The sequence below is a fragment of the Streptomyces sp. 15-116A genome (genome assembly GCF_025290915.1).
GTDB lineage: Bacteria > Actinomycetota > Actinomycetes > Streptomycetales > Streptomycetaceae > Streptomyces.
The window spans coordinates 1-56,852 of sequence record NZ_JAOCQE010000009.1 but is presented as its reverse complement, the minus strand read 5'-3'; the positions used below and the strand labels follow the sequence as shown (position 1 = coordinate 56,852).

Below are 56,852 nucleotides of genomic sequence, written 5' to 3'. Positions count from 1 at the left end.
CCCTGTTCTCCTCGCGGATGGCGGCGCGCTGCTCCTCAGCCTCAACCGTGGCCAGCTCCGGATGGCGGGACATCGCCTCCGCACGGACCTCCGACCAGGAACGTCCCTTCATTGGGCACCTCCGCGTTCACGTTCTGCCAGGAACTCCGTAACTGAACTAGTCGAGCAGGAGCCTGGGATGACCGTGCCTTTCCTACGGCCTGGTGCCGTCGATGTGCTCGAGGAGCGTTCGGGCTTCGATGGTTCGGCGGTGGTGCGGGCCGAAGGAGGCCAGGCAGGCGTCGTGGGCTGCCGCAGCCAGGCGACGGGCCTCGGCAGTGCGGCCAGTCCCCAACAGAGCGTTGGAGAGGACCAGTTCGACGGCACCCTGGTCAGGGTGGCGCTGGTAGTCGGGCAGAGCGCGGTACAACTCCTCGGCGGCCTTCGCCTCGGTGAGGGCCTCCTCATGGCGGCCCTGGCCGTTGAGGCTGCGCGCCAGGCCGAGGCGCAGGACGAGCGAGGCCCGGTCACGCAGCCGATGGGCGGCCAGGGCCTCGCGGGCGATCACCTCGGCCTCCTGGTGGCGTCCCTGTGCGTTGAGGGCGAAGACCAGCCCGTTGCGGGCGCCCGCCGCCAGGAGTGCCATGTCCGGGCCGGTACCGCGGCTGGCGGCCTCGGCGACGGCCGCACATTCCGCCTCGCACTCGGCGTGCCGACCGAGCAGAACCATCTGCTGGGCGCGGTCCGAGCGGAGTTTCAGGGTCGCCCACTGATCGGGGCCGAATACCTGACTGAAGACAGGCAGCGCTTCGTCATAGACGGCGAGTGCGTCGGCGTGGCGGCCTTGGGCGCCCGTGGCGAGCGCGGCGATGTTCAGCGCCACGGCCGCGTACTGGTCGTCGTGCGGCCGTGATCGTGCCACGGCGAGGGCTGCCGTCTCCGCCTCGGCGTAACGGCCCGCTTCGTAGAGGGCTTTGGCCTCGGCCACGGGCGTCCCTGTCATGCGCTGGGCGTCACTTCGGCCACGTGAGCGGAAGAATTTCATGCCGGGGAGCATACGGAGGCCGTGCACGGGCTCGGGCACCGCGGGAGACACGGGCGGTGGTCGCGGGTTCCAAGAGGTAGGCGCACAGGACGAGGTTGGAAACTTTGGTTTACGGCGGCGGTCGCTGTGAACTATAGTTGTCGCATGGCCGCCCATGAGATCACCCCGGAAGAGCAGGCAGAACTCCACAAGGCCCTGTACGACGCCCTGAACCCTCTCGCCTCGGCCATCCGCTCTCGGCAGACCGGGTTGTCCGCCGAACGTATGTGGGACGCGAGTCCGGTCGACGTGGCGCTGTCCGTCCTGGCCGCGTGGAAGGTGGTCGACGGCGAGGTCAAGCGGCTCACGGAGAGGGCGGCGACGACGGCCGGCTCCTACGGGGCGAGCTATGAGCAGTTGGGAGCCGTCTGGGGCATCACCCGGCAGGGTGCCCGTAAGAAGTGGCCCGACGCCGTCCGCCGCCCGGCGCCCACGTCGGCGGGCAGGAGCACGCTCGCGCTGTTCGGGGGGACGGCCGAGCTGGTGCAGTCACCCGCCGGTGGCTGGGGCTGGACCGGGCGGGGCGCTGACGGCGCATCCGGCACGGCCGCCGACGGTGAGGCGCCGTACGCCACGGCGGAGGAAGCGGCGGCCCACGCGGGCGCCTTCCTCAAGGAACACGCCCTCGGCACCGGCAGTCCGTCCCAGTAGCGCATCGCCGCGCCGGGTGATCCATCCCGGCCAGGGCATCCTCCTCGCCTCGTGACCGAGACCGCCACAGCGGCGTCCGCCCTGCCCGGGCGCCCCGAACCGCCACGGCGGAACCGCGCCTCCCGCAAGGCGTGGCCGGAAACACCCGCCTCCTCGACGTGGACGTGTCACACCCCTCGACGGTGGACCCGGCGTGTGCTGTCATCCTCAGTGGCCTCACCCTTCCAACGATGTACACGGCGACATGCGGCGGTACACGGCGGTACACACCGCACGGCAGCGGGCGAGAAGCACGGCCGGCTGCCGGCCCACGCCGCCACCACTGCGCCGCAGCCCAGCCGCGTCGACGCTCACCCGCCGCCCCACCCCGGACCTTCCGCCCCGCGCGGCTTGCGCCTCGGCGGCACCTGAGCACCACGAGTCCAGAATCAGGAGATCCGCATGCCCCTCAGCAGACGCGCACTCCTCGGCACCAGCGCCCTGGCCCTAGGAACGGCGGCCCTGGGCGGCGGCCCCCTCGCTCCCACCGCGTCGGCCGCCGCTCCGCCGAAGCCGGGGGCCGGCGCACTCGCGCCCGACGCCTTCCGCAAACTGCCGGCCGGCAGCGTCACCGCGCGCGGTTGGCTCGCCGGTCAGCTCAGACTCCAGCTCGACGGCCTGTGCGGCCGCTACGAGAGCTTCTCCCACTTCCTGGACTTCTCCACCACCGGCTGGGTACACCCGGAGCGCGGTGCGTGGGAGGAGGCACCCTACTGGCTGCGCGGTTACGTACCGCTGGCGATCGCCACCGGCGACCGGCACGCGCTGGCGCGTTCGCGCGCCTGGATCGAGGCCGTCCTGGCCACCCAGCAGAGCGACGGCTTCTTCGGGCCGCGGGCGCTGCGCACGTCCCTCAACGGCGGGCCGGACTTCTGGCCGTTCCTGCCCCTGCTCCAGGCGCTGCGCACGTACGAGGAGTACACGCACGACGAACGGATCGTGCCCTTCCTCACCCGCTTCCTGCGCTTCATGAACGCCCAGGGTCCCGGCGCCTTCAACACCAGCTGGATCTCCTACCGCTGGGGCGACGGTCTGGACATCGCCGTCTGGCTCCACCGTCGCACCGGCGAGCCGTTCCTGCTCGAACTGGCCGCCAAGATGCACACGTTGGGTGCCGACTGGACGGGCCCCACGCCCTCCCGGCACAACGTCAACATCGCCCAGGGCTTCCGCGAGCCCGCCCAGTACGCGCAGGTGACCGGCGACGCGGAGCTGACCCGGGCCACCTACCGCGCCTACGACCGGGTCATGGACGTCTACGGGCAGTTCCCGGGCGGCGGCATGGCCGGCGACGAGAACTACCGGCCCGGTTTCACCGACCCCCGGCAGGGCTTCGAGACCTGCGGGATCGTCGAGTTCATGGCCAGCCACGAACTGCTCACCAGGATCACCGGCGATCCCGTCTGGGCGGACCGCTGCGAGGACCTGGCGTTCAACATGCTGCCCGCCTCCCTCGATCCGCAGGGCAGGGCCGTCCACTACATCACCAGCGCCAACAGCGTCGACCTGGACAACGAGCCCAAGACACAGGGCCAGTTCCAGAACGGCTTCGCCATGCAGAGCTTCCAGCCCGGTGTCGACCAGTACCGCTGCTGCCCGCACAACTACGGCATGGGCTGGCCGTACTTCACCGAGGAGCTGTGGCTGGCCACCCCGGACGGCGGGCTGGCCGCGTCGATGTACGCGCCGAGCCAGGTGCGCGCTCAGGTCGCCGGGAACACCACGGTGACCGTCACCGAGGACACGGGCTACCCCTTCACCGAGACGGTCACCCTGACCGTGTCCACCCCGCGCCCGGTCCGCTTCCCGCTGCGGCTGCGCGTGCCCGGCTGGTGCGACGGGCCGGAGGTACGCGTCAACGGCCGGCCGGTGACCGCGCCGGCCGGCCCCGCGTGGGCCACCGTCGAGCGGACCTGGCGCGACGGCGACAAGGTGACCCTGCTCCTCCCCCAGCGGACCACACTGCGCCACTGGTCCGGCGGGCATGACGCCGTCAGCGTCCAGCACGGCCCCCTCACCTACTCCCTGAGGATCGGGGAGCGTTACGAGCGCTACGCGGGTGACGACACCTTCCCCGAGTACGAGGTGCACGCGGCCTCTCCGTGGAACTACGGCCTCACGCCCTCCCCCCGGACGTCCCTCACGCGGGCCGACGGCCCCGTCCCCGGCAATCCGTTCACTCACGAGACGGTCCCCGTGCGCATCACAGCCGAGGCCCGGCGCATCGAGGAGTGGATCGCGGACGACGAGCGGGTGGTCGCACCTCTGCAACCCGGCCCGGCACGCAGCGACGCACCCGTGGAGACCGTCACCCTCATACCCATGGGCGCGGCGCGACTCCGGATCACCGCCTTCCCCACGGCCACGCCCGACGGACGGCCCTGGATCCCCGAACCCCCCTTCCGGCGCGTCCAGAACAAGCACAGCGGCAAGGTCCTCGCCGTCGACGGCATGTCCCTGGAGAACAGCGCACGCGTCGTGCAGTTCGACAACTCCGGTACCAGCGACCACGCCTGGCAGCTCGTGGACCGCGGCGAGGGCTGGTTCCTGATCCGCAACGGCAACAGCGGCAAGGTCCTCGGCGTCGACGGCATGTCGACCGCCAACAGCGCGCGCGTCGTCCAGTTCGAGGACAACGGCACCGCCGACCACCTGTGGACCCTGCTGGACGACGGCGACGGCTGGTACCGGATCCGCAACGGCAACAGCGGCAAGGTCCTCGGCGTCGACGGCATGTCGACCGCCAACAGCGCGCAGGTCGTCCAGTTCGACGACAACGGCACCGCCGACCACCTGTGGAGGTTCCTGTGATCCGGTGACCCGGACCGACCCGCGTGACGGCTGACCCGCCGACCGTTCGGCGCACCGGGGACCTGCAACCATCCAGGGGTGAGCCCGGCAACTTCTCTGCAGGGCCGACCACTTGCTGTCAGCCTTGTGGGCAGGCGGCCGGCGCGGCGGGCTCCGTGGTCGGCGAGGCGAAGTGTTGCCGGACTGCGGGAGAGAAAACGGGGGCGGGAAGCACCATGGGCAGAGCACGGCCGGGTCGCAAGCCGCTGCCGGTGGAGGACCCGGCCTCGCCCGTGGGCGCGTTCGCGCGCTCACTGCGTCGGCTGCGCGAACGCGCGGGCCGGCCTGCCTACCGGATGCTGGCGGAGGAGACCCGCCCTAACCCGCCGCACTACGGCGCGACCGCCCTTCGGCTGGCGACCACCAGGCGGAAGCTTCCCGCGCTGGACGTCGTGGAGGCGTTCGTCCGCGCCTGCTGCGCGCACGCCCGCGCGTTCCCGGAGACCGCGCAGGGTGGTGCGTCGGCGTGGGCGGAGCGTCAGTTGCTGGAGGAGTGGCGGCTGGCCTGGCGGCAGACGCTGCTGGCCGAGAACTCCGCCCACGCACACCAGGACGCGCACCGGCCGAACCAGCCTGTGCTGGCCGGACTTCCGCCGGTCACGGGCACCGCCATCGTCGGCCGCGCCGATGAACTGGGCCTTGTGCGCGCGATCTTGAAGGTGCCGACAAGAAGGGCACCGTGCGCGTCACGGCACCTGCCTCACTGCGCTGGTCCATGACGGTCGGACGGGACAAGCCCGTCGATGACGACGCACCGACAGAAGACGACCAACGGTAACCGGGCCTCGACATGAGGACAGACACGGCGTTCATCGGCGGTGCGGCTGCTCAGTCGAGGCAGAACTCGTTGCCCTCGACGTCCTGCATGACGATGCACGACTCGTTCTCCTCGTCGGCGGGAAGCAGGCGCACGCGCCTCGCGCCGAGGGCTACCAGCCGTGCGCATTCCGCCTCCAGCACGGCCAGCCGCTCCTCGCCGACCAGTCCCGTGCCGGCCCGCACGTCGAGATGCACCCTGTTCTTGACGACCTTCCCTTCGGGAACGCGCTGGAAGAACAGCCGCGGGCCCACACCCGTGGGATCGCTGCACGCGAACCACGCGTCCCGCTCCTCAGGCGGCAGCGAGCCGTTGTACTCGTCCCACGTGGCGAACCCCTCCGGCGGCTCCGGTGCGACGTACCCCAGCACCTCGCACCAGAAGCGAGCGACCCGCTCGGGTTCCGCGCAGTCGAACGTGACCTGGATCTTCCTGACCGATGACATGGGGCCACGGTAGCAACGGAGATCGACTTCTCATCTCCCCTTTTCAAGCAGCCGGGTTGGGCACGCTGCTCACCGGAAGGCTCTCTCCCGCGCGGGCCACCTTGTGGTGTCGCCCAGGGTGCTCACCGAACTCGACTTCCTGCTGACCACCCGTGCCGGCGCCCGCGCCGCCATGAACGCCGCTGGACTTCATCGCGGCTCAGACGGAGTCCCGGCAGTCCGAGATCCCCGACACCACACCTCACCTCACCTGCGGAGCGCCATGGCAGTGCCGGGGGGATACGCCGACGCGGACGGCGGGACAGGCGTGGGTATGGCGGACGCCATGAACGTGGCGTCAACTGATCCCCCCGACCTCGCGCGCCACCATGTAGCACCAGATAGCACAGCGCAGCTAACCATGGGTGCATGACCTCACAGCCCGAGATCACCCAGCGTGACCGTACACGTCCCCGGCTTGCTTCAGTTGAGCGGATACGCCCGAGCCGTCTTCGACTCCGCCCTGCCCCCTCTCCCGCGGTCGGAGGTCGAGCTGCGGGTCGCACTGCGTATGCAGCGGCAAAAGGTCCTCGGGCAGAAGAGAACGGTCCAGTACATGGCCTATGTGCACGAGTTGGCCCTGCGTATGCAGTTCGGCGGGCGGCGGACCATGCGAGAGCAACTGGAGCACCTGTGCCTGATGTCCGAACGGGACAACGTCGACCTACGCGTCCTCCCGGTCGAGGCGGGCGCCTCCCCCGGAGCCGGTCACGCGGTGCTGTACGCGCATGGAGTGGTGCCCCAGCTGGACACCGTGCAACTGGACTCGGCGCATGGCGGAGAGTTCACTCACGCCGAGGCGCAACTCGCGAAGTACCGTGCGCACATGTCTTGGTGGCACAACAAGTCGCTTGATCCACAAGCCTCGCGAGACCTCATCCATTCCATCGCCAGCCAGCTCTGAGGAGTAGCCATGGTGGCCGACATCCGCTGGGAAGAACCGTTCTGCGCGGAGGGAAATAACTGCTTCCGCATAGGGACCGACGCCGAAGGCAACGCCTATATCGCCGTCGCCGGGCAAGAGGACGCCCCCCTCACCGACAGCCGGGAGGCTCTCCGGGCCCTCATTCTTGAGATCAAGGCGGGGAAGGTTGATCACTTGTTGTGAGGGTGGGCTGGGGAGCGATGGACCGCTCGCCTCAGGCGGTAAACGCACGCGGTCGTTTCGCAAGGTCGCGGGCCCCGGCGAGCCATCACTTCGCCGGGGCCCTGAGACCGCTTAATTGCGAGCAGAATTTAGTGCCGCCGCGTCATCTCATGCAATCGGTCACGCGCGGCCCCTAGAACACCCTGTGACCACTCCGAGCGCGTAACTCCCTCGGGCGGTCTCAGTGACTGGGCGTAGCTGGCGCCCAGCGCTCGGGCGATTGCCTCCACCGCGAACCGCCGCATTAGGTCATCGTCATACTCACCTCGACCTTCCTCGGCAAGCCTCAACAACGTGCGCAAGAGTTCAGCGTCGAACCCGTCGTGCAGGACTTCACCCGCGCCGGAGACAGCAGCCATGAACGCCTCGTCGCTCTCGTCCCACTCAGGCGAATCCAGGAGCTCCAAGATCTGTTCTCGGTATTTCGCCCCCACTCTCCAATGCCCCGTGAGCACCTGCACTGCGAGCGCGGAGACGTCAGGGTCCTCGGGGTAGATCAGGTAGTTGGCGATCAGCGGTTCATATGCTGGACCACCCGCGCGGGCCACCGCGTACAGCAAGTGGTAGAGATCCCGACCGGCACGACCTTCCGAAATTGTCCGGGCGAGCTCCACCACTTCTCGCGGCGGGATGGTGCCGTCCTTCGCTCGGGCGGTCAGCTGCCTCACATACTCGTCATGCGCCATTGAGCCTTTTCCAACCTGCCTTTGGCGTAGGGCTGTTGGGCTGACAGACAGGTGAAGCCCCTGGTAGATGGGTTTTCGACCAAGACAACCGTCTCCACCAGAGGCTTCACGTGCTTGTCTACCCGTCGGGCGTCGACGTGTCCAGCTCCGCCCTCCGCTTCCTGACGCAGCAACTGCGGCGCCACCCCCGCCCGATCGGCTCCCGGTGGCGGCGCCTGACCGCCGGCCGCCAGGCCCTGCTCACCCTCGCCCACCTGCGGATGGGCCACACCTACGCCCAGCTCGCGGCCGGGTTCGGCATCGGCACAACGACGGCCTACCGCTACGTCACCGAAGCAGTCGCACTCCTGGCCGCTCTCGCCCCCAGCCTCGAGGACGCGGTGCGGACCGCGTCGACGAAGGCATACCTGATCCTGGACGGCACCCTCCTGCCCATCGACCGCATCGCCGCGGACCGGCCGTTCTACTCCGGCAAGCACAAGAGGCACGGAATGAACGTGCAGGTCATTACCGACCCCTTCGGCCGACTGCTGCGGGCCTCACCGGCCCTGCCCGGCGCCGTCCACGACATCCGCGCGGCCCGCGAACACTGCATCCTCGACGCCCTCACCGAGGCCGACATCCGGTGCTGGACCGACAAGGGCTACCGAGGCGCCGGCGGCACCGTCCGCACCCCATGCTGGAGACGATGGGACACCCTCTCCGCCAGCCGGCAGGCGGTGAACCCGTCCCACGCGAAGATCCGGGCCCTCGTCGAGCAGGCCGTCGCCACCCTCAAGTCCTGGCGGCTCCTCCGCAAACTGCGATGCTCGACCACCCGGATCACGGGCCTTGTCCAGGCCGTTCTCACTCTGCACCTGAACAGCTCAGAACGATGATGGAAAAGGCTCACTGTCCGGACAGCGGAGCCTCCGGTCCTTGTGAACGGCTCTTCTTGGCAGACCAGCCAGTTCTACCGGGGCTCCGCTTCTCGCGTCCGGCATCCTTCCAGATCAGCCCTCACTTACGGCCACGTCCCGACCCATAACTTCACGGCCTTGCCCTTTAGAGCTCGTAACACGATCATGGGTGGACCTTCTTGAGTCGTCTCCAGCAGATGAGGCTGCAGGCGAGGGAGACAAAGGGGTCGTGCAGGTCAAGGCGTCGTTCCCAGCGGACGGCCAGGCGCTTGAAGTGGTGCAGGAGCGAGAAGGTCTGCTCGACGACGTAGCGGAGCTTGCCGAGGTCCTTGATGTTCGGGGCGCTCTTGCGGGAGATCACCGGCAGGATCCGGCGCCTGCGCAGTTCACGGCGGTCGGGGTTGGAGTCGTAGCGTTTGTCTCCGAGCAGGGCGTCGGGACGGCGGTGCGGGCGGCCCGGCTTGCCCGCGACGGATGGGATGCCGTCGACCAGGGCCAGGGTCTGGGTCACGTCGTTGACGTTGGCTGCGGTGGTGATGACCCTGAGCGGGGTGCCCTTCCCGTCGCAGATCAGGTGGTGTTTACTGCCCGTTTTCCCGCGGTCGACCGGCGACGGGCCGGTGGCCTCGCCCCCTTTTTCGCGCGGATGTGGGAGGCATCCACGCAGGCCCGGCTCCAGTCGAGTTCGTCGGCCGCGTGCAGCTCGGCCAGCAGGAGACGGTGCAGCTTGTCGAAAACGTTGGCCTCGTGCCACCGGCCCAGTCGGCGCCAGCAGGTCTGCCCGGAGCCGAACCCCAGCTCCAGCGGCAGCAGTTGCCAGCTGATGTCGTTGTAGAGGACGTACAGGATGCCCTGCAGGCACAGCCGGTCATCCACCGGTCTGGGGCCGGGAGCCTTCTGCGGCCAGGGTGGCAGCAACGGCTCGATCAGCGCCCACAGTTCGTCATCCACGATCCACGGCCGGATTCCCCACACCCCACGAACGGCGGAATCGTCGCACTGGTCACGCCCACCAGCACACTGTCACAAGATCGTGGTACGAGCTCTAAGTAGGACCTAGCGCGCCGCCAGACCTGCTGCTGGTACGAGCAGGCTCACTGGTGATAAGGGAACTCGACAACGCGTGACGGGCAGAAATACCCGTGCGCCCGGTGATGGTCTGTCTTAGGACAGTCCTCACCGGGCGCATCAAGACTAGGAGGGCCTAGGTGTGAGGCTAAGGCTGCTTCCAGAAGGCCCGCTCTTCCAACTCTCCGAACCTGGCCTCGCCGGAGGAGAGGTCCACCAGAATTGGCCAGCAGTCTAGCAATTGATCCTCGACATTCCTGGTGGCCAAGAATCGAGACGAGTTGTATGGAGCGATAAGAACCCCGTCCTTCACGCGAGCAGCGCTCCAATCAATCGCCAATTCAGGTTCACCAGGCCTTCGACTTGCTTGCAGCAGCCTTTCCGCAAGCGAGCGGCCCTCTGCTTCGGAAATCATCAGTTCGTCCTCATGAATTGATAGCCATCCCATGTGGGGGCATGGCTTGCGTTCCCAGTTTGCCCGTCCAGAAATGTCACCCTGCCTTCGATGTTGACCACATTGAACACGTGGCCACCTTCGGAGTCGAGTCCGTACACGATACCTCGCGCCCCAGGGCCCGCCTTCTGGATGTCATTCACTATATTCGAGAAGCTTCTACCTCGGAACTTTCTACCGTAGAACTCTTCGATCGGCTTCAGGGAGCCACGCTCGAGCGTGGGGATGGCGTTCGAGTGAGCCCCCTTGGCCATGAGTTGGTCGAGCGATATCACGCACGCGCGGCAATTTGTCTTTCCTCCGCCCGGGTTAATGAGGATTTTGAGGCCTGTTTCGGGGGTGTAGTACTTGCCGCCCAAGATAGTAGAGCGGGCGGCGCTATAACCGCCGACACCGACTGCAGCCCCGCCGACAAGCGCGCTTCCACCAGAGGCGCCGCCTGTCACTATCTCTGAGATGTTCGCGGCGCATACCGGCGCTGTGGCCAGGCACCCCTCAGCCGCGACGACGGCTACCGGAGCGGCAGCCACAAGAAGTGCTGCACCTGCGAGGAGACCCAGCGTGACCTTCTGCCAGGTGGCGAGCTTGCCTGTATCTGGCAGGTCGTGGGCGTTGGGGTCGTAGTGGGGATTCGTTCCCATGGCCCAGCAGGCATTGCAGTGGCCGTCATCCCGCTTGGGCTCGGGGTCCGGTCCCTTCTTGAACACGACCTTCGCCGTGGTTACACCGTTGTCGATCTTGACCGTGACCGTCATAGTGCCGGTTCCGACACCACCGCCATCCTTCTGGTACGTGAAATTTTGCGTGTACGTTTTCGTGTACCCCCAAGACCATCCGCTCTTGGTCTTGGTCCAGGTTTCGGTGCCGCCGTTGCAGGAGCTTGAGGAGCCGCCGCACATCCCGTCGGGGCGAAGTCCGGTGGGGTCGGAGAGCGTGACGGGGGTGTTGTTGGCGTAGGCGTAGCCGTTGAGCGACTCGTGGTCGTCGGGGGCGAGTACGGGGTCAACGGAGAGGAAGCGTCCGAGCGCGGGGTCGTACTCGCGGGCCCCGATGTGGGTGAGTCCGGTGCCAGTGTCGGCGGGTTTGCCGAGGAAACCCTTGTCGTCGGGCCAGGACGATGGTGTCGGGCCGCGGTTCTCGCCGAAGGGCTTGGTGTAGCGGCGTGTGACGGCCTGAGTGGTGGCGTCAACCGTCATCGAGGCGGTGCCGTGGTGGTCGTCGACCATCCAGAACAGGCCGTTCTCGGTGCGGACGGCAGTGGCGTCTCCGGCCGGGTAGTAGCGCTGGGCGGTGAACTTCTTGGCGGCCGTGTCGTAGTGGAGTTCCTGACCGGCCAGGTAGAGGACGGTCTTGTCGGGGCCACGGCGGATCAGGAGTTCGCCGGTGGCGTCGTAGAGGTAGTCGGTGGTCTTGGTGCCTTCGATGAGGCGGGTGAGTTCTCCTTCGATGTCCCAGGTGAGAGTCTGCGCAGTCCCGGTGGGGCCGTAGCGCTTGGTGGTGTTGCCCTGCTCGTCGTAGGTGTACGTCTTGGCGGTGCCGCCGCCCACGGTTACGGAGGTCAGGGTGTGGGGCTGGCCGGCGCCGGAGGCGTTGACGCTGGGGTAGCCGTAGACGGTCTTGGTGTCACCGCTGGCTTTGTGTTCGGTCTGGGTGTCGCGCAGGCCGCCGGTCTTGTAGGTCCAGCTCGTCCAGTAGGGGGCCGGACCGCCAAGCGCGGATGCCGAACGTGCAGTGGCACAGTCGTTGGAGGACGGGGTCCAGGCTTCGGTCAGGCGGCGGTAGCCGTCATAGGTAAAGCACTGGGTGTCTTTTCCGTTGGCCTTGTCGGTGATCGACTTGAGGTTGCCGGTGGCGTCGTAGACGTAGTCGACGTCGCTGGTGTAGCCGGTGTTGGTCTGGTCGACGGTGTGGGTGTTGGCCAGTCGGCGGGTGCCGTCCTCGTATCGGTTGAGGATCTGGAGTTGCTTGGCGCCGGTGGAGGTGCCCAGGCGGGTTTCCTCGATCTCGCCGTACGGGGAGTAGCCGATGGTCTGGACGTAGTCGCTCATGCCGTCGGTGCCGGTGAGCATGCCGAGGCCGTTGTAGCTGTTGGTGACGGTCTCGGCGGGCAGGCCGGCCACCGCGGGCATCGAGGTGGACTGGACGGTGCCGTCGATGTTGTAGGCGGTGGATGTGGTGAAGGTCTGCGGCGCGCCGGCGGTGACGAGGGGGTCGCTGGCGGCGATGACGGTCTTGATGCCCTTGGGGCGGTTGAGCGCGTCGTAGCCGGTGACGGACTGGGAGTAGATCTTGCCGGTGGTGCCGCCGACGTAGCGGATCGAGGCGGTCGGTTGTCCCTTGGCCAGGGAGTCGTAGGTGAACTTGGTCAGCTGGTGTGCGTTGTCCTTCACTCCGTCCCAGGTGCCGGTCTTGCGGCCGAGCTCGTCGTAGTCGGTGATCAGCGTGCGAGAGGAACCGTCAAGCGTGGTGGTGACCGTCAGGGGCTGGTCAAGATCGTTGTACGTAGTGGCAACGGCACCCTTGTCAGGATCGGTGGAGGTCGTCTTGCGGCCACGGAGGTCGTAGCCGTACGTCCAGACCGCCCCATCCGGGCCAGTCATTTTCTTGAGCTGACCGCCCGGGGTGTACTCGTAAAGGGTGCGGGTGTAGTCGGTGCCGGTGGGGACGGGGCCGCTGTACTCGCGGCGCTCGGTGACCCGTCCGCGTGCGTCGACGATTGTCAGGGTGCCGCTGCCGCCCTCGGCGGCGGTGACGGCCGTGCGGTCGGCCTGCTGGTCGGTCTTGGTGCGCCACTTCTCCTGGCCGTAGACCCGGAAGACGGAGTCGGTGGCGCGGCCGGCGGCGTCGAAGACCGTCTCGGTGGAGGCGGGGACGGAACCGGGGTAGGTGTTGGCCAGGGTGCCTGAGGGCGCGTTGTTGTCGTGGACCTGCGTGTTGGTGATGTAGGCCAGGCCGCGGTCGTCGTAGAGGGTTTCGGAGATGACCCGGCCACCGCCCGGCGCGGGGACCTGCTTCTGCCGGGACCGCAGCAGACCGTCGAAGATCTCGTAGGCGCTGTTGTAGGTCTGCCCGTCGGCCTTGAGGGCGTCGGTGCGGACCCAGGTCTCCTTGGTGTTGTTGACGCTGTAGGCGTAAACGATGCTGGCGGCGTCGCCGAGCGCGCGGGAGCGGTCAGGCTTCCAGACCGACGTCAGGCGTCCGAGCGCGTCGAAGGCCCACTCGGTGACGTTGCCGTTGGCGTCGGTGGACTTGGTGGCCGTGCCCCAGGCAGGGTCCACCTCAGTCGTGGAGGTATAGAGCTTGGGATCGGTGGACGTCTTGGACGTCAGTGGGCCGTAGCTGCTGTCGTCGGGAACGTAGGTGGTCTTGACCGTCTGGTCGAGGGCGTTGGTCGCGGTGACAGGGCGGCCCAGCTTGTCGTAGGTGGCGCTGGAGACCTGCTGGTAGACGGGGGTCTTGTCTGTCGCGTTGTAGCTCTTGACGCGGTAGGAGGCGGTGATGTCGCCCTTGGTGGGCGCGCCCCCGACCGCCTGGCCGTCGTAGGCCGTGGCGATGTCGGAGACGACGTCGCCGGGGATCGCCGGGATTGTCGCGCAGGCAACGGAGTAGGTCTCGGTGCGCGAGACCTTGTTCACGATCCAGGCGGAGGTGTTGCGCGCGTAGCTGGTGCGTACGCACGTCTCGTCACCGGTCTTGGTCGTGTCGCCCGTGTCCTCCACGGTGACCGGCATGCCGTAGGTGGTGTCGTACGTGGTCTTCTGCTTGACCGTGCGGGTGCCGGTGGAGGTCTTGGAGCGGGTGGTGGCCTCGCCGGCCTGGACGATCCAGGACTCGGTGGTGCCCCAGCTGTAGGTGTGGCTGCCTGTCTTGTGGGACCAGGGGGTGTTGATGGTGCCGCTGAGTTCTTCGGTGCCGTTGTAGGCGATGGTCTCGCGGACGAAGCCGGCGTACTGGCGGGAGTCGTCGATGGCGGTGCCGGTGGAGTCGGTGACCTTCTCCACGCGGCTGGTGCCGTCGAGTTCCTTTTCGCCGTTCAGGCCGCGCATGTAGAGGGTGGACTTCTTGGAGCGCGGGCCCTCGGAGTCGCCGGAGGTTTCGACGACCTTGCCGTAGCCGCGCCACTGGGACCAGGTGCGGTTGGACGGTTTGGTCAGGCCTTCGTCGTCGGAGTACGCCCAGCCGGCGCCGCCCTGGTAGTCGTAGTACGTCTCGCCGGTGTCGCCGTGCCCGTAGGGGTCGTCTTGGAAGACGGAGGTGACGACGTACTTGTGGAACCAGTCGGTGGTCGGGGTTGCCCCGGACTGGGACCACTTCACGGGGAAGCAGCGCCGGGTGTTCTTGTCGACTGCGGCGGGCATGCTGCTGCCCCAGATGCAGTCGGGGTCTGAGTAGTTGACGGTGATCGTCGAGCCGGTCTCGGACTTGATGGTGCGTACGCGCCACTTGATGTAGCGCAGGGTGTCCGGGCCGCTGCCCTCGACGTGGTTGGGCATCTGGATGCCGCCGAAGACGACCGGCGGCATGGCGGCCGCGGTGGTGTTGGCCTTGCCGGTGTGCTGGATGGACTTCAGCCACAGGCTGGGCGAGGAGGCGTCGCCGGTGTCGGGGAAGTCGTGGGACAGGTGCCAGGTGTCGACGTCCCGCCGGGTGGTGCCGGTGCCGGTCCACACTGAGGTGGTGATGTCGATGAGGCGCTGGCGGGTGAAGAAGGACGGGCCGATCTGCGTGGTGCACTTGGTGTTGGCCGCGCAGATCATGTCGTAGGGGACGTCGGGCCAGTTGGCCTTGGTGTCCTCAGTGAGGCTGGAGCAGCCGCCCGAGACGATGCAGCGCTGTCCGTAGACGAAGCGGACCTGCTGGGCAGCGGGCTTGGAGTAGATCAGGTCGCTGCGCAGGCCGTAGTCGATACGGTTGAGGTAGCCGCCGCGGGTGTAGGCGGTGCCGTTGACCGTGGTGTCGCCGTTCTTGGAGTAGTAGTTCGTCTCCTTGCTGTACCAGTAGGTGCTGGCGTTGCCGTGGGGGTCGACGACGTAGTCGAGGTTCCAGCGCCAGGCCTGGTTGCAGGAGGAGTCGGCGAAGCCGGTGGACTTGTGGCACGGCTCGCCGGAGTCGTCGCCGAAGACCGGGACGTTCCAGGTGGAGTAGGTGGACGGGTCGTCGTCGGCGGTGTCGGTGGTGCCCTTGTCGCTCCAGCCGGGCATCCGGTGCTTACCGAAGAAGTACTGGGTGCCAGAGGCGTCGGTCACTCTCCAGTACTCGCCGTTGTTGTCGCCGTTGCCGGTGGCGCCGGTGAGGTGCTCGACGCGGGTGCCGTCCTCGTTCTTCAGTTTCCAGCTGCCGCCGGATGCCTCGGACAGAGCGGCGGTGTCACAGGCGTTCTTGTCGGCGCAGGTGTTGACCAGCTCTGCGGCTTTGCCGTTGAGGACCAGGGTGGCGTTGGCGTACTTCCAACACAGGTCGCCCTTGCCGGACTGGCCGTCCTCCTTGCAGGAGGCGTATTTGCGCTCGATGTAGGACTCGGTGATCGAGAAACCTTCGCCGACCATCGACGTCTGGTTGTTCTCGCCGGCCGTACGCCCGTCCACCGAAGCAGAGTTGTAGGAGATCGACAGGTTCGGGGCCGGGCCGGCCGTCGCCGGGGGCACCCGCAGCGGGTAGTTCCAGGTGAAGTCGCCGGTGCTGCCGCCGGCTTCCCAGGTCGCGGTCGGGGACAGCGGAGTAGCGCCGTAGTCACCCCCACCACCCGAGCTCTCGGCGGCTGCCGCCAGCAGCACCGGCGCACCCGCCTTCAGGGCGCCAGCGGAGAGGGTGCCCGACAGGGTCTGGGACTCCGCATCGTTGTCGGCACCCGTTACGGGGGACTTGGTGCGGCAGGCCTTCCTCTGAGGAGTGGTCAGCGCACAGGCAGGGAGGGCCACCAGGCGCAGGCGGGGGCCGAAGTTGCCGCCGTAGGCGTCGCTGAAGGTGGAGTAGTCCAGGGAGACACGCAGCCCGTCGCTGTCTGCTGTGTCTGCCTTGGCCGGGTCGACGGTGAGGAGAACGCCATTGACGCCCGCCTTCTTCGCCGCCGGGCGAGAGTGGACGCGGAGCGCCACTTCCTGGGCCGGGCCGCCGGCCTTCGCCTCGGACTTGCCCTTGGACTTGGTCTTGTCCAACTTGACCGATGCGGCGGCGGGCGCCTGGGCCAGCTTCACACCGAACCCGCCAACGGTGACGGAGACCCTACCGGTCGCCGCGACCTCGGCCTTGGCCTTCCCGGCCTTCGGCCAGGCAGCCTTCTTCAGACGCTCACGGGTCTCGCGGGACGCCGGGGCGGCCTTGTCCTTGGGAGCCTTGGAGGTGCGGGGCTTGAGTACGCCGACCTTGTCGATCTTCGCTTCAGGCCGGTCCTCGAGCTTCTTCCGGGCCGCTGTCGGCTGTGCCTGGGCGGCGAAGTCGTAGCCCGAGGGAACCACGACTTGAGGCAGGAGGGAGAGTGAGGCGACGAGCGCGCCACGCCCCAGCCAGCGGCGTATGACCGCCCCTGGCATGCGTCTGCGGACAGGTGATGAAGACACCGTGAGTCTCCGTGTTCGAGAGGGACAGAAAACGCTCAAGCGGCGGCGGCGCCATGGAGCGCTGATCGTGCGGGGTACCTGCCGGTTCAGGAACCGGCAGGTACCAGCGATGGCTGAAGCACGCCCGGGGTCTCGTGCAGCGTTCGGGACGAGACACTCACATGCCGTGGCCCCGAACTTGCCCCGCGGCTACTACTGCTCGGTGTTGCGCCGGTTGGCGATCGCGTCGGTAGAGGTGGCTCCGGCCCAGACGCGGACGCTGTCGATCTGTCCGGGGAAGTAGCGCGCGGCGGCGCCGTTGATCTTCGCCCGGCCGATCTCGAACACGCCGCCGCCCTGCCAGGGGGCGGAGTACGACACACCGTCCTCGTCCCCCATCAAGGCACTGTCGACGTACAGCTTGAGCCCGCCGAGCTTGGACGTGTCGTCGGGGTCTGCTGCCGCCTGGGCGTCGTATACGACCGTCAGCATGACGGGGACAGCGAGCTGCGACGTGGTGAAAGCGGTGGATTCGCTCTCGGTCCAGGCTGCTCCGGTGCCATCCTTGTCGGGACGGCCGAACGTCCACCGCCCCTGTGCACTGCCGGCCGGCTGCTCGTACCAGACGCCCCAAGAGGACTGGCTCGTCCCCGACTGGCCGAACACCTGGACGGCGTAGGACTTGCTGGTGTCGGCGAGCTTGGCGGGATCCAGCGTCACCCAGGCCGTCGCGGTGAACGACCCGGAGTCGTCTACGACCGGACCGGAGGCAGTGGCGTACGCGCTGGTGCCGTTCAGGGTCATCGTCTGTGCGGTGGTGCCCTCTTCGCCGATCTCCGGATCACCGGTGGTGAACCGGGTGAGCGCGGCCCCGTTGAGGGTGAGATTCCTGCCGAAGCCACTCGTGTCCGTGACAGTGGTGCCGGTCGCGTTGGCCATGTCCGTGGCGTCCCACTTGGCGACGAGCGCCGGAATCGGGTCGCCGGCGGTGCCGTCGCTGAGGTCCTCGTCCTCCAGCCATGCGTCGTGGGCGATCTCGGTGTCCGCCAGCGCGCGGGACCAGACCTTCACCTCGTCGATCGTCCCGGCGAAGTTCTCTCTGCCGGTCGCACCGTGCCACAGCCGCCCGACCTGCAGGCTCCCAGCAGCCTTCCACGGGGTGACCGTGAAGGCAACCGGCTCGCCCTGCGGGACGCCGTTGACGTAGAGCTGAATGGTTTGCGCCGCGGCGTCATAGACGCCCGCCAGGTGGGTCCAGGCGTTCAGGACCGGCGGCTTGGTACCGATCGACCGGGTGATCGCAGGACTGGTGACGTCCGTGTGGTGGCGGTTGAAAACCCAGGCGTTGTAGGAGGTGGAGTAGTACAGCTGGAACCCGGACGCGTTAGTCCCCGCCTGGGACAGGACGGTGTAGTTAACATCCTTCTTCCCCAGCCGCGCCCAGGCCGAGACGGTGAAGGACTTGGTGGTGTCCAGTACCGCGCCGGAGGTAGAGAGGTAGGCGCTTGTGCCGTTGAGCTTCGCCGCGCCCGAGCCGCTGCGCGCCAGGGCGTCCCAGGTGGCCCCCGACGAGGTCAGCGGATGCTGGGTCGCGGTAGTGGAGTCAGTAACGGCGTTGTCCAGATGCCAGTTACCGGAGGGCTTCTCGGCCCCCTTCACCAGGAAGCTGTAGTAGCCGGTGAGCGAGCTGTGGCCGGCCGCGTCGAAACCCCAGACCTGGATGGTGTTCTCACCGGCCTGGTTCGGCGTGATCGTCTGAGTGGTGGCCGTGCCCTTGGCAACGGGAATCGGTGGAGAGACCGCCCCGCTGTTCAGCTTGAACTTGTAGCTGACGACGTCCGACTGGATACCGGCCGTAGTGGGGTTGGTGTCGGCAGGGGTGAAGGTGAACTTGCCCGGAGTGCCCACCCCGCCCGCGGCAGGATCGGTCTCGGCCGGCTTGTAGATGCCGTCCGCGGTGGTCACCACCGGAGGCGGCGGCCAGTCGGTGTCGACCCGGAAGTAGCACCAGGACGACCAGGCCGAGTCCAGCACACCGGTGGCCCCCCGGTCTGTCTTGTAGTACGCCTGCGTCTTCACCCTCATCCGGTAGTCCGTCTGCGGCGGCAGCGCACTCGAGCTCGCATCGCGGGAGGCATTGTCGGCCACCCAGGCGCCGTCCGGCGAGGCCGCGTACCAGGCACGGCTGGAGCCGTCGGCCTTCCACACCTCGAACAGGGCGCGCAGCTGGGAGTTGGAGCCGTCGGCCGACTGGACCGTGGCCAGCATCTTCGGTGTGGTGTCGCTGGTGGCAAACGGCAGGGAGGAGGCGTTGCAGGCCCGCCCGGTGGTGCCCTGCTGGACGCCGTAGGAACTCGGCTTGCTCGGGTAGGAGACGTACGTGACCGACAGCTTCGCGTCGTTGCGGAACCGCGCCCAGGCGCCCGCGTCCGACTCGTCGTGCGCGGTCAGCGAAAAAGTGATCTGCGACGACTTGTTCGCCGCGTAGGAAGCCAGCGTCGTGGTCAGGTTCTCATTCGTCTCCTCGTCCACGTTGTCGCTGAAGCGCACCCAGTTCGCAGGCTGCGAGGGGCTACACAGGCCGCCCCGGCCGTAGGCCACGTGCCGGTCGCCCATCAAATCGACCGCGGTGGGCCGGGAAGCCCAGGTGGTGCTGGAGGAGATGCCCTTGTCCACACGGCTCAGGTCGTACCAGTGCGGATCGCAGGTGAAAGTCCATACCTGGTACACCTCCATCGTCGCGTCCAAGATCTTCTTGCCGTGGATCGACGACAGCGGGTACTCGAAGTACAGGCGCTGGGTGTAAGGGCTGTTGGAGCAGAGATAGCCGCCGTAGTTCGAGCAGCGGCCGACGCCCTTGTCGCCGTCGAACTCCCAGAACTTGTCACCATCCGAGGAGAGCGCTGTCCAGTCGCCCAGCGTGATGCCCTTGGTCGGCGGATCGATGTAGAGCGGGAAGACGGTGTCCTCGCCACGGAGCAACTCCGGATCAGGTGTGATCTCCAGAGTGGTGCCAGTGACCTTCAGCGGGAGCTCAGCTTCCGCGTCGCCGTTGCTGGGGGCCTCAGAGGGGGCTGGCTCGCCCTTGGCTGCCGGCAACGGGGTGGTATCCGTCGGTTCAGGATCATCCGCGGCCGTGGAAGCGGTGAGGGCGAGTTGCGTCGTCACGCCAGCCGTGGCGGTGCCGGCGGCGGGGATGTCCCCGGCCGAGTCCCACATCCGCCCCGCCGGGCTCTCGAAGACCGGGGTGCCGTCCTCGTCACGGGCGACGAAGCCGCCGTCCGCCGTCGGGGCGATGTCCAAGCCGCCGCCAGAGACGGTCATTCTGATCTTCGCAAGTGCCGGGTTCTCCGCCGCCTCCGCGGTCTTGACCACGAGCACCGAGGTGTAACCGGAGCTCAGCGCGGTCAATTTCAGATCCACGTCCGGCAGGACTCCGGGATAGGTCACGGTGTCGCCGTCGAGCCGGGGCGCGGGGAGGTCGGTGGGCCAGCCGAGCTCAAGCTCGTGCCCCTTGTCCTCAAGGGTGACCAGTTCGTTCCCGCCGCCGCCGGAGAAGGTCAAGTCCGCCGTCGTGTTCCTCGCCCGTAGGGACCCGTCGGCCTCGCGCACCAGGGTGGTGTCGATGGGAGCCCAAGTGCCGTCGTCCTTAAGGGCGCGGACCGGGGCCGCGTTCATCTCCTGAGTGAAAGTGCCGTCCGGGTTCGCGAAAACCTGAGACGAATCCGTGGTCGCGGCCTCGACGGCCACACGCTCACCGGTCTCCGCCGCCAGCGCACTTGCCTTAGCCTCCGGGCTCCTGTCCGCCGCCTCAGAAGGCGCGCCCTCAACGGCGAGTGACGGGCTAGCACCTCCCCCGACGACCGGAACCGCGCCCACGAGGAGCGTGACGGCTAGCGTCCCGCTCCTCGCCACCTGCCGCCAGCCGTGCCGCCGTCTCTGCGTGAACACGCCCCACCCGCCCCATGAACTTTTTGTAAGAAGGTGTGAGGATCATGAGCTGGGTGAACCCGCTGGTCAATGGTGTTGCGTATCACAGCGCGCTGGCGAGTTGCCCTGTTGTGAATGCCATTTCATTGCGCGCCACCACAAAGCCTCGCCAATCGAACCGGGGCTGAAGCAACGGGTGAAACCGGGCCAACCACTCGCGTGAGCGTTGGGGTTGGGAGTGGACGTCGGGCCGAAGCGGGGGCCCAGGTCGGCACTCCCTTGGGTTCGCCGCGACGACAGTCGCGCGCAGTCCGACGCCGGGAAGACCGACACCACCACCGACAGGGCCACCATCGCCTCGCCGTAGGGCAATCAGACCCCGGGGCGGGTGTAGGTGTGGGCGCCCCCTCTGGGGAGGACGGCCCACATGCGGGTGCCGCCGGTGGGTTCGCGGGCGTCGCCGTAGCCCCAGTCGCCGGCGCAGGCTTTGACCACGCAGGCCAGGACGCGGAGGGCCGCGCGGCGGCGGGTGTCACAGGCCGTGGCCAGGCGGGGGTGGGTGTGGCGGGGGTGGGTGTCGTAGAGGACCACGCGGAGTGTGCCGTCGCGGTAGCGGAGGGAGAGGTAGAGGTCGGTCGCGGGGGTCAGGCGGTAGGCGCAGGCGGTGAGTTCGGCTACGACCTGGACGGCGGCGTCGGTCATGTCCGGGAGGCCGTGGGCGCGAAGGATCGTGCGGGTCGCTGCGCGGGCGATGGCGGGGCTCTGCGGGGCGGCGGGGAGCGTGAGGCTGTAGGAGAGGGTGTCCGGGGTGGGTGGGTCGGTGAGGGGTGCGTCGGCGGGGGCGGCGATCGGGCACAGGGCCGTGGGGGTGGGCATGTCGGCGACTCCCTGAGGGTGGGGGGTGGTTGACGGTTCCGGCCGGTGGCTTGTGTCCCTGACGCGGGGCCACCCCTCCCAGGGCAGGAGAGTGCGGGCGGACACGCGTGATGCACTTCCGGGCGGTACGGGTCGTGGTCGACCTGTCACTGAATGTAGAGGGGATGGAGTCACTGTGTCCAACGATTCGGAGATAATTGCCCCCAACTGGTTGGACGCCGCCCGCCGTTCGACGGCAGACTGAGGCGGACGCACCGGCAGGAGGGGCCACATGGGGACGAGAAGCACGCCGACGGAGCGCCAGAAACGACTTGGTGCCGAGATGCGCAAGATGCGGATGGCGGCGGGCGTCACCACGGAGTACGCGGCCGGACTGCTCGGCATCGACCGCACCCGCTTGTCCAACATGGAGTCGGGCATCCGGCCCTTCTCCGCCGAGCGCATCCGCACCCTGGCCGCCAACTACGCGTGCGCGGTCCCCAAGTACGTCGACGCCCTGGTCATCATGGCCGAAGACAAGGAACGCGGATGGTGGGAGCAGTACCGGGGCAGCCTGCCCGCCGGACTGCTGGACATCGCCGAGTTGGAGTGGCATGCCACACGAGTCAGTACCGCACAGGTCATGCATGTACCTGGCCTGCTGCAGACCGAGGAATACGCCAGAGCCGTGTTCGCCGCCGTGCTGCCACCGCTCAGCCGACTGGAGATCGAACTGCGGGTGGCCCACCGCATGGAACGCCAGCAGGTGCTCCAGCGCGCTGAGCACCTTCCCTATATGGCCTACGTCCACGAGGCCGCGCTGCGCATACCGTACGGCGGCAGCGAGGTGACCCGGCAGCAGCTGAACCGTCTCGCCACGGAGTCCGAGCGGGACGGGCTCGACGTGCGGGTCATCCCGAACAGCGCGGGCGGATTCCCCGGGGCCGGACACGCCTTGCTGTACGCGGAGGGGCCGGTACCCCAACTCGACACCGTGCAGCTCGACTCGGCGCACGGGCCGGAATTCACCGGCGCCGAAGCTCAGCTCACCAAGTACCGTGCACATCTGGACTGGATGGACAAGGCCGCGCTGCCCCAGGCGGCCTCGCGAGACCTCCTCCACACCGTTGCCCGTGACATCTGAGGGAGCCATCACCATGGCCGGTATCGACTGGGAAGCCCCGTTCTGCGGCGAAGGCAACAACTGCTTCCGCATAGGGACCGACGCCGAAGGCAACGCCTATATCGCCGTCGCCGGGCAAGAGGACGTGCACCTCACGGACAGCCGGGATGCTCTGCGTGCCCTCATTCTCGAGATCAAGGCGGGGAAAGCCGACCACTTGTTGTGAGCGTTGGGGCCACTCGCTTCTTTGGCCAGTGTCGTGCTTCCACGGCGAAGAAGCGAGCGAGCGGCCCGGAAGAACGTGGGGCCCAGGTCGGCCGGCCCTTGGGTTCCTTGTGAAGACACCCGGCGTGTGGGTGCGCAGTCGCGCCTCGCCGGCCCGCCGGGGCGGTTTGGCGGCGAGCGGTGGGGGGACGGGCGTTATGGGCAGGTCCGTTTCGGCCCTTGAGGCGGCTGAGCCGGGCTTTAGAGGATGTCTCACGTGGTGACGTTGGCGAGTCTCCTGTGGCCCTGGCGATATACCGAACGACTGTGGCAGATACCGCCACGCACACCCACTCGTCAGTGTGTACGCCACGGCTGTGAACACCGCCCGCTCGTGGCGAGCGGTCCCGCCACCTTGCGGTCGAGCCGCGAACGACGGCAGTAGCAGGGCGACCAGCTCAGAGCTCATCACTAACCAGACGCTTCGACAGATCAGCCCTCACAGCCGTCAACATGCCGCCCGAACCTCAGGTCACGTGGCACAGACCTCTATGCTCCGGCCGATGCGGCCGATCTGGCGGCCCGCTCGATCTTCGCGTAGTAGGCGGCGCGGGCTTCCTCATCGATCTGCATCTCATGTTCAGGGCGCATCCCGGTTCGGCCGTCGACGCCTTCGCGCAGGATGTCGGCGTGCCCGGCATGCCGGTTGGTCTCGCCGAGGACATGGACCATGACGGCGAACAGGTTCGTGTCGGAATAGGGATCCGGCCACCAGGGCACGTGGCCGGGGGCATCGAGGGGAAGCTCGTTGATCGTCGCGTCCGAGTGTTCCCAAGTGTGCCGGTAGAACTCGATGATCTGATCCCGGGTCTCGCCCTCCGTGACCCACAGATCGCTGCCGTCGTGGTCCTGCCACCGGGGCAGCGGTTCCGGGAAAGGGCGGTCGAAGACCTCGCCAAAGTACCTGGCTTCGACGCTGGCCACGTGTTTGACCAGGCCGAGAAGGTTGCTCCCGGTCACTGTCAACGGTCGGCGGGCATCGTATTCGGACAAGCCGTCGAGCTTCCAGAGCAGCGCCTCGCGGTCCCGCCGCAGTCTCCCGTGCAGGTTGTCCTTCGCGAATTCATCGATCATGCGGCATGAGCCTGCCATGGGCTACTCGCGGCCTCAAGATCCCGTGCGTGGACTGCAACAACCGGAAGAGCCGAAGACTGGCCATGGCCAGTGCCCTGAGCTGCCACAAGAAGCCGAGGAATTTGCCACGTGAGACAACGTCTTAGCATGCGTGTGGAACACTACTGCCATTTGCATTCTCAGCCCATTCCCATACCAATACGCTCACTCACCCTCCCGCCTCTCCGGCGGGCATCCTGGATGACCGTCACACTTGCCCGGATGCCTCTGCGGGCACGCAACGCAACCGCGCTCCGCACTGATGAAGCTGATGCGGAGCGCAGTCGTTCCGGACGCCTACTTGGCTAGTTCATCGAGGCGCCAGCCAACGATCCCGGATGATCCGGCCAGGCCGTCGACATCGATCCTGAGCTGTGCCGGGGCATCTGTAATGCGTTGACGGACTGGGACACTGTCACACTCAGCGGTCCGACGCACGGGACCCTTTCCCATCACCTTGAGGCGTACCTCTCCTGCTCCCGAGCAGACTACTGACAGCGTGTAGGAGCCGCCCTTCGACAGAACCGAGCTGTTGTGGATTCCATCGCTCACTCGCTCTAGTCCTGACGCTACGAACAGGTCACCCGTGTCGTCCTTCTCCCCGATCCCCAACGCCTTCTCCACCTGCTGCTCCAGAACCTTCTCCTGGTCAGTCGTAGCAGAGGATGAAGGGCTCGGCTTGGGGTCCTTCGACGGACTTCTCATGTTCTCGGAGTCGCTACTGCATCCAACGATGAGGACAGTGGACAGAATCGAGACGACCAAGGCGGCACCACGGCGTGTGAGCCGTGAGAAGTGGATCACGACCGAGTTTCCCAGTAGCGCCATCCGACCTCTTTCGTGGGCATCTTCGCGGTACCGGACCCAAGCTTCTTCTTGCCGCAGCGGTCGGCACTCGTCTCCCACTTGGTCCAGTTGGTCTTGTAGCCCCACGAACCGTACTGCATGTGCCCGTAGCGCCCGCTCTTGATCTCTTGAGAGTATCTGTGCCCGACTGTGATGCCGACCTCAGAAACCACCTTGATGCCGAACTCCACCTTGGCCTTCGAGAGGATGACGCCGGCCTCGGCCGAGACATTCCCGCTCAATTCAACCGCGATCTTACCCGCTTTGAGGACTTCGACGGTCATTGTCCCACCCGGTCCGTCCTTGTATGACGTGCCGTTCCACCAGGACGGGATGTGATAGCTCTTCTTGGCCGAAACCGTATACCACTTCTTATACGGATTGTCGCAGCGCTTTACTCCGATATCACCATCGCCAGTCACTTCCGGCAGAGCGGTGAGCTTCTCCTCAGCAACCATCTCCTGTTCCGACAGGACAGGGCCATCGACCGCACTGCTACTTGTCTCCTGGGTACCCACCTGGTCCGGTGAAACTGCCTCAGGAGCTGCGCCAGCCGGTTCTTCAACAGCATGGGACGTAGCGGTCATGGTCGCTGCGAGAGTCAGGATTGCGGCTGGAATGATGAAGCGTCGCATTGGTGCGATACGCAATTGCATTCCCCTCTTTTCCGCCGAGATCGGCGGGGTCGAGTGAAATATACAGCGCTACTTCTGACCGCGTCTGCCCTAAGTTGATCTACTGAGGAAAAATTGAGGTTGCGGGATATTTGGTTCAAAACACAAATAACTTGCCCTGCCTACAAACACGGCGTGGTTCATGAATGGTTGCGCCGAGGGCGATCGAGCGGTGCGGATGGTCGCCGAAGTGCGGCCAGAGTTCGGCGTCGAGTGTGCGGCGATGAAAGTGGTGGCTCAGAAGCTGGGCCCGACTTCCAAGCAAGGCGCGTATCGGAGGGCGCGGCGGTTCACGGCCGAGCAGGAGCGCGAGCCTGCCGGCGCCGCACTCCCGGCGCGGCGACGATCACGCGGTGGGCGCACGGCTCCCCGGCCCTCCCGTGCTCTCCGTCACCTCACAGCCGTGCGGCGACGGCCTCCAGGCTGGTCCGGAGGCCGAAGCCGTGGACGACGCGGAGCGTAGCGGAGTTTCGCAGAAGCACGTGACCCAACGGTCAGTTCTCTGTGCGCGGGAAGGAGACCTCCACCCGGCGGTTCTTCTTCCGGCCCGCCTCTGTCGAGTTGTCGGCGATCGGGTATTGCTCGCCGTAGCCACGTACCTCGTACGTGATGTTGGAGTCGTTCAGTTCCTGGTCCAGGACGCTCTGCACCGCGTTCGCTCGCTTTCGGGACAGGACGTCTCCGTGGGCCGAGGAGCCCAAGTTGTCCGTGAAGCCGAAGACTCGGATCTTCGTCGCGTTCTGGGTTTTGATCTCCTCCGCGATCGATGCGATACGGGACTTCGCTTGCGCGCTGAGCTTCGCGCTGTCCTTCGGGAACAGCACCTCTGCCTGGAGGGCGAACTTCACGTCCGAGTTGGTGTCCTCCCGGCGTTCGTCTCCGCTCTGGTCCTCTACGACCTGCTTGATGTCGAGGACTTTCGGTTCCGCGAGAGTGGCGCCGTCGGGGAGCTTGAGGTCCGGGTCGTTGGCGTCCAGTTCTACGGGGGCGGAAGCGGTGGCTTCGGTGCCTGGGGGGACGCTGGGGCTGTCGGCGGCGGAGGCGGACGTGGCGCCGTACACGGTCGTGGCAACCAGGAAGGTGGCTGCCGTCAGGGCCACGGTGAGGCGTAGCGACGTGGGGTGCGCGTGGGTGCGTGTCATGGCCGGCCTCACCCAGAGATCTGGATGGTGGCGCTGGCGAACGTCGGCAACTGAAGGCTTACTTCTGAGGTATCCGACGGCGGGGATGGAAACTGCATGAACACAGCGAGACTTTCGCCGGCCTTGAGGGTCGAGAAGCCGGTAGTCGTCAACGGGCGACCGTCGGTATCCCGCAACACGTAGTACCGCTTCTTGCCCTTCGAGTCGACCAGCGTGGCACCCCCGAGTGACCTACCGTTCTTGATGATCTCGGTCTCGTTTCCGCTCAGTGCGGATGGGATCGGCAGGCTCTTGGCACCATCATTCTTAAGGCTGCCGTTCACAGTGACGAATCCCCCAGCGTCCCGCTGAGCGGAAGTGACCTGAAGGATCAACCCATTGGAGCCTTTCAGTTCGGCCAGAGGCTCATCTGCCTGGCCCTCCTGAGTGCTCGGATTGGATCCGCTGTCCTTGGATGCCGACGATGACTCGGGCTTCTTGTCTTCGTCTTCACCCCCGCCACAGCCAGCCACACCGATGGTGAGCGCGGCCGCAGCGGTCAGCACGACCATCCCCCTGCGGGCCTTCGAAGTGAACCGCATGCTCATGCCTCTGTTTCCTTCTTCACTCGTCGTTCGCTTCTCAATCGGCCAGGTGGACATCGAAGAGATCCTGGGGTTTGGGCAGGAGGTCCTTGGGACCCTTCGGGTCCAGCTCCCACTCATCGCCCTCGCAGTTGAGCAGAGGGAGTGTGTCGCCCCCTGCTTCCCACCCCAGGAGACTGAACGTGCAGCGCGGCTCGATCACCGCTGTGGCAGCTTCTTGGGACCGCTCGTCTTCAGTGCCGGGCACAATGGAGTCTCCGACGGTGTCGTTCGTCTCGACCTCGACCGTGTAGCCCAAAAGTCCTTCCGGCGCACAGGTCAGCACGGTCGCGTCGTTCTGCGCTGCGAGCTGCTCCGCTCGCCAGCACGACTGGCCAAGCCCTTGCGCTCTGCCCTCGAATATGTCCTGCCACTCAGTGGGATCGAGGAGCGCCTGCCCCCACGCATCAGCGAGCTGGTCACGCCTGTCCTGGGCAGCTGCCAGGGCAGCCGCGTCTGCGGCGGTTTGCGCGTCGCTCCGATTCGCCGCTGCCTGGCCGACCGCGAAGTAGGCGAACGCGAGAAAGAGCAGGCCCCCCACCACCGTGATGTAGATGGGGAAAGCCTGCCCTGCGTCGCCGTACCTACGGAACGCTGTCAGCCTCCGGTGACTTCGCCGACCTTGGCCGTAATCGCATCGAAGATCGTCTGACCGATGTCCGTCCCCGTGATCGCCAGCACGATCGCCACGACCACCGCGATGATGCCCAGGTACTCCACCGCGGTCTGGCCCTTGTCGTTGCGGGCGGCGCGGGACTGGAGGTACGCGACCGTCGTGTTGATCCAGTTGCTCATGGTGTTCCCCTCCGGCTGACGCGGTTGCGGCTGCCGTCGTCTTCTTCGCGGTGCCGCTTTCGACACGAGCAACGTAGGGCCGTACACCCTGCCCGCCAGAGGGTCCCTGGGCCCAATCGCGGGCCCAATCCGAGACCCAGGTCTTCTTCCGCATGACGTCAGCCCACCCCTCGGCCCGAACCCGGCGCCGTGCCCAGCCACTTCGCCGCCGCTTGCGCGCGGCTGGTGCTGTGGAGCTTGGCGAAGATGCGGTTGATGTGGTTCTTGACCGTCTTCTCGCTGATGAAGCAGGTGGCGGCGATCTGCTGGTTGTTCATGCCGGATGCGATGAGGTCCATGATCTCCGCCTCCCTGCTGCTCAGTTGGAACCTCGACCTGTCGGGAGCGGCCGGGCGGCCGCCTGTCCACCCAGACGTCGACTGTGCCATATCCGGTTGCAGTTGCGAAAGGTTTTCTGAAGAAATGGGTGGTGGGGGGATGTGGGGTAGAGGGGTGGGGGGTGAAGTGGCGTACGGCGTATGCGGTGTGGCGCCTAGGTCTTCCGGAAGGGGCGCCGCGGACTGTGGGCCCTCGCGGAGTTGCGCCAGCAATGCTCCAGCCGCTGTGGGGGTGAAGTGGGGTCTGCCCGCCTTGATGTCCCTTACTGCCGAGACCAACTGGTCCGCCGTGAACTCTCCGTGGACCAAGTAGCCGCCCGCTCCCCTGCGCAGGGCCTCCTGGACGATCTCCGACTCCCTGCTGTACGTCAGCATCATCACCGGGGCTATGTCCACCAGGTACGGGAGGGCGGAGAGACCGTCCACGCCCGGCATGCGGACGTCCAGGAGGACGACGTCGGGGTGGTGTGCGTGGGCCGCCTCGTAGGCCTGGCGGCCGTCCGCTGCCTCCGCTACGACCGTGATGTCCTCGCGGCCGGAGAGCAGGGCGGTCAGGCCCGCGCGGACGACCGGGTTGTCGTCGGCCACGACGACGCGGAGAGGGGCGGGGGGCGGGACGTTCTCGAACGGGTTCGGCGGTGGCTGCATGGGAGCGGCCTCCTCTCCGGGCGTGGGGGACGTCGTCGTCTGCGTCGGGTTCATGAGGTGGTTCGTTGGGTGGTTCATTGGGTGCGTCCCGGGGGCGGCTGCTGAGGTGACAGCGCTGCCAAGGGGAGGTCCAGGCGGACCTCCGTGCCGCTGGGGTGCGAGCCGCGGCCGATGCGGATGCGGGCGCCTACCGAGGCGGCCCGTTCGACCATGCCGAGGAGGCCGAAGTGGCCTGCCCGGCGGAGTTGTTCGAGGTTGGTGCCGGGCGGGAGGCCGCGGCCGTTGTCGTAGACGCTGATGCGGAGCAGGTCGCCGTGGACGCCGGCGCGGACCTCGACCTTGGTCGGTGCGGCGTGGCGGTGGGCGTTCTCCATGGCTTCCGAGGCGATGGTGAGGAGCTGGCGGGCCACGGCGGGCGGGACCGGGGGGACGGTGTGGTGGCCCGTGGGGTGGTAGGTGATCGGGAGGCTCGTGCGGGTGGCGAAGTCGCGGGTGCGGGCGGCCAGTTCCACGAGTACGTCCGTGCCCTGGGCCGGGTCCGACTCTCGGCGCAGGTCTGCCAGGAGTTCGCGGGATTCCGCGGCGGCGCGGCGGGCCGAGCGGGCGACGAGGTCCGCCTGTTGGCGGATCACGGTCGGGTCCATCCGGGGCGAGTTCGCCGTGGTCGCCAAGCCGTCTGCCGCCAGCGCTACGCCGTGGAGGGTTTTCGCCACCGAGTCGTGCATCTCCCTGGCCAGGCGCGCGCGTTCCGCGCTGACCGCCTCCGTGACCGCCAGGCGGGCCTGGACCGTGGTGAGGGCGCGGGTCGCTTCGCCGAAGTGGAGCATCAGGTTGCGGAGGCTGGAGCCGACCGCGCCCGCGACCACGCAGAGGCCGGGGAGGAGGAGAGTTTCCGCCGGGCCCGCGTGCGGGTCCTCCACCGTGGCGTAGACGAGGAGCAGGATCAGGGACTGGAGGGAGGCGAAGACGGCCGCGCCTCGCCATCCGTAGACCAGGCCCGCGAGGAGGGGGGTGCAGACGCTGACGTACGCGAGGGTCGTGTCGGGGCCCGCGGAGATGAGGAGGAGCGCGCCGAACAGGGTGTCCGCGGCGAGGAGGGTGGGGTGGCGCAGGAGGAGGGGGCCGAAGCGTTCCCAGTCCCGGAAGAGGACGTAGGACGCCATGAAGGTGAGGATCACCGCGATGGCCACGAGGTGGGTGCCCCAGCCCGGGTTGGCGTTGAGGAGGGCGGCGGGGGCGGCCAGGGCGATCATGGCCAGGCGGAAGGCGAAGGTCTGGCGGCAGAGGGCTTGGAGGGCGTTGATCTGGATGGCTACGTCGGGTGCGGCTGCTGTCTGTGCGGGTTGTGGGGGGTTCGCCGCCCGGCCTTCGGCCGGGATTTCGTTCCCACCCGCACCGCCCGTGCGGGTTTCGTGGTCAGGTGCGGGTGGCCCCTGTGGGGCTTGCTCGCCATCGGCGGCCAGCCGTCCGTGGGCGGTTTCCTTCCGCTCAGCCCCCACCGGCTCCCACCCCGGCGGCAACGCAGGCGTCGCCGTCGTGACCGGGATGTCCGGGGCGCCCGTGCGGGCGTGCGGGGGCAGGACCGTGCCCGCGGGGGGTGTGGTGATCTCCGGTGTCCGCACGCGGCGGCGCAGCAATCCCGTACCGGTACCGGCCCCGGTACCCGTCCTCTTGTCGTCCCTCGGCGTCATCTCACCCTCCCCCGTCCTACTCCCCCGTGATCGACCCGAAGTCCGTGCCCGAGCCCAGGATCAGGCCCGCGCCGAGCAGGATCATCGTGGCCGGGACCATGAACGTGGTGATCATCATCGTGGCCTTGGGGACCGCCCGTGCCGCCTTCCTGCGGGCGTTCTGGGCGTCCGTGCGGCGCATGTCCTTCGCCAGGGCCACCAGCGTGTCGACGATCGGCGCGCCCAGCTCCTCGCCCTGCTGCAGTGCCGTCACGAACATCGCCACCTGTTCCGAGTCGTTCCTTCTCCGCAGCTCCGCGAAGGCCTGGCGGCGGCTCATGCCCAGGTCCATCTGGCGGAGCGTGATGCGCAGTTCGTCCGCCCAGGGGCCCTCGTACTTGGACGCCACCCGGTCCAGGGCCTGGCGGAAGCCCAGGCCCGCGCTGACCACCACCGCCAGGACGTCCAGGAAGTCGGGCAGCGTGCGTTCGATGACGTCCTTGCGGATGCGGATCGCCGACCAGATGCCGATCTCCGTCCAGAACGCGCCGAAGGCGAGCAGGAGCAGCGCCACGAAGAGCTGGCCGCGCATCAGGAAGACCAGGAAGCCCAGGCCGCCCAGGAAGCCGTAGACCGCTCGCCGCGCCGCGTAACGGTCGATCGTCAGGCCGCCCGGGTTGCCCGCGAGGTCGATCTTGCGGCGGTACTTGGCGACCTGCTTGGGGCCCATGAGGCGCAGCACGGCGGGGGCGTAGCGCATGCCGAGGCGGTCGACGAGGGAGTCGACCGCGCCGGTGCGGGTGGAGCCGACCTCCAGGGCGAGGACCAGGTCGCCGGGGAGTTTGGCCTCGGCGCGGTACATGCGGATGCCGGCGAAGATGCCCCAGACGCCGAGACCCATGAGCAGGGCGAGCAGCAGACCCATGACGGCTTCCTCCTCAGACGTCGATGCGGGACAGGCGGCGGATGAGGACGAAGCCGACGACGTAGAGGCCGAAGGCGATGATCACGGCGGCCTGGCCGGCCGGGGAGCCCGTCATGCGCTCCAGGGCGCCGTCTTTCACGCCGTTCATGAGGAAGAGCGAGCCGACACCGAGGACGGGGACGGCGTACGAGGTCATGCTCACCTGGGAGAGCTGGGTGCGGACCTCGCGCCGGGTCTCCTTCCTCTCCTCCAGGGTGTCGGTCAGATTGCGCAGCGCGCTGACCAGCTGGCCGCCCGCTCTGTTCGACAGCACCAACGTCGTGACCAGGACGACCAGTTCGCGGGAGGGGAGGCGGTCGGCCAGTTCGCCGAGTGCGTCGTCCATCGACGCGCCCACCGCCAGCTGGTTGGCGACCTTGGCCAGTTCCTCGCCCGCGGGGGCCTCCAGCTCCTCCGCCGCCATGCCGATGGCCGTGCGCAGGGCCAGGCCCGCCTGGGTGGCGTTGGCCAGGATGCGGGCCAGTTCGGGGAGTTGGTTGATGAACTTCTCGATGCGTTTCTGGCGTTGCCAGTTGAGGAACTGGATCGCCACCCAGATGCCCAGCAGGCCGGCGAGCGGGCCGAAGAAGGGGGCCAGGGTGGCCTGGCCGATGAGCCACAGGCCGGCGATCGTGGCGAGCATGTAGACGAAGAACTCGCCGGGGGTGATGTCCAGGCCCGTCGCCGCCAGGCGGAGTTCCAGTTTGCGGCCGAGCTTGGTGCGGCGCAGGCGGCGGTCCAGGGCGAGGAAGTGGCGGCGGCGGCCGACGACCGGGATCTGGCCGGTGGCCGAGAGGCGGTCCACCAGCGCCTGCCGCTGTGCCCTGCCCATGGCGTACGAGTGCACGCCGACGACCGCGAGGACGCAGGTCAGCAGGGTGACGCCGGTGGTCAGCGTGATCAGGTTCTGCAGATCCATGGAGAGTTGGTCCTACCTGGCTTCTCGGGTGGCGAGCTGGTCGGCGGAGTGGGCGACGCCGAAGGCCTGGGGAATGGGCTGGCTCGCCATGTAGAGGCGGTCGGCGGTGCGGCGCGGGAGGGGGTAGTACTCGAAGGTGCCGTAGACGCGGCCGTCGGCGGCCATCGGCTGGGCGTTGAAGCGGGCGGCGGTGGCCAGGCGGTACGGCTCTCCGCCGTGGCTCTCCAGCAGGGCGATCTCGGTGATGCGGCGGGCGCCGTCGGCGAAGCGGGTGAGCTGGACGATGACGTCGACGGCGCTGTTGATCTGGTCGTGGAGGGCGACGAAGGGGATCTCCACGTCGGACATGGAGGCGAGGGTCTGCAGCCGCATCAGCGCGTCCTCGGCGCTGTTGGCGTGGACCGTGGCGAGGGAGCCGTCGTGGCCCGTGGACATGGCCTGGAGCATGTCGAGGGACTCGCCGCCACGGACCTCACCGACGACGATGCGGTCGGGGCGCATGCGCAGGGAGTTGCGCACCAGGTCGCGGATGGTGACGCGGCCCTTGCCCTCGACGTTGGGCGGGCGGGACTCCAGGCGGATGACGTGGGGCTGCTGGAGCTGGAGTTCGGCGGAGTCCTCGATGGTGATGATGCGTTCGCCCTCGGGGATCAGTCCCGACAGGGCGTTGAGGAGGGTCGTCTTACCTGTGCCGGTGGCGCCGGAGACGATCACGTTGAAGCGGGCCTGCACAAGCCCGGCCAGCAGATACAGCATGTGCTCGTCGAGCGAGCCGAGGCCGATCAGCTCCTGGAGGGTGAAGGAGCGGGGGAAGCGGCGGATGGTGAGGGTGGCGCCGGTCAGGGAGAGCGGCGGGATGATGACGTTGACGCGCTCACCGGAGGGCAGGCGGGCGTCGACCATCGGATTCGACTCGTCCACGCGGCGGTTGACGGTCGAGACGATGCGCTCGATGGTCTGCATCAGCTGCTCGTTGGACGCGAAGCGGAGGGGGAGCTGTTCCACCCGGCCGCCGCGCTCCACGAAGATCGCGTCGGGGCCGTTGACCATGATCTCGGTGATGGAGGCGTCTTCCAGCAGTGGTTCCAAAATGCCGAGGCCGAGTGCCTCGTCGACGACGCGGCGGATCAGCTGGGAGCGTTCGACGGTCGACAGGACCGGGCCCTCGCGGCTGATGATGTGCCCGAGGACGCGCTCCAGCCGGGCCCGGCGCTCGGCCGCGGCCAGCGAACTCATCTCCGCGAGGTCGATCTCCTCCAGGAGTTTGGCACGGTAGGAGGCGACCAGGTGGCCGTCCTCGCCCCGGCTGCCGTTCTCCTCGGGGGAGTTGATGCGTGCCCGCAGGCTCATGAGTCCTGTGCTCCTCGTCCCTCGACTCGTGGGGTGTCGGCGTGGTCAGTGGTCGATCGGCATGGTGGCGGTCTTGACCGCCGGGTCGAAGTCCCAGCCCGGGACGATCGACGGGATCTGGACGGTCGCCGTGACGGTGACCTCGTCGCCGCCCGGCGCCTCCGCGCAGTCCGTGCCGTCGGCGAGCCAGTCGCTGACGGCGGCGCCGCAGGCCTGCTGGGCTCCCTGATCGAGCGAGGCGCTGCGGGCGCCTGCGCGGGCGGCGGTTCCGGCCTGCTGGGCGGTGTAGGCGATGAGGCCCAGTTGTACGGCCGCCATGGCGACGATGATCAGGATGGGGATGAACCCGAGGTACTCGAGCGCGGCCTGGCCCCGGTCGCGGACTTCGCGGACTTCGCGGACTTCGCGGACTTCGCGGACTTCGCGGACTTCGTGGACTCTGGAGTCGTACGGCATCTCAGTCCTCCTCCTGTACGGCTCCGGCGTGCCCGTCCACCGTGAACGGGAGGGCGAACGCGCCGGGGAAGAGGATCGGGACGTCGAGGCTCACGTCGGCCGTGACGAAGCCGCCGCTCGCGGTGCACTGCACGGTGGCGCCCCCCTCCCAGGCGGCCGGGAGGTGCTTGAGCCCCGCCTCCTCGCAGGCCGCCTGTCCTTCCGACGCCGTGCCCGCCCGTACCGCCTCGTCGGCAGCATTCCCCGCGAGGGTGAACGTGTATCCCACGAGCACGAGTTGCCACAGCACCACCAGCGTCACCAGGATGGTGGGTGTCATGCCGAGGAACTCGATGGTGACCTGGCCGCTGTCTCTTCGTAACGCCGGCCGGATTCTCATGGCCCTCCCTCCTTTCCGTCCTTGCGTCGCCGGAGGCTGACCGCGCCCCGGTCGCCGCGCCCGCGTCCGCCCTTGCCCTCGACGGTCTTGACCAGGCCGAGTTCGCCGGCCAGCCCCCACAGGGCCTGCTTCACCGTGCTCTTGGCCTCCAGTTCGTGGACGCGGCCCGCGTCCACGACGCCTTGCAGTTCCTTGAAGTGCGCGGGGATCGTCGTCGCGGCGACGGCCGTGCCGGTGATCTTCTGGATCAGCGGGGGCTGGATCTCCGTAGCCCGGGAGTGGCGGTTGACGACGATCGTGGTCTCCTCGGCCTTGCGGATCTGCAGCCGGTCCCACATGCGGACCGTCCGCTTGGCGCCCCGTACGGCGACGACGTCCGGGGTGGTGACCAGCAGGGCCGTGTCGGCCATCTCCACGGCCGCCGCGCCGGCGCCGCCGAGCTGGGCGCCGCAGTCGATGACGACGACCTCGTAGCGGGAGCGCAGGGCGCTGACGATCTGGCGGGTGGCGCGGTCGGTGACGTCCTCGCCGCGTTCGCCCTCGGCGGGGGCGAGGAGCAGGGCGACGCCGGTGTCGTGGCGGAAGACGGCGTCGGCGAGGACGCGCGGGGAGATGTCGGTGACCGCGGCGAGGTCGACGACCGAGCGGCGGAACTGGACGTCGAGGAAGGACGCGATGTCGCCGGTCTGGAGGTCCATGTCGACCAGGGCGGTGCCGCGGCCGGAGGCCTGGGCGGCGAGGGCGAGCTGGATGGCGGTGAGGGTGGTGCCGACGCCGCCCTTGGCGCCGCAGACGGTGACGACGGTGCCGCCGACGCCGGTGAAGACGTCGCCGCCGGTGCCGAGGTGGCGGCGTACGCCGACGGACCACTGGGCGACCGCCTGGACGCGGCTGGCGAGTTCCTCGTAGCTGAGCGGCAGGGCGACGAGGCCCCGGGCGCCGTAGTCCATGGCGGCCTGGAAGAGGCCGGGGCTGGCGTCGGAGGTGACGAGGATGACGCCTACGGCGGGGAAGCGCAGGGCGACCTCGCGGATCAGCTCCAGTGCGGGGACGGGGCCGATCCGCTCGTGCACCACCACGACCTCGGGCAGCTCGTCGACGGACTCGGCGGCCAGGCGCGCGAGGGTGTCGATGAGCTGGGTGGAGTCGACCACCGGGGCCACCGGCTCGGCGTCGGGGAGCTGGCTGAGCAGTGTGGTGATGGAACGGACCGCGTCCGCGTCGCCGACTGCCGGGAGGATCCTCGTGGGCATGCGGGCCTCTCACTTGTCCTTCGCGAGTTCGTACGTCCGCTGCGAGTCCGGCACGGTGGTGTCGCTGCCGGGGGCGACGAGCGCGAGGCGGACCCGCTGGGCGAACGACTCGGCGTAGGTGATGCGCTGGGCGTCGATGGCGGACAGCGCGAAGGTGATCGGGACGGCGTCGGTGGGCTGCCGGCCGCGGTCGTTCTCGTCGGGTTCGAGGGCGGTGAGCCTGCCGACGTCGAGGACCTTGGCATTGGTTACGATGATCTTGGACTGAGCGGGGTCACCCTCACGCTCTCCGTCGAAGGTGGCGTAGACGTTGACCGTCGAACCCGGCGTGATCTTGCCGGCGACGCCGGTCGCCGCATCGATCATGATGGCGACCTCCTGCTGCCCGGGCTGCAGGGCGGGCTGATCCACGATCATGTCGCTCTGCAGCAGGGAGCCCTGCTGGAGCGTGGTGACGGCGATCTTGCCCTCGATGTCGCCGAGATCGGTGACCGCGTTCTTCGACAGCCACCGCTCGGGCATCTTGATCTTCTCGAACTGGCCCGTGCTGAGCGCGGTGTAGGGCGCGATATCGGATTTCAGCCGGTACGCGGTGACCTCGGGGCCGACCTTGGACTTCACGTCGCCGATGACGGAGAGCACGCCGGCGAAGGCGCCGAGGGCGCACAGGACCGACAGGATCAGGAGTATCACGCCGCGGCGCTGACGGGAGTTCATGAACCGTACAACCTCGTTGGGGATATCGGTCGAGCGGAATCAGATGGCGTGGGTCAGGTGTGGTGGGCGAGGGTGTGGCCCTCGGGGACGGGTGGGGTGGCGGAGCAGAAGACGCAGCGGTCGCCGATGACGTCGATGCCGCACCAGTGGCAGGCGCCGCGCCGCACGGACGTGACCAGTTGGTAGAGGACGGACAGGTCGGGCAGGTAGGTGCAGAACTCGATGAGCTTGCCGGTGCCCCACCAGCCCGGGGACGCGGCGGGCAGCGGCGTCTCGCGCAGGCCCTGCACCTGCCAGGAGGGTGCGAGGGTGGCGGTGACCCAGTCGGACTGGAGCTGGCCCTTGGCGACGAGCATCCAGGTGCCGAACTCCGGTCCGTCGAGGGTGGCTTCGGGGCCGAGGCGGACGAGCTGCGGCTGGGGGTGGGCGAGGACGGCGAACTGGCTGCCAGGCACCCAGGAGCGGGCGTGCTGTTTCAGGTCGACGGGGACGCGGTCGAGCCGGGCGACGGAGCCGAGCAGGGCCCCGGAGTGGATGTAGTGGACCAGCAGCCGGCCGGCCGAGGCGAGGACGCCGGGGCCGAGGTCGCAGGAGGCGAGCTGGCGCAGCTGGCGGACCAGGGCGGCGAGGCCGAGTGGCGGCAGGTCGGGCGTGAACAGGGCGATCCGGTCGCTCTCCAGCAGGGAGCGCAGGGTGTGCAGGCGCCGCTGCACGGGGGTGGGCGTGGCCCGGGAGCAGACGACGATGACGTGGCCGTGCTGCTCGACCAGTAACTGGAGGTCGGTCAAAACCTGTTCGAGCGGGCGGCTGTCGATGTCCTTGAGCACCACGGCAGGCAGCGTTCGGTCGTCCTGCGGCGGCAGCACCATGTCGGCGCTGGTCACGGCAATGGCAGTTGGCACGCGCAGCTCCCCGTTCTCCCCATGCCCCTCGGTGCAACGGGTGTTACTCCGGTGCACCCTGATGACTTCGCTGCGTGACTACCTCAGCACTGTATCCACGGCTCTGTGACCGGAGAACAGCGTTTGTGTAGCTGAACAGCAACTGACGTCGCACAAGGTGCGTCAAAACGGGGCAGGTTGAGCATCTTGCCGGTCCGGTTCCGACCCGTGAGGGGTGCCGACCGGTGCACCGGCTTGACGCTGGGCCCCGCTTTGGGCCCCGGGACCCACGCTTCCCGCCCGCCTCTCTCCTTACGCTCGCGGTCGGCCGGCGGCACGGCGAGAGGAGGCGGGCCCGATGTTCCGTACATCGAGGGCGAGTTGAGGCGATCGCGGCGCCACCGGTACCGAGTACCTCGGGATGATCGTGGTCACCGTGGCGATCGTGCTGGCGGTGTCCGCGACCGGCGTCGGGCAGCTGATCCACGACGAGATCGCGGCGCTGGTCTGCCGGATCACCGGCGGCGGGAACTGCGGCGGCGGTGACGGCGGGGGCGACCGGCCGCTCGCCGACGCCGATTTCGAGCCGACGTTGTGCCAGGTGTCCTCGCTCACCGACAAGGCGGGCTCCAAGGCGAAGATCCTGTTCTGGGAGATCGGCCGGGAGTACGGCTTCCAGGAACAGCGGCTGCGGGCGAAGACCGACGTCAACGGCGACGGCACCGTCGACGACCGCGACCAGGTGGTGTACCTGACGTTCACGGACGCCGCGTCGGTCGCCGCGAAGAAGGACTTCAAGCCCGGCATGAAGGTCGGCCGGTTCGGCACGGACAAGGTCGAGCTGGGCCTGGGCATCAAGGTCACCAACGGGGACACCTGGGTGTTCGAGAGCCCGGAGGAGGCCGAGCGGTTCCGGGAGGACGTGGAGACGCTGCAGATGTACGAGATGCGGCGCACCATGCCCGGCGGCGCGGAGGCGAGCCTCGGCGACAGCATCCTGTATCTGTTCGGCACCGGTCCGCTGAAGGACGAGGAGGAGACCCGGGAGCGGATCGAGCAGAACCTCGGCGGGGACCGGCAGATCACCTACGGCAAGGTGGGCTTGGAGGCGTCGGCGGCGGCCGGGCTCCAGCTGTCCGCCGGTGACGAGCGCCGGCTCAGCGCCACGCTGGGCGGCACCTTCAAGTACGCCCCCGAGGTCACCTGGACGGACAACGCCTACCGCAACACCAAGTCGTACACGTACTCCTCGTCCATCGAGTACGGCACGAAGGCCGGCTACGAGGCGGGCCCGCTCAGCGGGGAGTACACGGCGAACACCACGCAGACCGGCACGGTCACGGTCACCTACGACAAGGCGAGCGGCAAGCTGGTGCGGATCGACATGACCCGTACCGTCGAGCGGGGCGGCCAGAAGGACGGTGCCAAGGTGAGCGGCGACAACGGGCGGGACGGGCCGGACAAGCGGGGCGGCGGGGCCGGGGTGAAGGGCACCGACAGCACCACCGGCATCGAGATCGTCACCACGTCGGTGTCCTTCGACCCGGGGCCGGCCGGTGACGGGGAACGGGAGATCGCCGAGCGGTGGCTGGACGGGACGAACGAGCAGGTGGCGGCGCCGTTCCGGTACATGTTCGGCTCGGACGGGCTCACGCCGACCGCCCGTCCCGGGGCCGACGACCCCTTCGGGCGGCTGGTGTTCGACAAGGGGCAGTCCAGCCGGATGACGTACACGGGCGAGGTGAACGCCGCCGAGTACGGCTTCGAGCTGAACCTGGGGCTCAGCCTCGGGCTGTCGGTCAGCACCGAGCAGAAGGCGGAGACGCTGACCGACGCGCGGTTCCTGGGCGCGCCCCGCGGGGAGCGCAGGTCGTACGTTCCCTACAGCTACTGTGCGAACTGATCGGACAAGGAGCCGTCATGTCCTCACCGTTGATGATCCGTCGTACGTGCGTGGCTGCCGGACTGCTCGCGCTGGTGGTGACCGGCTGCGGCTCCGGGTCGTCGTCGGGTGCGGTCCCTGAGGGGTGGGGGACGCTGACGACGAAGGGCGTGTCGGTGGCGTATCCCGAAGGGTTCGAGGAGCAGGGCGCCGGTGAGCGCAGCAAGCACAACGCGGCGGCGGCGGAGCTGCGGGAGGGCGGGCGGAGGATCGCGCTGATCACGGTGCAGCTGGGCTTCACGGAGGCGAACTCCGCGGAGCAGGCGGCGATCGCCGCGGAGGCGGGCATTCAGATGGGCGCGAAGGTCGAGGGCACGGAGGACGTGGAGCTGACGGGCACGGACGACGCCCGGCGGATCGACTTCACCTTCGAGGCGACCGGCGAGGGGGGCGGCCCGGCGAAGGGCGCGGAGGTGGAGGGCGTGATCCTCACGGGGCTGGATTCCTCTCAGGAGACGTTCGCGGTGCGGATCGACGCGCAGGAGGGGAAGGTGTCCGGCGCTGATCTGGAGCGGATCGTCGAGTCGGTGGAGGTGCGGTAGCCGTGGCCGTGGAGGCGCCGGGGAAGCCCGCGTTGGCGCTGGTGCGGGCCTGGGCGGTCGGGGTGATCGTACTGGTCGTCACCGAGGCCGTGCAGGCGACGCTCGTGTACGAGCATCTCGTGGGGCCGGAGGGGGTGCGGTCGTTCGGGGCGGCGCTGGGGCTGGTGCATCTGCCGAATCTGGTGTGCGTGGTGCTGGCGACGTGGGCGGCGGCGCGGGTGCATCCGGAGCCGTGGCGGCAGGTGCCGTGGCGGCACGCGGTGGCGGCGTGCGCGGTACCGGCGGCGGCGCAGGTGCTGACGCTGGCGCTGGCCCGGGAGCGGACGGGGCTCGGGTCGCTGGGGTTCTGGATGTCGACGGGGGTGCTGCTGGCGGGGTGCGCGGTGGGGATGCTGCTTGAGGCGTGGCGGGACGGGCGGGAGTAACTCGTTCCTCGTGAGCGGTGCTTGAGGCCGCCGAGTTGTTAGGTCCGGACCTATTGACAACGTGATTGGTCTGGACCACCTTGTACCTCCAACGGTGGCCACCGTCCCCCTCCCCTTCTCCCCCACCGGAGGCCCCAGTGGACCGCGCACCAGGCACGACCGGACGCAGACGCGTCTGGGCCGCAGCCGTCGTCTCCGCCCTCGCCCTCTCCTTCGCGGGCGCGGGTGCGACACCCGCGGCAGCCGCCGACGTCAACAACGCGAAGAACGCCGGGTTCGAGGCCGGTCTGGGCAGCTGGACCTGCTCGGCGAACAGCGGAACGGTCGTGTCCTCGCCGGTGCACGGCGGTGCGTCCGCGCTGAAGGCCACACCGTCCGGGCAGGACAACGCCCGGTGCAGCCAGACCGTCGCGGTGAAGCCCAACTCGACGTACCAGCTCAGCGGTTGGGTGCAGGGCGGGTACGCCTACCTGGGCGTGACCGGCACGGGCACCACGGACGTGTCGACCTGGACGCCGGACTCCAGCAGCTGGAAGCAGCTGCGGACGAGCTTCACCACCGGCTCCAGCACGACCTCGGTGACGGTCTACACGCACGGCTGGTACGGCCAGCAGGCGTACTACGCCGACGACCTGTCGGTGTTCGGCCCCGACGGGGGCGGCGGCGGTGACCCGGAGCCCACCGTCCCGGGCACGCCGGGCGGTCTCGGCGTCTCCGGTACGACCTCGACGTCCGTGTCCCTGGCGTGGAACGCGGTGTCGGGCGCGACCGGCTACACCGTCTACCGCGACGGCACCAAGGTGACGGCCGTGACCGGCACGTCGGCGACCGTGACCGGACTCGCCGCCGCCACGTCGTACTCCTTCCAGGTCGCGGCGACCAACGCGGCCGGCGAGTCCGCCAAGTCGGCGGCGGTGACCGCGCGGACCAAGGAGAGCGGCGGAGGCGGGGGCGGCGATCTGCCCCGGCACGCGGTCACGGGCTACTGGCAGAACTTCAACAACGGAGCGGCGGTCCAGAAGATCTCCGACGTCCCCGCCCAGTACGACATCATCGCGGTCGCTTTCGCGGACGCGACGGGCACGCCGGGCGCGGTCACCTTCAACCTGGACTCGGCGGGCCTGAACGGCTACACCGTCGACCAGTTCAAGGCGGACATCCGCGCCAAGCAGGCCGCGGGCAAGAAGGTCATCATCTCGGTGGGCGGCGAGAAGGGCACCGTCTCGGTGAACGACTCCGCCTCCGCGACGAACTTCGCCAACTCGGTGTACGCGCTGATGCAGGAGTACGGCTTCGACGGCGTCGACATCGACCTGGAGAACGGCCTCAACGCGACGTACATGACACAGGCGCTGCGGGCGCTGTCCGCGAAGGCGGGACCGTCGATGATCCTCACGATGGCGCCGCAGACCATCGACATGCAGTCGACGTCCAACTCGTACTTCCAGACCGCGCTGAACGTGAAGGACATCCTCACGGTCGTCAACATGCAGTACTACAACAGCGGTTCCATGCTGGGCTGTGACGGCAAGGTCTACAGCCAGGGCTCGGTGGACTTCCTGACCGCCCTGGCCTGCATCCAGCTGGAGGGCGGCCTCGACCCGTCCCAGGTGGGCCTGGGCCTGCCGGCCTCGACCCGGGGCGCGGGCAGCGGCTATGTGGCGCCGTCCGTGGTGAACGCCGCGCTGGACTGCCTGACCCGGGGCACCAACTGCGGCTCGTTCAAGCCGTCGAAGACCTACCCGAGCCTGCGCGGTGCGATGACCTGGTCCACCAACTGGGACGCGACGGCGGGCAACGCCTGGTCCAACGCGGTGGGGCCGCACGTCCACGCCCTTCCGTAGTACCCCGGCCCCGTCGCCCCCGCACGCGCTGCCGTGGGCGGGGGCGGCGGTGTCGCCGCTCAGTTGATCCAGACGATCATGCCGTGCCCGTCGCGGGCCGCCGCCTGGAAGAACCTCACCAGGTGCTCGTAGTGCGCCGTCACATAGTCCAGGTCCTCGCCGCGTTCCCAGACGATGGTGGGATAGATGTCGGCCCGCGCGAGGTCCTCCGGCGTGACGCCCTCGACCAGCCGGCCGGGAGGCGTGGCGGCGAGGGCGTCGGCGGCGGTCCGGACCTGCTCGGGGGTGAGACAGCGGGGCGGCCCGTAGCTCCACTCCTCGGCGCCGGGTATCTCCTCCTCGCCGAAGACGATGTCGACGGGGAAGTCGAGGCGCCGGAGCAGGAAGTCGAGGGCGTGCCACGCCTTGTCGATGTCGTGGCAGCGCGCCTCGTTCGCCGGCGGCGTCTCCTCCAGCTCCGTGTTCCACAGCTCGTGGACGAACGTGTGCGCCCAGTCCGGGTCACGGAGCGCGCGCTCGAACTCGGCTCGGGTGAGCCGTGCGTATGCGCCGATCATGCCCATGCTGTCAGCCCCGTCCGATCACATGGTCCCGGTACGCCTGGAAGGCGTGCCAGCCCGTGGTGTCCTCCGGTGTGGCCAGGTCGCCCTTGGCCAGGTCGAGGACCCGGCAGTCCAGGGCCTCGGCGAAGCGGAACACCGGGACGAGCACGTCGTCGCCGCCCCCGCGTATGTGGAGCATGAGGGTGACCACCGGGTCGTCCGTGCCGATGTTGAGCTCCATGGACCAGCCGGGCCCGGTGAGCTCGCCCCAGGCGGGGTCCGTCAGGTCGACCTCGGGGACGGCCCGGCGCAGGGCGGCCAGCACGTCCTGCGCCGGGCCCAGCGGGGCGGGGGTGAAGTCGCCGGGAAGGTCGCCCATCGAGGCGACGTCGTCGGGAAGACGGAGGAGAAGGACATCCCAGCTCATGCGAGACTCCAGGTGCGGCCGTGCGGTCATGACGCGGTCATCCTGGCAGCAGCCACTGACAACGTGAGGGAGACGTGCATGGCCATCATCCACCGCACCACCATGACGCCCACCAAGCTGGAGCTGCTCACGGCGTGGCTGCCGCGGCAGAGCTGGTACGCCGGCGACGCGGAGAAGCCGGAGCTGGTCAGGGCCGGCGGGTTCCGGCTGGACGATCCGGAGGGCGAGGTCGGGATCGAGTTCATGGTCGTGGTGGACACGGCGGGACAGGAGCCGGTGGCGTATCACGTGCCGTTGAGCTACCGGGGCGCCGCCCTGGAGGGCGCCCCCGACGAGGCGCTGATCGGCACCAGCGAGCACGGCGTGCTCGGCACCCGGTGGGTCTACGACGGCATCCACGACCCGGTGGTGACGGAGCAGTTGCTCGCCCTTCTGCGCGGTGAGGCGGTACCGCAGCACCAGAACGAGAGCGACACCCCCGACCCGACGGTCACCGTGCACGGCGACGCTCCCGCCGACGGCCGCCCGGTTCAGATCGACCGCGTCCTGCGCCCGTCGGAGCACGCGCGGACGACGTCCGCCCACGTCGTCGCCGGCTGGACCTGGCCGGACGGAACGACCGCACGGGCCGTGTTCGCCAGCGCGTGAACTCCGCATGAAACATTTCCCCCGCCCCACCGCATCAATGAGGTGAGAGCGGTTCGGGGTCGACGGGGGGACAGCCGTATGGGGCAGGGGCGCATGGCGGACTACTCCGAGTTCGCCTCGGCGCGGGCCGGGCATCTGTACCGGTCCGCGTGTCTGCTGACCGCCGGGGACACGCATCTCGCCGAGGATCTCGTCCAGGAGACCCTGGGGCGGGTGTATGTGCGCTGGGGGCGGATCGCGCGCGTCGGGAACCCGGCCGCGTATGCGCAGACCGTGCTCACCCGGGCCTTTCTCGCCCATCAGCGGCGGCGGAGCAGCACGGAGCGATCGACCGCCGTGTTCCCGGATCTGCCGGGCGGCGGTGACGGCGATCCGTCGCTGCGGCTCACCCTGCTGGACGCGCTGGCGCGGCTGCCGGCCAAGGACCGGGCGGTGATCGTCCTGCGCTACTGGGAGGACCGGTCGGTCGAGGAGACCGCCGATGTCATGAACGCCAGCTCAGCGGCGGTGCGGACGCGGTGCGTGCGGGCGCTGGGGCGCCTGCGGGAGCTGCTCGGGGAGGATCTCGGCGAGTACGCCAGATCCTGAGCCCGTCCGTCACCTCCTGATCCCCTACTTCTCCTTCTCAACTCACCTCACGGAAACGGTGGTTCGCCATGCCCGGAGACCAGGACACCCACCCCTTCGAGGAGCGGCTCTCGGCCGCCCTGCACGACACCGGAGGCACCTTCGAGGCCGACCGGGGCGCCCTCGCGGCCGCGGGAGAGTCCCGTGGCCGGCGTATGCGGACACGGCGGCGGGTGGTCGTGCTCGGTGGCGTGGCGGGGATCGCGGCCATCGGGGTGGGCGGGACACTGCTGATGCCGGGCGGAGACGGCGGCCGGGCATCCGTCGCCTCCAGCACCCCGTCCGCCGCCTCGTCCCCCGCCACCGCGACGGCCACCGCGACGGACTCCCCGACCGCCGTCACCGGTGACCAGCTCCTGCGCACCCTCAAGGATCTCCTCCCGGCCGGCGAGGTCAGTGGTGAGGAGGCCCGGGGCACGGACGCGCAGCTCGGGCCGCACGCGCGCGTGGTGTTCGACGACGGCGACGGGGCCGCCGCCGTGGCCGTCGGTCTGTACCGTGTCGAGCCGGGCAGCACTCAGGCGCGCGAGACCACCACGTGCCCGGACAAGGTGTTCGTCGACTACGACAGTTGCACCACCCGCACGCTCGCGGACGGGTCCCGGCTCATGCTGCTGCGGGGGTACGAGTATCCGGACCGGCGCGAGGACACCAAGTGGTGGGCCGCCGAGCTGGTTACCCCCGAGGGACAGCACGTCAGCGTGAGTGAGTGGAACGCGGCGGCCCAGAAGGGGGCCCCGGTCAGCCGCCCCGAACCTCCCCTGTCGCCCTCGCAGTTGGAGGAGGTGGCCACGGCTCCGCAGTGGCGGGACGCGATCGACGCGATCCCCGAGCCGGCCGGGAAGCCGGCCGCGTCGGAGCCGCCGAGCGTGCCCCCGCCCGGCGTCGGCGGTACCGCCGTGCGCGAGAAGCTCGTCTCGCTGCTGCCCGAGGACCTCAAGGTGGTCTCCCATGGTGGCCAGGAGACGGAGTACGCCTATGTCGTCGTGGACGACGGCAAGGGAGCGAGCTTCGTCCAGATCAATGTGCAGCCCGGTTCGTCCGATCTCGCCGGGGAGCTCTTCGGCTCCGCCGAGACCCTCCCCGACGGGACGAAGGTCACCACCCGACAGGGGCCCGGCGAGAAGGGCGCCGAGGGGGTCGTCATGTGGACCGTCGACACCTTGGGCCCCGACGGGCTGCGCGTCGTGGTCAGCGCCTTCAACAGCGGTGCCCAGCACGAGAACGCCACACGTGACACCCCCGCGCTGAGCATGAAGGAGCTGCGGGCGATCGCCCTCGACTCCTCCTGGCACTCGGTGTCGTGATCAGAAGAACTCCGACCACGGCTGGTCCCAGATCTGCTTGACGCACAGGACCAGGAACAGCAGGCCGGCGATGGCGAGCATCGCGTTGCTGAGCGGGCCGTTGCGCCACTCGCCGGGTGTGCGGTCGGAGTTGAGGAGCCAGATCAGGGTGAGGGCGAGGAACGGCATGAAGGCGGCGCCCAGGACGCCGTAGATGATGATCAGGCGGAAGGGCTGGCCCTCGAAGAGCAGGATCATCGGCGGGAAAGTCAGCCACAGGAGGTAGGCGCGGAAGGGCCAGGACTTCTCGCGGGTGCCCGACGCGATGTCCTCGCCCTTCGACGCGGCCGCCGTCCTACGGCCCCGGGTGATGAAGTCGGTGAACATCAGGCTCACGCCGTGCCACACGCCGATCAGCGAGGTGAAGGAGGTGGCGAAGAAGCCGATCAGGAAGAACTTGGCGGTCGCCGTGCCGTACTTGTCCTGAAGGATGTCGCTCAGCTGGAGCAGCCCCTTGTCGCCGCTCGCGATCGCGACGTTCGCGGAGTGGAGCAGTTCGGCGCCGACGAAGAGCATGGCGACGACGAAGACGCCCGTGGTGATGTAGGCGACCCGGTTGTCCAGGCGCATGACCTTCATCCAGCCGGTGTTCGTCCAGCCCTTGGCGTTGACCCAGTAGCCGTACGCCGCCAGCGTGATGGTGCCGCCGACGCCGCCGATCAGGCCGAGGGTGTTGAGGATCGAGTCCTTCTCGTCGGGCAGGACGGGCAGGAGCCCGGCGAAGGCGTCGCCCAGGTTGGGGGTAACGCGGATCGCCAGGTAGACGGTGACGACGAACATGACGCCGACCAGGATCGTCATGACCTTCTCGAACACCGCGTACTTGTTGAACCACACGAACACCAGGCCCACCAGCGCGCAGGCGATGCCCCACCATTCGAGGTCCATGACGTCGGGGAACAGCGCCTGGAGCGGCAGGGCACTGGACGACATCGCAGCCGCGCCGTAGACGAAGCCCCAGATGACGACGTAGATGCCGAAGAAGTACGTGGTCCAGCGGCCGAGGCTCGCCCAGCCGTCGAAGAGGGTGCGGCCGGTGGACAGATGCCAGCGGCCGGCCGCCTCGGCGAGGGAGATCTTCACGACGCAGCCGATGACCGCGGCCCACAGGAGGGTGTAGCCGAAGTTGCTGCCCGCGATGAGCGTGGCGACCAGGTCGCCGGCGCCGACGCCGGTCGCGGCGACGACGATGCCGGGCCCGATGTATCTCCAACTGGACTTGCGCGGCCGCGAACCGCCGTCGTCGGGTGCTCCGGTGTCCTGGGTGTTTCCCGTGGTGTCCGCCATGGAGGTCAAGTAAGCCCATGGGGGGCGGTGGGACAAGAGGGCGTGCGGGGATCTTCACGACATGTACCTGGTCGCGAGGCACACGCCTTACAGCTTGACCTGATCATGTCATCCGTCGACGATGACCGCACCGCACCACGCACGTCGCACTGAACAACCCCCACCTCCCACAAGGAGACTTCATGCGACTTCGCCCTCGCGGCAGACGTTCCGCCGCGCTCGCCACCCTGCTCGCCCTCGCCCTCGCGGCACCCGTGTCGCTCACCGCGACCGAGGCCGGCGCCGACAGCGCGACCGCACCGGCGCCGTCGGCCGACGACACCCGGCAGTACGAGATCCACCAGCACACAACTCCCGTGACCCGTACGGCGATCCAGCGGTCCGGGGTCACCGTGGACGAGGCCGACGAGGAGACGGTCGTCGTCTCCGGACGGGCCGACCAGATACGCGCGCTGCGGCAGCAGGGATACGAAGTCACGCCGCTCGGCGCGGCCCCCGACCGCTCCTCCCCCGCCGACGGGCTGAGGCTGTTCGACTTCCCCTCGGCCGACTCCCGGTACCACAACTACGCCGAGATGAACGCGGAGATCGACCAGCGGCTCGCCGCCTACCCGGGCATCATGAGCAAGCGGGTCATCGGGAAGTCCCACCAGGGCCGGGACATCGTCGCCGTCAAGATCAGCGACAACGTGGCCACGGACGAGAGCGAGCCGGAGGTCCTGTTCACCCACCACCAGCACGCCCGTGAGCACCTCACCGTCGAGATGGCGCTGTACCTGCTGCGCGAGCTCGGCGCGGGCTACGGCAGCGACTCCCGGATCACCAACCTGGTGAACAGCCGGGAGATCTGGATCATCCCGGACCTCAATCCGGACGGCGGCGAGTATGACATCGCCACCGGCTCCTACCGCTCGTGGCGCAAGAACCGCCAGCCCAACTCCGGTTCGTCGTACGTCGGTACGGATTTGAACCGCAACTGGGACTACCGCTGGGGCTGCTGCGGCGGCTCCTCGGGCTCCAAGTCCTCGGACACCTACCGGGGTTCGGCTCCCGAGTCGGCGCCCGAGGTCAAGGTCGTCGCCAACTTCGTGCGCAGCCGGGTCGTCGGCGGCGTACAGCAGATCAAGGCGGGCATCGACTTCCACACGTACAGCGAGCTGGTGCTGTGGCCGTTCGGCTACACCTACTCCGACACCACGACCGGCATGACGGCCGACGATCACGCCGCGTTCAAGACGGTCGGGGAGAAGATGGCCGCGAGCAACGGCTATACACCCCAGCAGTCGAGCGATCTCTACATCACGGACGGGTCGATCGACGACTACCTCTGGGGCGTCCACAAGATCTTCGGCTACACCTTCGAGATGTATCCGACGTCCTCCTGGAACGGCGGCTTCTACCCGCCCGACGAGGTGATCGAGCGGGAGACCTCGCGCAACCGGGACGCCGTGCTCCAGCTGCTGGAGAACGCCGACTGCATGTACCGGTCGATCGGCAAGGAGCAGCAGTACTGCCGGTAGGGCCGGCAGCGGCTTCCTGTGCGTGCGTGACTCCCTCGCTGCCGTTCTTCGCCGCTTGCCTTGCATACCCCCTAGGGGTATAAAGGCCTGGTACGGAGATACCCCCGCCGGGTATCCTGCGGCAGCGAGGGAGCACTGATGGCCACCACCGTCCCCGAACGGACCCGGGTCGAGCTCGCGATCGGCGGCATGACCTGCGCCTCGTGCGCCGCCCGGATCGAGAAGAAGCTCAACCGGATGGCGGGCGTCACCGCCACCGTCAACTACGCCACCGAGAAAGCACAGGTCAGCCACGATCCGGACACCAGCGTGGCGGATCTGATCGCCACCGTGGAGGCGACCGGGTACACGGCGCGCGTGCCCGAGCCCGCGCGGACCGCGGCGGCGGACCCGCGGGACGAGACCGCCGCCGACGAGCTGCTTCCACTACGGCAGCGGCTGGTCACCGCCGCGGTGCTCGCCGTGCCGGTGATCGTGCTGGCGATGGTGCCGGCCTTGCAGTTCGACTACTGGCAGTGGCTGTCCCTCACCCTCGCCGCGCCGGTCGTCACCTACGCCGCCTGGCCCTTCCACCGGGCCGCGTTCACCAACGCACGGCACGGTGCGGCGACCATGGACACGCTGATCTCGGTCGGCACGCTCGCCGCGTTCGGCTGGTCGCTGTGGGCGCTGTTCCTCGGCACCGCCGGGACACCCGGCATGACCCACCCCTTCGAGCTGACCATCGAGCGCGGGGACGGCACGAACAGCATCTACCTGGAGGCCGCCGCCGGAGTCACCGCGTTCATCCTGGCCGGCCGCTACTTCGAGGCCCGGTCCAAGCGCCGGGCGGGTGCCGCGCTGAGGGCGCTCATGGAGCTGGGCGCCAAGGACGTCACCGTGCTGCGCGAGGGCCGGGAGCAGCGGATACCGGTGGACGCGCTCAAGGTCGGCGACCGTTTCCTGGTCCGGCCCGGCGAGAAGATCGCCACCGACGGCATCGTGGTCGAGGGCAGCTCCGCCGTCGACGCGTCCCTGCTCACCGGCGAGTCCGTGCCCATCGAGGTCGGCGCCGGGGACGCGGTGACCGGGGCGACCGTGAACGCCGGTGGCCGACTGGTGGTCGAGGCCACGCGGATCGGCGCCGACACGCAACTCGCCCGTATGGCACGGCTGGTGGAGGACGCGCAGAACGGCAAGGCGGCGGCCCAGCGGCTCGCGGACCGTATCTCCGGGGTGTTCGTGCCGGTCGTCATCGCCCTCGCGCTGGGCACCCTGGGCTTCTGGCTCGGCAACGGGGCGGAGCTGACGGCCGCGTTCACCGCCGCCGTCGCCGTCCTGATCATCGCCTGCCCGTGCGCCCTCGGGCTCGCCACCCCGACCGCGCTGATGGTCGGCACCGGACGCGGCGCCCAGCTCGGCATCCTCATCAAGGGCCCCGAGGTGCTGGAGAGCACCCGCCGCGTCGACACGATCGTCCTCGACAAGACCGGCACCGTCACCACCGGCCGGATGACCCTGCTCACCGTGCACACCGCCGACGGCACCGAGGAGAGCGAGGTGCTGCGGCTAGCGGGCGCCCTGGAGCACGCCTCCGAGCACCCGGTCGCGCGGGCGGTCGCGGCGGGAGCCGCCGAGCGGGTCGGCGCGCTGCCCGCCCTGGAAGACTTCGCCAATGTGCCCGGTCTGGGCGTGCAGGGCGTCGTCGAGGGGCACGCCGTGCTCGTCGGCCGGGAGGAACTGCTCGGCGAGTGGGCCATGGCGCTGCCCGCCGGTCTGGCGCGGGCCAAGGCGGAGGCCGAGGCGGCGGGCCGTACGGCGATCGCGGTCGCCTGGGACGGCGAGGCGCGGGCCGTGCTGGAGGTGGCCGACGCGGTGAAGGACACCAGCGCCGAGGCCGTCACACGGCTGCGGGCGCTGGGCCTGACGCCGATCCTGCTCACCGGGGACCACCGGGCCGTCGCCGAGGCGGTGGCCACGCAGGTCGGCATCGACGAGGTGATCGCCGGGGTGCTGCCCGAGGACAAGGTCGAGGTCGTCAAGCGGCTGCAGGGCGAGGGGCGTTCGGTCGCCATGGTCGGCGACGGCGTCAACGACGCGGCGGCGCTCGCCCAGGCCGACCTGGGGCTCGCGATGGGCACCGGGACGGACGCGGCGATCGAGGCCGGCGACCTCACCCTCGTCCGGGGCGACCTGCGGGTGGCCGCCGACGCGATCCGGCTGGCGCGCAGGACGCTCGGCACGATCAGGTCGAACCTGTTCTGGGCCTTCGCCTACAACGTGGCGGCGCTGCCGCTCGCCGCGGCGGGCCTGCTCAACCCGATGATCGCCGGGGCCGCGATGGCCTTCTCGTCGGTCTTCGTCGTCGGCAACAGCCTGCGGCTGCGCGGCTTCAAGGCCGCGCGGTGAGCGGGCACCGGCACGGAGGCGCCTCCTGGCCGACCGCCGTGAAGGCGACGCTGCACTGCCTGGTCGGCTGTGCCATCGGCGAGATCCTCGGCATGGTCATCGGTACGGCCCTGATGTGGGGCAACGTGCCGACCATGGTGCTCGCGATCACGCTCGCGTTCCTGTTCGGCTACTCGTTCACGCTGTTCGCGGTCGTCCGGGCCGGTGTGGACCTGAAGACCGCCATCAGGATCGCCCTGGCCGCGGACACCGTCTCCATCGCCGTGATGGAACTGGTCGACAACGCCATCATCGCCCTCACTCCCGGCGCGATGGAGGCCCACCTGACCGAGGGTCTTTTCTGGTACGCGCTCCTCGGCGGCTTCGCCGTGGCGTTCGTGATCACCACGCCGGTCAACAAGTGGATGATCGGCCGCGGCAAGGGGCACGCGGTGGTGCACGCGTACCACTGACGGGCGGCCGATCCGCTACTCGTCCGTGCCGCCCTCGTCGAAGTACGCGTCCAGGACCTTGTCGAGCTCGGTGTCCCACTCGGCGAAACGGCTGCGGGACGGGGCCTCGATCTCGATCGGGTACCAACGGCGGTCGGGCGTGTGGACGGTGACCGTGTAGCGCTTGCCGAAGCGGGCGGTCTCCGTCTCCACCGCGCCGATCTCGTCCCAGCGGAACTCGCACTCCTGGTCGTCCAGGCGGAGTTGGACACCTCGGTGGTCGGCGAGGATGCGGGCGCGGCGGTCGGACGCCTCGAAGACGGGGCCGTCCGGGGCGGGTTCCTCGTCCTCGGTGGCCGCGTCCGCCTCAGGCGCCGCGTCCGCCGCGTCCGCCTCGTCCGCCGACTCGGGCGTCTCCTCGGCCTCCTCCTCCGTCTTCTCCGGTTCCTCCTCCCGTTCGGACGCGGGTGAGGTGAGCCCGGGGATGAAGGCCGGGTCGAATCCGGCGCCTTCCAGGGGCTGGCTGCTCGAACCTATGCGCTGCTGCTCCACAGCGGAGCAGTATGGTCGACAAACCTGTGCCGGTCACAGCCAGCCCCATGATCGTTATACGAAGATGCTCAGCGCGGCGGCGACCGCGAACCCCGCCACCGACAGCACACTCTCCAGCACGGTCCACGTCTTGAGCGTGTCCCGCTCGCTGATGCCGAAGTACTTGGCGACCATCCAGAAGCCTCCGTCGTTGACGTGCGAGGCGAAGATGGAGCCCGCCGAGATGGCCATGATGACCAGCGCGACGAACGCCTGCGAGTGGTCGCCCTCCGCGAGCAGCGGCGCCACGATGCCCGCCGTCGTCACGATCGCCACCGTCGCCGAGCCCTGCGCGACCCGCAGCACCACGGAGATCAGATACGACAGCACGATCACCGGCAGCCCGACGCCGTTGAAGGTGTCCGACAGCGCCTGCGCGACCCCGCTGGCCTTGAGGACGGCGCCGAAGACCCCGCCCGCGCCGACGACGAGGAGGATGTTGCCGACCGGCTTCAGCGAGGACGTCGAGACGGTCTCCAGCGACTTGCGGGACCAGCCGCGCCGGATGCCGAGCAGGTAGTAGGCGAGGAACAGGGCGATGGTGAGCGCCACGAAGGGGTGGCCGAAGAACTCGATCACCGAGCGCAGGGTGGACGGGTCCAGCGCGATCGAGGAGAAGGTCGCGGCGAGGATCAGCACCAGCGGCGTACCGATGATGCCGAGGACCGTGCCGAGCGGCACCGGTGTCTCGCGCGGCTCGACGCCGGACGCCCGCTGCTCGTCGACGACGGCCTGCTTGGCGTCCGCCGCGGCCTCGACCATGTCCTGGGGGACGTCGACGAAGATGCGCTTGCCGATCCAGGCCGAGTAGACCCACGCGGCGACGACGGCGGGGATGCCGCAGACGATGCCCATGAGGATGACCCAGCCGAGGTCCACGCGGAGCAGTCCGGCGGCGGCCACCGGGCCGGGATGCGGGGGCAGGAAGGCGTGGGTGACGGAGAGACCGGCGAGCAGCGGCAGGCAGTAGAGCAGAATCGATTTTCCGGAGCGCTTGGCGGCGGCGTAGACGATCGGCGCGAGGACGAAGATGCCGACGTCGAAGAAGACCGGGATGCCGAAGATCAGGCCGGTCAGGCCCATGGCGAGCGGGGCGCGCTTCTCGCCGAACAGACCGAGCAGGCGGGACGCCAGCACCTCGGCGCCGCCGCTGACTTCGAGGATCGCGCCGAGCATGGTGCCCAGGCCGATGATGATCGCGACATGGCCGAGGATGCCGCCCATGCCGGACTCGATGGTGGACACGGCGTCGGACCGCTGCACGGTGCCGAAGAGTTCGGTGACCGACAGGCCCGCCATCAGGCCGACGGCTATGGACACGCCGAGCAGCGCGACGAAGGGCTGGAGGCGGACCTTGATGATGAGGAAGAGCAGCAGGGCTATGCCGATGGCGGCGACGGTCAGCAGACCGGCGGTGCCGTCGACGAGGAGGAGCAGACCGCCGGTGTGGGGTGGGGTCTCGGCGGCGGGCGCGGAGGCGGCGAGCGGGAGGGATGGGTGGGACATACGGGGGTCCTCTGCGTAAGGGCATGGTGCTTTCGAGCAGGTTTCGAGCAGGGGGATCGCGACACGGCGCCCAGGGGTGACGGGCGCCGTGCCGGACGGCGTGCGGGAGGGGGTGGGGGGAGGTGGGTCAGCCGAGGACGGCGAGGGCGTCGATCTCGATGAGGAGGCCGGCGGGCAGGCCGACGTAGACGGTCGTGCGGGCCGCGGGGGGCTGGGTGAGGCCCTGCTCCTCGAAGTACGCGTTGTAGATCTCGTTCATCTCCGCGAAGTGGTCCACGTCGGTCAGGTAGACGCGGATCATCATCACGTCGTCCCAGCTCGCGCCGCCCTCTTCGAGGATCGCCTTGACGTTGGCGAGGGTCTGGAGGGTCTGCTCGCGCAGGGTGGGACCGGCCGGCGTCGGGGCCTTGCCCTCCTCAGCCGGGAGGAAACCGACCTGACCGGCGACCTGGAGGATGTTGCCCTTCCTCACCCCGTGCGAGAACTTCGCCGGCGGGGTGGTGTGGGTCTTCGGGGTGAGCGCGATCTTCTCGGTCATGGGGTGTCCTTGTCGGGGTGGTGCACGGGCGTTCTGCCGGAGTACTCGCCGCTGATCGCGTCCGCGGTACGGCGCACCAGCGGGAGCAGGGTGAGGAGTTCGTCGGCGGTCACGACGACGTTCGGTGCGGAGACCGACATCGCGGCGACCACCCGGCCGTCCGCGCCGCGGATGGGGGCGGCGACGCAGTTGATGGACTCCTCGTGGCCGCCGAGATCGGTGGCCCAGCCCTGTTCGCGCACCTTGGCCAGCTCCTTGAGGAAGGCGTCGGCGTTCGGTGTCGAACGGGCCGTGTACAGGGGGTAGTCGAGCTTCTCCGCGAGGGCGCGGCGCTCGTGCTCGGGCAGGTCGGCGAGGAGGAGTTTGGCGACGGCGGCGACGGTGATCGCGACGGGCTTGCCGATACGGGAGTACATGCGCACCGGGTAGCGGCTCTCCACCTTGTCGATGTAGAGGACCTCGTTCTCCTCGTACACGGCGAGGTGCACGGTGTGGCCGCACTGCTCGTTGAGGCGTACGAGGTGGGGGTGGGCGATCTCGCGGACGTCCAGGTTCTCCATGGCCTCCTGGGCGAGGGCGAAGAGGCGGGCGCCGAGGCGGTAGCGCTGGTCGGACTGGCGGTAGACCAGGCCGTGTTCGTGGAGCGTGCGCAGGAGGCGCAGGGCGGTGGACTTGTGCACGCCGAGGCGGTCGGCGACCTGGCCGAGGTCGGCGGGGCCCTCGGCGAGCAGCGGCAGGATGCTGAGCGCGCGGTCTACGGTCTGGCTCATGGGGTGCGTACCTCCTCGTCGGCCCGTTCCATGGCGGTCGTCCAGCCGGGGCCGAGTCGCAGTCTCCCCCACGCGGCGTCGTCGAGGGCGGCGAGGCGGTCGGCGAGGGCGGCGGCGGGGGGCGGGGCGAGGTCGCCGGGGTCGGTGAGGGCGGCTGCGGCGAACAGGTGCCCGTACCGCACCCGTTCCCGCACGGGCAGCCCCCGCAGGGCAGCGGAGAGAAACCCGGCGGCGAAGGCGTCCCCCGCGCCGACGGCGGCGGTGACCTCGACCCGGGGTGCCGGTACGTGGGTCGCCGTACCGTGGGCGTCCTCGCAGTCCCCCGGGTCCCGGTCGAGGACGACCGCCCCGCCCCGCCCCTGCTTGACGACGAGCAGCCCCGGCTCGGGCAGCGCCTCCCGCACGGCCCGCGCCCCGCGCAGACCCCACGCCTCCTCCGCCTCGTCCTCTCCGACGAACACGATGTCGGCCGCACGCGCCAGGTCCAGCAGGGTCCGGGAACCGTCCCTGTCCCCCCACAGGCCCGCCCGGTAGTTCACGTCGAAGGAGATCAGGGGGCGGGCGGGGCGAGGGGCCGTGAGGGCGCGCACGAGGTCACGGCAGCCGTCCGACAGCGCCGGTGTGATGCCCGACAGGTGCAGGATCCGCCCCGCCAGTGCGGCGTCCACGTCCACGTTCCCCGGTGTCATCGCCGACGCCGCCGAGCCCGCCCGGTAGTACGCCACCTCGTGCGCGTCGCTCGCGCGGTCGCCCGCCGTGCGGAAGTAGATGCCGGTCGGGCGGGCCGGGTCGCGGTCCACGGACGACACGTCGACCCCGTACGCGCCGATCGCCCGGACCAGGTGATCGCCGAAGGCGTCCGCGCCCACCCTGCTGATCCACCGCACGGAGTGCCCCGCCGCCGCCAGCATGCACGCGGTGTTGGATTCCGCGCCGCCGATGCCCCGGTCGAAGGACGGCACGTCGGCGAGGCGGCCCGGCGCGGAGGGCACGAACGTCACCATGGACTCGCCGAGCGCGACGACGTCCACGCCGCCGGGGGCGTCAGGGGGTCCGGTGACGGTCACGATGGCGGGGCTCCTTGGTCGCCTGCGAGGGACGCGGTGTCCGTTGACCCCGCGTGGCCGAGATGTTAGACAGCGGTGAGCGATATACGCAATGAGTGTTGCAAGCAATGCAACGCTCCTGATCGGGAGGTTCCCCATGGTCTCCGGCACCGGCTCCGACGCCCTCGCCCGACTCGCCGAGGAACGCGTCGACCACCGCTTCAAGGGCCTCCCGCCGGACGCCGACGGCCTGACCGTGGGCGAGCTGGCCGCCCAGCGCCGCAATCTCTTCACCGGCGGCTTCACCTCCCCCGTGCTCGCCCTGTCCGCCGAGCGCCTGGAGCACAACCTGCGACTGATGGAGACGTACGCGGCCCGCCACGGCCTCGCGTTCGCCCCGCACGGCAAGACCTCCATGGCCCCGCAGCTCTTCCAGCGTCAGATCGAGCACGGCGCGTGGGGCATCACGCTGGCCGTACCGCACCAGGTCCGGGTCGCCCGCGCCTTCGGCACCCAGCGGGTCTTCCTCGCCAACGAACTGGTCGACGCCGCCGCCCTGCGCTGGATCTCCGCGCAGCTGGACGCCGACCCCGGCTTCCGCTTCGTCTGCTACGTCGACTCCGTGCGCGGCGTCGAGCTGATGGACGCCGCGCTGACGGCGAGCGGCGCCGGGCGCCCCGTGGACGTCGTGATCGAGCTCGCCGCCGGTGAGGGCGCCCGGACCGGGGGGCGGACGGAGGCCGAGTGCGCCGCCGTCG

General features: G+C 68.9%; 51 protein-coding genes and 2 pseudogenes (1 of these 53 running past the window's edge). 19 read left to right on the top strand and 34 right to left on the bottom strand.

From position 1 onward, the window contains the following. On the bottom strand, positions 1 to 112 hold the start of the coding sequence (locus tag N4P33_RS03375) for a helix-turn-helix domain-containing protein (RefSeq protein WP_260824632.1). The gene continues 218 nt to the left of window position 1, outside the view; 112 of the gene's 330 nt are visible here — the first part of the coding sequence; it begins with the start codon at positions 110 to 112; its stop codon lies off the left edge, out of view. An 81-nt stretch (positions 113 to 193) separates the two neighbouring features. Continuing rightward, positions 194 to 982, bottom strand: coding sequence for a tetratricopeptide repeat protein (locus N4P33_RS03370; protein ID WP_260824631.1), 789 nt, complete (start codon positions 980 to 982; stop codon positions 194 to 196). Positions 983 to 1,168: 186 nt separating this feature from the next. On the opposite strand from N4P33_RS03370, the gene N4P33_RS03365 reads away from it, so the two are divergent. The 3 genes from N4P33_RS03365 (at position 1,169) to N4P33_RS03355 (ending at position 5,322) form a co-directional block, all read left to right on the top strand. Continuing rightward, positions 1,169 to 1,714, top strand: coding sequence for a hypothetical protein (locus tag N4P33_RS03365; RefSeq protein WP_260824630.1), 546 nt, complete (start codon positions 1,169 to 1,171; stop codon positions 1,712 to 1,714). A 441-nt stretch (positions 1,715 to 2,155) separates the two neighbouring features. After that, a complete protein-coding gene (locus N4P33_RS03360) occupies positions 2,156 to 4,564 on the top strand; it encodes an RICIN domain-containing protein (protein ID WP_260824629.1) in 2,409 nt (802 codons plus the stop codon). A 215-nt stretch (positions 4,565 to 4,779) separates the two neighbouring features. Continuing rightward, positions 4,780 to 5,322: a hypothetical protein gene (locus tag N4P33_RS03355; protein WP_260824628.1), complete on the top strand. Its 543-nt coding sequence runs from the start codon at positions 4,780 to 4,782 to the stop codon at positions 5,320 to 5,322. 109 nt (positions 5,323 to 5,431) lie between these two features. Here N4P33_RS03355 and N4P33_RS03350 read toward each other — a convergent pair whose 3' ends face one another. Continuing rightward, positions 5,432 to 5,866 (bottom strand): VOC family protein, encoded by a 435-nt coding sequence (locus tag N4P33_RS03350; protein WP_260824627.1) that lies wholly within the window; start codon positions 5,864 to 5,866, stop codon positions 5,432 to 5,434. 436 nt (positions 5,867 to 6,302) lie between these two features. Here N4P33_RS03350 and N4P33_RS03345 point away from each other — a divergent pair, with 436 nt between their 5' ends. Continuing rightward, positions 6,303 to 6,809, top strand: coding sequence for a DUF5753 domain-containing protein (locus N4P33_RS03345; protein ID WP_260824626.1), 507 nt, complete (start codon positions 6,303 to 6,305; stop codon positions 6,807 to 6,809). A gap of 9 nt (positions 6,810 to 6,818) precedes the next feature. After that, complete coding sequence (locus N4P33_RS03340) at positions 6,819 to 7,013, top strand: hypothetical protein (RefSeq protein ID WP_399028355.1); 195 nt, start codon at positions 6,819 to 6,821, stop codon at positions 7,011 to 7,013. Positions 7,014 to 7,141: 128 nt separating this feature from the next. Here the strand turns inward: N4P33_RS03340 and N4P33_RS03335 are convergent, their stop codons facing one another. Continuing rightward, positions 7,142 to 7,738, bottom strand: coding sequence for a hypothetical protein (locus N4P33_RS03335; RefSeq protein ID WP_260824625.1), 597 nt, complete (start codon positions 7,736 to 7,738; stop codon positions 7,142 to 7,144). Between the two features lie 110 nt (positions 7,739 to 7,848). On the opposite strand from N4P33_RS03335, the gene N4P33_RS03330 reads away from it, so the two are divergent. Continuing rightward, entirely contained in the window at positions 7,849 to 8,616 is a 768-nt protein-coding gene (locus N4P33_RS03330; protein WP_260824624.1) for a transposase family protein, read from the top strand. Between the two features lie 184 nt (positions 8,617 to 8,800). Here the strand turns inward: N4P33_RS03330 and N4P33_RS03325 are convergent. The 4 genes from N4P33_RS03325 to N4P33_RS03310 all read right to left on the bottom strand — a co-directional run bounded on the left by N4P33_RS03325 (position 8,801) and on the right by N4P33_RS03310 (position 21,501). Beyond that, positions 8,801 to 9,603 (bottom strand): IS5 family transposase gene (locus N4P33_RS03325; RefSeq protein ID WP_260824648.1). Its coding sequence is split into 2 segments (ribosomal slippage): positions 8,801 to 9,276 and positions 9,276 to 9,603, totalling 804 coding nucleotides; the frame shifts between segments, so codons are not numbered across the junction. Between the two features lie 516 nt (positions 9,604 to 10,119). Beyond that, on the bottom strand, positions 10,120 to 16,689 hold the full coding sequence (locus tag N4P33_RS03320; RefSeq protein WP_260824623.1) for an RHS repeat-associated core domain-containing protein: 6,570 nt from the start codon (positions 16,687 to 16,689) through the stop codon (positions 10,120 to 10,122). Positions 16,690 to 16,908: 219 nt separating this feature from the next. Beyond that, the gene (locus N4P33_RS03315) at positions 16,909 to 20,373 is read right to left on the bottom strand and encodes a LamG-like jellyroll fold domain-containing protein (protein WP_260824622.1); all 3,465 of its coding nucleotides are present in this window, start codon (positions 20,371 to 20,373) and stop codon (positions 16,909 to 16,911) included. A 624-nt stretch (positions 20,374 to 20,997) separates the two neighbouring features. Beyond that, complete coding sequence (locus N4P33_RS03310; protein WP_260824621.1) at positions 20,998 to 21,501, bottom strand: ATP-binding protein; 504 nt, start codon at positions 21,499 to 21,501, stop codon at positions 20,998 to 21,000. Between the two features lie 271 nt (positions 21,502 to 21,772). Between N4P33_RS03310 and N4P33_RS03305 the strand changes: the two genes are divergently transcribed. Together N4P33_RS03305 and N4P33_RS03300 are read left to right on the top strand one after the other, a co-directional pair. After that, entirely contained in the window at positions 21,773 to 22,624 is an 852-nt protein-coding gene (locus tag N4P33_RS03305; RefSeq protein WP_260824620.1) for a helix-turn-helix transcriptional regulator, read from the top strand. Positions 22,625 to 22,637: 13 nt separating this feature from the next. Continuing rightward, the gene (locus N4P33_RS03300) at positions 22,638 to 22,829 is read left to right on the top strand and encodes a hypothetical protein (RefSeq protein WP_260824619.1); all 192 of its coding nucleotides are present in this window, start codon (positions 22,638 to 22,640) and stop codon (positions 22,827 to 22,829) included. 306 nt (positions 22,830 to 23,135) lie between these two features. On the opposite strand, the pseudogene N4P33_RS03295 reads toward N4P33_RS03300, so the two are convergent. The 18 genes and pseudogenes from N4P33_RS03295 to N4P33_RS03210 all read right to left on the bottom strand — a co-directional run. Beyond that, positions 23,136 to 23,276: pseudogene (locus N4P33_RS03295) on the bottom strand (transposase); the annotation flags it as partial. 80 nt (positions 23,277 to 23,356) lie between these two features. Further along, on the bottom strand, positions 23,357 to 23,941 hold the full coding sequence (locus tag N4P33_RS03290; protein WP_260824618.1) for a DinB family protein: 585 nt from the start codon (positions 23,939 to 23,941) through the stop codon (positions 23,357 to 23,359). A gap of 336 nt (positions 23,942 to 24,277) precedes the next feature. After that, a complete protein-coding gene (locus tag N4P33_RS03285) occupies positions 24,278 to 24,784 on the bottom strand; it encodes a hypothetical protein (RefSeq protein ID WP_260824617.1) in 507 nt (168 codons plus the stop codon). Continuing rightward, a complete protein-coding gene (locus N4P33_RS03280) occupies positions 24,781 to 25,482 on the bottom strand; it encodes a hypothetical protein (protein ID WP_260824616.1) in 702 nt (233 codons plus the stop codon). Before N4P33_RS03280 ends, N4P33_RS03285 begins: the two co-directional genes overlap by 4 nt. Positions 25,483 to 25,994: 512 nt before the next feature. Then, complete coding sequence (locus N4P33_RS03275; protein WP_260824615.1) at positions 25,995 to 26,642, bottom strand: OmpA family protein; 648 nt, start codon at positions 26,640 to 26,642, stop codon at positions 25,995 to 25,997. Between the two features lie 8 nt (positions 26,643 to 26,650). After that, positions 26,651 to 27,229 carry a hypothetical protein gene (locus N4P33_RS03270; protein WP_260824614.1) on the bottom strand — a complete coding sequence of 193 codons (579 nt, stop codon included), beginning with the start codon at positions 27,227 to 27,229 and terminating at the stop codon, positions 26,651 to 26,653. A 34-nt stretch (positions 27,230 to 27,263) separates the two neighbouring features. Further along, positions 27,264 to 27,866: a pilus assembly protein TadG-related protein gene (locus N4P33_RS03265; RefSeq protein ID WP_260824647.1), complete on the bottom strand. Its 603-nt coding sequence runs from the start codon at positions 27,864 to 27,866 to the stop codon at positions 27,264 to 27,266. Further along, positions 27,863 to 28,060 (bottom strand): Flp family type IVb pilin, encoded by a 198-nt coding sequence (locus N4P33_RS03260; protein WP_260824613.1) that lies wholly within the window; start codon positions 28,058 to 28,060, stop codon positions 27,863 to 27,865. Before N4P33_RS03260 ends, N4P33_RS03265 begins: the two co-directional genes overlap by 4 nt. A gap of 158 nt (positions 28,061 to 28,218) precedes the next feature. Further along, the gene (locus N4P33_RS03255) at positions 28,219 to 29,085 is read right to left on the bottom strand and encodes a response regulator transcription factor (RefSeq protein WP_260824612.1); all 867 of its coding nucleotides are present in this window, start codon (positions 29,083 to 29,085) and stop codon (positions 28,219 to 28,221) included. 74 nt (positions 29,086 to 29,159) lie between these two features. Further along, complete coding sequence (locus N4P33_RS03250; RefSeq protein ID WP_260824611.1) at positions 29,160 to 30,776, bottom strand: histidine kinase; 1,617 nt, start codon at positions 30,774 to 30,776, stop codon at positions 29,160 to 29,162. 16 nt (positions 30,777 to 30,792) lie between these two features. Then, positions 30,793 to 31,680, bottom strand: a complete 888-nt coding sequence (locus N4P33_RS03245; RefSeq protein ID WP_260824610.1) for a type II secretion system F family protein — start codon at positions 31,678 to 31,680, stop codon at positions 30,793 to 30,795. A gap of 13 nt (positions 31,681 to 31,693) precedes the next feature. Continuing rightward, positions 31,694 to 32,638 (bottom strand): type II secretion system F family protein, encoded by a 945-nt coding sequence (locus tag N4P33_RS03240; protein ID WP_260824609.1) that lies wholly within the window; start codon positions 32,636 to 32,638, stop codon positions 31,694 to 31,696. A 12-nt stretch (positions 32,639 to 32,650) separates the two neighbouring features. After that, positions 32,651 to 33,988, bottom strand: a complete 1,338-nt coding sequence (locus N4P33_RS03235) for a CpaF family protein (RefSeq protein WP_260824608.1) — start codon at positions 33,986 to 33,988, stop codon at positions 32,651 to 32,653. Between the two features lie 45 nt (positions 33,989 to 34,033). Next, positions 34,034 to 34,444, bottom strand: a complete 411-nt coding sequence (locus N4P33_RS03230; protein ID WP_260824607.1) for a TadE/TadG family type IV pilus assembly protein — start codon at positions 34,442 to 34,444, stop codon at positions 34,034 to 34,036. Between the two features lies 1 nt (position 34,445). After that, positions 34,446 to 34,823, bottom strand: a complete 378-nt coding sequence (locus N4P33_RS03225; RefSeq protein WP_260824606.1) for a pilus assembly protein — start codon at positions 34,821 to 34,823, stop codon at positions 34,446 to 34,448. After that, a complete protein-coding gene (locus N4P33_RS03220; protein ID WP_260824605.1) occupies positions 34,820 to 36,076 on the bottom strand; it encodes an AAA family ATPase in 1,257 nt (418 codons plus the stop codon). Before N4P33_RS03220 ends, N4P33_RS03225 begins: the two co-directional genes overlap by 4 nt. Positions 36,077 to 36,085: 9 nt before the next feature. Continuing rightward, positions 36,086 to 36,793, bottom strand: a complete 708-nt coding sequence (cpaB, locus tag N4P33_RS03215; protein WP_260824604.1) for a Flp pilus assembly protein CpaB — start codon at positions 36,791 to 36,793, stop codon at positions 36,086 to 36,088. 53 nt (positions 36,794 to 36,846) lie between these two features. Beyond that, a complete protein-coding gene (locus N4P33_RS03210; protein ID WP_260824646.1) occupies positions 36,847 to 37,677 on the bottom strand; it encodes a hypothetical protein in 831 nt (276 codons plus the stop codon). A 418-nt stretch (positions 37,678 to 38,095) separates the two neighbouring features. Between N4P33_RS03210 and N4P33_RS03205 the strand changes: the two genes are divergently transcribed. From N4P33_RS03205 to N4P33_RS03190, 4 genes are all read left to right on the top strand, one after another. After that, the gene (locus N4P33_RS03205; protein WP_260824603.1) at positions 38,096 to 39,577 is read left to right on the top strand and encodes a hypothetical protein; all 1,482 of its coding nucleotides are present in this window, start codon (positions 38,096 to 38,098) and stop codon (positions 39,575 to 39,577) included. A 17-nt stretch (positions 39,578 to 39,594) separates the two neighbouring features. Next, positions 39,595 to 40,158, top strand: a complete 564-nt coding sequence (locus tag N4P33_RS03200; RefSeq protein WP_260824602.1) for a hypothetical protein — start codon at positions 39,595 to 39,597, stop codon at positions 40,156 to 40,158. A 2-nt stretch (positions 40,159 to 40,160) separates the two neighbouring features. Continuing rightward, positions 40,161 to 40,583: a hypothetical protein gene (locus N4P33_RS03195; protein ID WP_260824601.1), complete on the top strand. Its 423-nt coding sequence runs from the start codon at positions 40,161 to 40,163 to the stop codon at positions 40,581 to 40,583. A 137-nt stretch (positions 40,584 to 40,720) separates the two neighbouring features. Continuing rightward, entirely contained in the window at positions 40,721 to 42,427 is a 1,707-nt protein-coding gene (locus N4P33_RS03190; RefSeq protein WP_260824600.1) for a chitinase, read from the top strand. Between the two features lie 59 nt (positions 42,428 to 42,486). Here the strand turns inward: N4P33_RS03190 and N4P33_RS03185 are convergent, their stop codons facing one another. Then, the gene (locus tag N4P33_RS03185; protein WP_313904434.1) at positions 42,487 to 42,984 is read right to left on the bottom strand and encodes a YfbM family protein; all 498 of its coding nucleotides are present in this window, start codon (positions 42,982 to 42,984) and stop codon (positions 42,487 to 42,489) included. 10 nt (positions 42,985 to 42,994) lie between these two features. After that, a complete protein-coding gene (locus tag N4P33_RS03180; RefSeq protein ID WP_260824598.1) occupies positions 42,995 to 43,396 on the bottom strand; it encodes a hypothetical protein in 402 nt (133 codons plus the stop codon). A gap of 78 nt (positions 43,397 to 43,474) precedes the next feature. Between N4P33_RS03180 and N4P33_RS03175 the strand changes: the two genes are divergently transcribed. The 3 genes from N4P33_RS03175 (at position 43,475) to N4P33_RS03165 (ending at position 45,978) form a co-directional block, all read left to right on the top strand. Beyond that, positions 43,475 to 44,044 (top strand): maltokinase N-terminal cap-like domain-containing protein, encoded by a 570-nt coding sequence (locus N4P33_RS03175; protein WP_260824597.1) that lies wholly within the window; start codon positions 43,475 to 43,477, stop codon positions 44,042 to 44,044. A 78-nt stretch (positions 44,045 to 44,122) separates the two neighbouring features. Continuing rightward, on the top strand, positions 44,123 to 44,632 hold the full coding sequence (locus N4P33_RS03170; protein WP_260824596.1) for a SigE family RNA polymerase sigma factor: 510 nt from the start codon (positions 44,123 to 44,125) through the stop codon (positions 44,630 to 44,632). 68 nt (positions 44,633 to 44,700) lie between these two features. Then, positions 44,701 to 45,978 carry a hypothetical protein gene (locus N4P33_RS03165; protein WP_260824595.1) on the top strand — a complete coding sequence of 426 codons (1,278 nt, stop codon included), beginning with the start codon at positions 44,701 to 44,703 and terminating at the stop codon, positions 45,976 to 45,978. On the opposite strand, the gene N4P33_RS03160 is transcribed toward N4P33_RS03165, so the two are convergent. Next, positions 45,979 to 47,304, bottom strand: a complete 1,326-nt coding sequence (locus tag N4P33_RS03160; RefSeq protein ID WP_260824594.1) for an Nramp family divalent metal transporter — start codon at positions 47,302 to 47,304, stop codon at positions 45,979 to 45,981. It lies immediately after the preceding gene. Positions 47,305 to 47,486: 182 nt separating this feature from the next. On the opposite strand from N4P33_RS03160, the gene N4P33_RS03155 reads away from it, so the two are divergent. The 3 genes from N4P33_RS03155 to N4P33_RS03145 all read left to right on the top strand — a co-directional run bounded on the left by N4P33_RS03155 (position 47,487) and on the right by N4P33_RS03145 (position 51,664). Then, positions 47,487 to 48,824 carry a M14 family metallopeptidase gene (locus N4P33_RS03155; RefSeq protein WP_260824593.1) on the top strand — a complete coding sequence of 446 codons (1,338 nt, stop codon included), beginning with the start codon at positions 47,487 to 47,489 and terminating at the stop codon, positions 48,822 to 48,824. A 138-nt stretch (positions 48,825 to 48,962) separates the two neighbouring features. After that, a complete protein-coding gene (locus N4P33_RS03150; RefSeq protein ID WP_260824592.1) occupies positions 48,963 to 51,212 on the top strand; it encodes a cation-translocating P-type ATPase in 2,250 nt (749 codons plus the stop codon). Beyond that, positions 51,209 to 51,664: a DUF4396 domain-containing protein gene (locus N4P33_RS03145; RefSeq protein WP_260824591.1), complete on the top strand. Its 456-nt coding sequence runs from the start codon at positions 51,209 to 51,211 to the stop codon at positions 51,662 to 51,664. The genes N4P33_RS03150 and N4P33_RS03145 overlap by 4 nt, the downstream gene beginning before the upstream one ends. A gap of 15 nt (positions 51,665 to 51,679) precedes the next feature. On the opposite strand, the gene N4P33_RS03140 is transcribed toward N4P33_RS03145, so the two are convergent. The 5 genes from N4P33_RS03140 to N4P33_RS03120 all read right to left on the bottom strand — a co-directional run bounded on the left by N4P33_RS03140 (position 51,680) and on the right by N4P33_RS03120 (position 56,115). After that, positions 51,680 to 52,195, bottom strand: a complete 516-nt coding sequence (locus N4P33_RS03140) for a hypothetical protein (protein WP_260824590.1) — start codon at positions 52,193 to 52,195, stop codon at positions 51,680 to 51,682. Between the two features lie 54 nt (positions 52,196 to 52,249). Next, positions 52,250 to 53,740, bottom strand: a complete 1,491-nt coding sequence (locus N4P33_RS03135) for a GntP family permease (RefSeq protein ID WP_260824589.1) — start codon at positions 53,738 to 53,740, stop codon at positions 52,250 to 52,252. A gap of 127 nt (positions 53,741 to 53,867) precedes the next feature. Beyond that, positions 53,868 to 54,278, bottom strand: coding sequence for a RidA family protein (locus N4P33_RS03130; RefSeq protein WP_260824588.1), 411 nt, complete (start codon positions 54,276 to 54,278; stop codon positions 53,868 to 53,870). After that, positions 54,275 to 55,048: an IclR family transcriptional regulator gene (locus N4P33_RS03125; protein ID WP_260824587.1), complete on the bottom strand. Its 774-nt coding sequence runs from the start codon at positions 55,046 to 55,048 to the stop codon at positions 54,275 to 54,277. The genes N4P33_RS03130 and N4P33_RS03125 overlap by 4 nt, the downstream gene beginning before the upstream one ends. Beyond that, positions 55,045 to 56,115 carry a sugar kinase gene (locus N4P33_RS03120; protein WP_260824586.1) on the bottom strand — a complete coding sequence of 357 codons (1,071 nt, stop codon included), beginning with the start codon at positions 56,113 to 56,115 and terminating at the stop codon, positions 55,045 to 55,047. The genes N4P33_RS03125 and N4P33_RS03120 overlap by 4 nt, the downstream gene beginning before the upstream one ends. Positions 56,116 to 56,251: 136 nt before the next feature. Here N4P33_RS03120 and N4P33_RS03115 point away from each other — a divergent pair. After that, positions 56,252 to 56,852: pseudogene (locus N4P33_RS03115) on the top strand (amino acid deaminase); the annotation flags it as partial.

Coding starts and splice junctions, on each gene's coding strand:
- N4P33_RS03370 (WP_260824631.1), bottom strand. CDS start 982: ATGACAGGGACGCCCGTGGCCGAGGCCAAAGCCCTCTACGAAGCGGGC.
- N4P33_RS03365 (WP_260824630.1), top strand. CDS start 1,169: ATGGCCGCCCATGAGATCACCCCGGAAGAGCAGGCAGAACTCCACAAG.
- N4P33_RS03360 (WP_260824629.1), top strand. CDS start 2,156: ATGCCCCTCAGCAGACGCGCACTCCTCGGCACCAGCGCCCTGGCCCTA.
- N4P33_RS03355 (WP_260824628.1), top strand. CDS start 4,780: ATGGGCAGAGCACGGCCGGGTCGCAAGCCGCTGCCGGTGGAGGACCCG.
- N4P33_RS03350 (WP_260824627.1), bottom strand. CDS start 5,866: ATGTCATCGGTCAGGAAGATCCAGGTCACGTTCGACTGCGCGGAACCC.
- N4P33_RS03340 (WP_399028355.1), top strand. CDS start 6,819: ATGGTGGCCGACATCCGCTGGGAAGAACCGTTCTGCGCGGAGGGAAAT.
- N4P33_RS03335 (WP_260824625.1), bottom strand. CDS start 7,738: ATGGCGCATGACGAGTATGTGAGGCAGCTGACCGCCCGAGCGAAGGAC.
- N4P33_RS03320 (WP_260824623.1), bottom strand. CDS start 16,689: ATGCCAGGGGCGGTCATACGCCGCTGGCTGGGGCGTGGCGCGCTCGTC.
- N4P33_RS03315 (WP_260824622.1), bottom strand. CDS start 20,373: ATGAACGCGGCCCCGGTCCGCGCCCTTAAGGACGACGGCACTTGGGCT.
- N4P33_RS03310 (WP_260824621.1), bottom strand. CDS start 21,501: ATGCCCACCCCCACGGCCCTGTGCCCGATCGCCGCCCCCGCCGACGCA.
- N4P33_RS03305 (WP_260824620.1), top strand. CDS start 21,773: ATGGGGACGAGAAGCACGCCGACGGAGCGCCAGAAACGACTTGGTGCC.
- N4P33_RS03300 (WP_260824619.1), top strand. CDS start 22,638: ATGGCCGGTATCGACTGGGAAGCCCCGTTCTGCGGCGAAGGCAACAAC.
- N4P33_RS03290 (WP_260824618.1), bottom strand. CDS start 23,941: ATGATCGATGAATTCGCGAAGGACAACCTGCACGGGAGACTGCGGCGG.
- N4P33_RS03280 (WP_260824616.1), bottom strand. CDS start 25,482: ATGCAATTGCGTATCGCACCAATGCGACGCTTCATCATTCCAGCCGCA.
- N4P33_RS03275 (WP_260824615.1), bottom strand. CDS start 26,642: ATGACACGCACCCACGCGCACCCCACGTCGCTACGCCTCACCGTGGCC.
- N4P33_RS03270 (WP_260824614.1), bottom strand. CDS start 27,229: ATGAGCATGCGGTTCACTTCGAAGGCCCGCAGGGGGATGGTCGTGCTG.
- N4P33_RS03260 (WP_260824613.1), bottom strand. CDS start 28,060: ATGAGCAACTGGATCAACACGACGGTCGCGTACCTCCAGTCCCGCGCC.
- N4P33_RS03255 (WP_260824612.1), bottom strand. CDS start 29,085: ATGCAGCCACCGCCGAACCCGTTCGAGAACGTCCCGCCCCCCGCCCCT.
- N4P33_RS03250 (WP_260824611.1), bottom strand. CDS start 30,776: ATGACGCCGAGGGACGACAAGAGGACGGGTACCGGGGCCGGTACCGGT.
- N4P33_RS03245 (WP_260824610.1), bottom strand. CDS start 31,680: ATGGGTCTGCTGCTCGCCCTGCTCATGGGTCTCGGCGTCTGGGGCATC.
- N4P33_RS03240 (WP_260824609.1), bottom strand. CDS start 32,638: ATGGATCTGCAGAACCTGATCACGCTGACCACCGGCGTCACCCTGCTG.
- N4P33_RS03235 (WP_260824608.1), bottom strand. CDS start 33,988: ATGAGCCTGCGGGCACGCATCAACTCCCCCGAGGAGAACGGCAGCCGG.
- N4P33_RS03230 (WP_260824607.1), bottom strand. CDS start 34,444: ATGCCGTACGACTCCAGAGTCCACGAAGTCCGCGAAGTCCGCGAAGTC.
- N4P33_RS03225 (WP_260824606.1), bottom strand. CDS start 34,823: ATGAGAATCCGGCCGGCGTTACGAAGAGACAGCGGCCAGGTCACCATC.
- N4P33_RS03220 (WP_260824605.1), bottom strand. CDS start 36,076: ATGCCCACGAGGATCCTCCCGGCAGTCGGCGACGCGGACGCGGTCCGT.
- cpaB (WP_260824604.1), bottom strand. CDS start 36,793: ATGAACTCCCGTCAGCGCCGCGGCGTGATACTCCTGATCCTGTCGGTC.
- N4P33_RS03205 (WP_260824603.1), top strand. CDS start 38,096: ATGATCGTGGTCACCGTGGCGATCGTGCTGGCGGTGTCCGCGACCGGC.
- N4P33_RS03200 (WP_260824602.1), top strand. CDS start 39,595: ATGTCCTCACCGTTGATGATCCGTCGTACGTGCGTGGCTGCCGGACTG.
- N4P33_RS03185 (WP_313904434.1), bottom strand. CDS start 42,984: ATGATCGGCGCATACGCACGGCTCACCCGAGCCGAGTTCGAGCGCGCG.
- N4P33_RS03180 (WP_260824598.1), bottom strand. CDS start 43,396: ATGAGCTGGGATGTCCTTCTCCTCCGTCTTCCCGACGACGTCGCCTCG.
- N4P33_RS03175 (WP_260824597.1), top strand. CDS start 43,475: ATGGCCATCATCCACCGCACCACCATGACGCCCACCAAGCTGGAGCTG.
- N4P33_RS03170 (WP_260824596.1), top strand. CDS start 44,123: ATGGGGCAGGGGCGCATGGCGGACTACTCCGAGTTCGCCTCGGCGCGG.
- N4P33_RS03165 (WP_260824595.1), top strand. CDS start 44,701: ATGCCCGGAGACCAGGACACCCACCCCTTCGAGGAGCGGCTCTCGGCC.
- N4P33_RS03160 (WP_260824594.1), bottom strand. CDS start 47,304: ATGGCGGACACCACGGGAAACACCCAGGACACCGGAGCACCCGACGAC.
- N4P33_RS03155 (WP_260824593.1), top strand. CDS start 47,487: ATGCGACTTCGCCCTCGCGGCAGACGTTCCGCCGCGCTCGCCACCCTG.
- N4P33_RS03150 (WP_260824592.1), top strand. CDS start 48,963: ATGGCCACCACCGTCCCCGAACGGACCCGGGTCGAGCTCGCGATCGGC.
- N4P33_RS03135 (WP_260824589.1), bottom strand. CDS start 53,740: ATGTCCCACCCATCCCTCCCGCTCGCCGCCTCCGCGCCCGCCGCCGAG.
- N4P33_RS03130 (WP_260824588.1), bottom strand. CDS start 54,278: ATGACCGAGAAGATCGCGCTCACCCCGAAGACCCACACCACCCCGCCG.
- N4P33_RS03125 (WP_260824587.1), bottom strand. CDS start 55,048: ATGAGCCAGACCGTAGACCGCGCGCTCAGCATCCTGCCGCTGCTCGCC.